The organism is Ralstonia mojiangensis (assembly GCF_023955645.1).
In the GTDB taxonomy this organism is placed as follows: domain Bacteria; phylum Pseudomonadota; class Gammaproteobacteria; order Burkholderiales; family Burkholderiaceae; genus Ralstonia; species Ralstonia mojiangensis.
Window position 1 is genome coordinate 1 of sequence record NZ_JAMXHU010000007.1, and the last position, 55,813, is coordinate 55,813.

General features: G+C 64.6%; 56 protein-coding genes and 1 tRNA gene. 33 read left to right on the forward strand and 24 right to left on the reverse strand.

Annotated elements, in window-relative coordinates:
- Positions 1-298: 298 nt before the first annotated feature.
- A complete protein-coding gene (locus NG898_RS24870; RefSeq protein ID WP_252694951.1) occupies positions 299-1,075 on the reverse strand; it encodes an enoyl-CoA hydratase in 777 nt (258 codons plus the stop codon).
- A gap of 83 nt (positions 1,076-1,158) precedes the next feature.
- Between NG898_RS24870 and paaG the strand changes: the two genes are divergently transcribed.
- The 3 genes from paaG to paaK all read left to right on the forward strand — a co-directional run bounded on the left by paaG (position 1,159) and on the right by paaK (position 3,928).
- Entirely contained in the window at positions 1,159-1,947 is a 789-nt protein-coding gene (paaG, locus tag NG898_RS24875) for a 2-(1,2-epoxy-1,2-dihydrophenyl)acetyl-CoA isomerase PaaG (protein ID WP_252694952.1), read from the forward strand.
- A gap of 4 nt (positions 1,948-1,951) precedes the next feature.
- A complete protein-coding gene (paaI, locus tag NG898_RS24880; RefSeq protein ID WP_252695046.1) occupies positions 1,952-2,419 on the forward strand; it encodes a hydroxyphenylacetyl-CoA thioesterase PaaI in 468 nt (155 codons plus the stop codon).
- A gap of 204 nt (positions 2,420-2,623) precedes the next feature.
- The gene (gene paaK / locus NG898_RS24885; protein ID WP_252694953.1) at positions 2,624-3,928 is read left to right on the forward strand and encodes a phenylacetate--CoA ligase PaaK; all 1,305 of its coding nucleotides are present in this window, start codon (positions 2,624-2,626) and stop codon (positions 3,926-3,928) included.
- Positions 3,929-3,937: 9 nt separating this feature from the next.
- Here paaK and mltA read toward each other — a convergent pair whose 3' ends face one another.
- Complete coding sequence (mltA, locus tag NG898_RS24890; RefSeq protein WP_252694954.1) at positions 3,938-5,092, reverse strand: murein transglycosylase A; 1,155 nt, start codon at positions 5,090-5,092, stop codon at positions 3,938-3,940.
- A 74-nt stretch (positions 5,093-5,166) separates the two neighbouring features.
- Here mltA and NG898_RS24895 point away from each other — a divergent pair, with 74 nt between their 5' ends.
- Positions 5,167-5,400, forward strand: a complete 234-nt coding sequence (locus NG898_RS24895; RefSeq protein ID WP_252694955.1) for a hypothetical protein — start codon at positions 5,167-5,169, stop codon at positions 5,398-5,400.
- A gap of 7 nt (positions 5,401-5,407) precedes the next feature.
- On the opposite strand, the gene apaG is transcribed toward NG898_RS24895, so the two are convergent.
- On the reverse strand, positions 5,408-5,782 hold the full coding sequence (gene apaG / locus NG898_RS24900) for a Co2+/Mg2+ efflux protein ApaG (RefSeq protein ID WP_092977146.1): 375 nt from the start codon (positions 5,780-5,782) through the stop codon (positions 5,408-5,410).
- Positions 5,783-5,913: 131 nt separating this feature from the next.
- On the opposite strand from apaG, the gene rpe reads away from it, so the two are divergent.
- The 9 genes from rpe (at position 5,914) to NG898_RS24945 (ending at position 13,632) form a co-directional block, all read left to right on the forward strand.
- Positions 5,914-6,639: a ribulose-phosphate 3-epimerase gene (gene rpe / locus NG898_RS24905; protein WP_004636669.1), complete on the forward strand. Its 726-nt coding sequence runs from the start codon at positions 5,914-5,916 to the stop codon at positions 6,637-6,639.
- Entirely contained in the window at positions 6,636-7,367 is a 732-nt protein-coding gene (locus NG898_RS24910; RefSeq protein WP_252694956.1) for a phosphoglycolate phosphatase, read from the forward strand. Before rpe ends, NG898_RS24910 begins: the two co-directional genes overlap by 4 nt.
- Before the next feature lie 401 nt (positions 7,368-7,768).
- A complete protein-coding gene (gene trpE, locus NG898_RS24915) occupies positions 7,769-9,301 on the forward strand; it encodes an anthranilate synthase component I (protein WP_252694957.1) in 1,533 nt (510 codons plus the stop codon).
- Between the two features lie 16 nt (positions 9,302-9,317).
- A complete protein-coding gene (locus NG898_RS24920) occupies positions 9,318-9,887 on the forward strand; it encodes an aminodeoxychorismate/anthranilate synthase component II (protein WP_045203097.1) in 570 nt (189 codons plus the stop codon).
- The gene (locus tag NG898_RS24925; protein WP_252694958.1) at positions 9,887-10,318 is read left to right on the forward strand and encodes a lysozyme inhibitor LprI family protein; all 432 of its coding nucleotides are present in this window, start codon (positions 9,887-9,889) and stop codon (positions 10,316-10,318) included. The genes NG898_RS24920 and NG898_RS24925 overlap by 1 nt, the downstream gene beginning before the upstream one ends.
- 13 nt (positions 10,319-10,331) lie before the next feature.
- The gene (gene trpD, locus NG898_RS24930) at positions 10,332-11,369 is read left to right on the forward strand and encodes an anthranilate phosphoribosyltransferase (RefSeq protein ID WP_252694959.1); all 1,038 of its coding nucleotides are present in this window, start codon (positions 10,332-10,334) and stop codon (positions 11,367-11,369) included.
- Between the two features lies 1 nt (position 11,370).
- Entirely contained in the window at positions 11,371-12,174 is an 804-nt protein-coding gene (gene trpC / locus NG898_RS24935) for an indole-3-glycerol phosphate synthase TrpC (protein WP_252694960.1), read from the forward strand.
- A gap of 10 nt (positions 12,175-12,184) precedes the next feature.
- Positions 12,185-12,844 (forward strand): CYTH domain-containing protein, encoded by a 660-nt coding sequence (locus NG898_RS24940; protein WP_252694961.1) that lies wholly within the window; start codon positions 12,185-12,187, stop codon positions 12,842-12,844.
- Entirely contained in the window at positions 12,841-13,632 is a 792-nt protein-coding gene (locus NG898_RS24945) for a uracil-DNA glycosylase (RefSeq protein WP_252694962.1), read from the forward strand. Before NG898_RS24940 ends, NG898_RS24945 begins: the two co-directional genes overlap by 4 nt.
- A 78-nt stretch (positions 13,633-13,710) precedes the next feature.
- Here NG898_RS24945 and NG898_RS24950 read toward each other — a convergent pair whose 3' ends face one another.
- The 6 genes from NG898_RS24950 to NG898_RS24975 all read right to left on the reverse strand — a co-directional run bounded on the left by NG898_RS24950 (position 13,711) and on the right by NG898_RS24975 (position 21,484).
- The gene (locus NG898_RS24950; protein WP_252694963.1) at positions 13,711-14,010 is read right to left on the reverse strand and encodes a hypothetical protein; all 300 of its coding nucleotides are present in this window, start codon (positions 14,008-14,010) and stop codon (positions 13,711-13,713) included.
- Positions 14,011-14,141: 131 nt separating this feature from the next.
- Positions 14,142-16,358 carry an FUSC family protein gene (locus NG898_RS24955; protein WP_252694964.1) on the reverse strand — a complete coding sequence of 739 codons (2,217 nt, stop codon included), beginning with the start codon at positions 16,356-16,358 and terminating at the stop codon, positions 14,142-14,144.
- Between the two features lie 18 nt (positions 16,359-16,376).
- The gene (locus tag NG898_RS24960; RefSeq protein ID WP_252695047.1) at positions 16,377-18,233 is read right to left on the reverse strand and encodes a M61 family metallopeptidase; all 1,857 of its coding nucleotides are present in this window, start codon (positions 18,231-18,233) and stop codon (positions 16,377-16,379) included.
- A 67-nt stretch (positions 18,234-18,300) separates the two neighbouring features.
- The gene (acuI, locus tag NG898_RS24965; RefSeq protein ID WP_252694965.1) at positions 18,301-19,317 is read right to left on the reverse strand and encodes an acrylyl-CoA reductase (NADPH); all 1,017 of its coding nucleotides are present in this window, start codon (positions 19,315-19,317) and stop codon (positions 18,301-18,303) included.
- Between the two features lie 78 nt (positions 19,318-19,395).
- Positions 19,396-20,142: a DsbC family protein gene (locus tag NG898_RS24970; protein WP_092975612.1), complete on the reverse strand. Its 747-nt coding sequence runs from the start codon at positions 20,140-20,142 to the stop codon at positions 19,396-19,398.
- A 46-nt stretch (positions 20,143-20,188) separates the two neighbouring features.
- Positions 20,189-21,484 (reverse strand): UbiH/UbiF family hydroxylase, encoded by a 1,296-nt coding sequence (locus NG898_RS24975; RefSeq protein ID WP_252694966.1) that lies wholly within the window; start codon positions 21,482-21,484, stop codon positions 20,189-20,191.
- Positions 21,485-21,850: 366 nt separating this feature from the next.
- Between NG898_RS24975 and NG898_RS24980 the strand changes: the two genes are divergently transcribed.
- Genes NG898_RS24980 through NG898_RS24990 form a run of 3 tightly spaced genes read left to right on the forward strand, consistent with a single transcriptional unit; the run spans position 21,851 to position 23,084 of the window.
- A complete protein-coding gene (locus tag NG898_RS24980; RefSeq protein WP_252694967.1) occupies positions 21,851-22,240 on the forward strand; it encodes a hypothetical protein in 390 nt (129 codons plus the stop codon).
- A 10-nt stretch (positions 22,241-22,250) separates the two neighbouring features.
- On the forward strand, positions 22,251-22,589 hold the full coding sequence (locus NG898_RS24985) for a hypothetical protein (RefSeq protein WP_252694968.1): 339 nt from the start codon (positions 22,251-22,253) through the stop codon (positions 22,587-22,589).
- Positions 22,590-22,610: 21 nt separating this feature from the next.
- Positions 22,611-23,084 carry a lytic transglycosylase domain-containing protein gene (locus NG898_RS24990; RefSeq protein WP_252694969.1) on the forward strand — a complete coding sequence of 158 codons (474 nt, stop codon included), beginning with the start codon at positions 22,611-22,613 and terminating at the stop codon, positions 23,082-23,084.
- Positions 23,085-23,115: 31 nt separating this feature from the next.
- Here NG898_RS24990 and NG898_RS24995 read toward each other — a convergent pair whose 3' ends face one another.
- Positions 23,116-23,493, reverse strand: coding sequence for a flagellar protein FliT (locus NG898_RS24995; protein ID WP_252694970.1), 378 nt, complete (start codon positions 23,491-23,493; stop codon positions 23,116-23,118).
- 380 nt (positions 23,494-23,873) lie between these two features.
- Here NG898_RS24995 and NG898_RS25000 point away from each other — a divergent pair, with 380 nt between their 5' ends.
- The 5 genes from NG898_RS25000 to NG898_RS25020 all read left to right on the forward strand — a co-directional run bounded on the left by NG898_RS25000 (position 23,874) and on the right by NG898_RS25020 (position 31,089).
- On the forward strand, positions 23,874-24,767 hold the full coding sequence (locus NG898_RS25000; RefSeq protein ID WP_252694971.1) for a DMT family transporter: 894 nt from the start codon (positions 23,874-23,876) through the stop codon (positions 24,765-24,767).
- A 118-nt stretch (positions 24,768-24,885) separates the two neighbouring features.
- Positions 24,886-25,980, forward strand: coding sequence for a redox-regulated ATPase YchF (ychF, locus tag NG898_RS25005; protein WP_252694972.1), 1,095 nt, complete (start codon positions 24,886-24,888; stop codon positions 25,978-25,980).
- A 365-nt stretch (positions 25,981-26,345) separates the two neighbouring features.
- Positions 26,346-28,610 carry an ATP-binding protein gene (locus NG898_RS25010; RefSeq protein ID WP_252694973.1) on the forward strand — a complete coding sequence of 755 codons (2,265 nt, stop codon included), beginning with the start codon at positions 26,346-26,348 and terminating at the stop codon, positions 28,608-28,610.
- A gap of 26 nt (positions 28,611-28,636) precedes the next feature.
- Entirely contained in the window at positions 28,637-29,104 is a 468-nt protein-coding gene (locus tag NG898_RS25015; RefSeq protein ID WP_024972795.1) for a response regulator, read from the forward strand.
- A 26-nt stretch (positions 29,105-29,130) separates the two neighbouring features.
- A complete protein-coding gene (locus tag NG898_RS25020) occupies positions 29,131-31,089 on the forward strand; it encodes a hybrid sensor histidine kinase/response regulator (protein WP_252694974.1) in 1,959 nt (652 codons plus the stop codon).
- 30 nt (positions 31,090-31,119) lie between these two features.
- Here the strand turns inward: NG898_RS25020 and NG898_RS25025 are convergent, their stop codons facing one another.
- Complete coding sequence (locus NG898_RS25025; protein WP_252694975.1) at positions 31,120-31,362, reverse strand: GlsB/YeaQ/YmgE family stress response membrane protein; 243 nt, start codon at positions 31,360-31,362, stop codon at positions 31,120-31,122.
- A 222-nt stretch (positions 31,363-31,584) separates the two neighbouring features.
- On the opposite strand from NG898_RS25025, the gene hemA reads away from it, so the two are divergent.
- The 6 genes from hemA to NG898_RS25055 all read left to right on the forward strand — a co-directional run bounded on the left by hemA (position 31,585) and on the right by NG898_RS25055 (position 36,657).
- A complete protein-coding gene (hemA, locus tag NG898_RS25030; RefSeq protein WP_252694976.1) occupies positions 31,585-32,892 on the forward strand; it encodes a glutamyl-tRNA reductase in 1,308 nt (435 codons plus the stop codon).
- 108 nt (positions 32,893-33,000) lie between these two features.
- Entirely contained in the window at positions 33,001-34,083 is a 1,083-nt protein-coding gene (gene prfA / locus NG898_RS25035; RefSeq protein WP_252694977.1) for a peptide chain release factor 1, read from the forward strand.
- Between the two features lie 182 nt (positions 34,084-34,265).
- The gene (locus NG898_RS25040) at positions 34,266-34,634 is read left to right on the forward strand and encodes a hypothetical protein (RefSeq protein WP_252694978.1); all 369 of its coding nucleotides are present in this window, start codon (positions 34,266-34,268) and stop codon (positions 34,632-34,634) included.
- 97 nt (positions 34,635-34,731) lie between these two features.
- Complete coding sequence (gene prmC / locus NG898_RS25045) at positions 34,732-35,634, forward strand: peptide chain release factor N(5)-glutamine methyltransferase (RefSeq protein ID WP_252694979.1); 903 nt, start codon at positions 34,732-34,734, stop codon at positions 35,632-35,634.
- A 68-nt stretch (positions 35,635-35,702) separates the two neighbouring features.
- Complete coding sequence (grxD, locus tag NG898_RS25050) at positions 35,703-36,014, forward strand: Grx4 family monothiol glutaredoxin (RefSeq protein ID WP_009241977.1); 312 nt, start codon at positions 35,703-35,705, stop codon at positions 36,012-36,014.
- Between the two features lie 19 nt (positions 36,015-36,033).
- On the forward strand, positions 36,034-36,657 hold the full coding sequence (locus tag NG898_RS25055; RefSeq protein ID WP_313903648.1) for a UbiX family flavin prenyltransferase: 624 nt from the start codon (positions 36,034-36,036) through the stop codon (positions 36,655-36,657).
- A 22-nt stretch (positions 36,658-36,679) separates the two neighbouring features.
- Here NG898_RS25055 and NG898_RS25060 read toward each other — a convergent pair whose 3' ends face one another.
- Positions 36,680-36,850 carry a hypothetical protein gene (locus NG898_RS25060; protein WP_004634685.1) on the reverse strand — a complete coding sequence of 57 codons (171 nt, stop codon included), beginning with the start codon at positions 36,848-36,850 and terminating at the stop codon, positions 36,680-36,682.
- A gap of 121 nt (positions 36,851-36,971) precedes the next feature.
- Positions 36,972-37,712 carry a hypothetical protein gene (locus tag NG898_RS25065; protein WP_252694980.1) on the reverse strand — a complete coding sequence of 247 codons (741 nt, stop codon included), beginning with the start codon at positions 37,710-37,712 and terminating at the stop codon, positions 36,972-36,974.
- A 310-nt stretch (positions 37,713-38,022) separates the two neighbouring features.
- Here NG898_RS25065 and NG898_RS25070 point away from each other — a divergent pair, with 310 nt between their 5' ends.
- From NG898_RS25070 to NG898_RS25090, 5 genes are all read left to right on the forward strand, one after another.
- Entirely contained in the window at positions 38,023-39,609 is a 1,587-nt protein-coding gene (locus NG898_RS25070) for a glucan biosynthesis protein G (protein ID WP_313903650.1), read from the forward strand.
- On the forward strand, positions 39,582-42,170 hold the full coding sequence (gene mdoH / locus NG898_RS25075) for a glucans biosynthesis glucosyltransferase MdoH (protein WP_252694981.1): 2,589 nt from the start codon (positions 39,582-39,584) through the stop codon (positions 42,168-42,170). The genes NG898_RS25070 and mdoH overlap by 28 nt, the downstream gene beginning before the upstream one ends.
- 190 nt (positions 42,171-42,360) lie before the next feature.
- Positions 42,361-42,669 carry a hypothetical protein gene (locus NG898_RS25080; RefSeq protein ID WP_045203072.1) on the forward strand — a complete coding sequence of 103 codons (309 nt, stop codon included), beginning with the start codon at positions 42,361-42,363 and terminating at the stop codon, positions 42,667-42,669.
- Positions 42,670-42,838: 169 nt separating this feature from the next.
- Positions 42,839-43,327: an aminoacyl-tRNA deacylase gene (locus NG898_RS25085; protein ID WP_092975666.1), complete on the forward strand. Its 489-nt coding sequence runs from the start codon at positions 42,839-42,841 to the stop codon at positions 43,325-43,327.
- A 10-nt stretch (positions 43,328-43,337) separates the two neighbouring features.
- Complete coding sequence (locus NG898_RS25090; RefSeq protein ID WP_092975669.1) at positions 43,338-43,571, forward strand: CDGSH iron-sulfur domain-containing protein; 234 nt, start codon at positions 43,338-43,340, stop codon at positions 43,569-43,571.
- Positions 43,572-43,607: 36 nt separating this feature from the next.
- On the opposite strand, the gene ettA is transcribed toward NG898_RS25090, so the two are convergent.
- The 8 genes from ettA to NG898_RS25130 all read right to left on the reverse strand — a co-directional run bounded on the left by ettA (position 43,608) and on the right by NG898_RS25130 (position 53,457).
- The gene (ettA, locus tag NG898_RS25095; RefSeq protein ID WP_024977805.1) at positions 43,608-45,275 is read right to left on the reverse strand and encodes an energy-dependent translational throttle protein EttA; all 1,668 of its coding nucleotides are present in this window, start codon (positions 45,273-45,275) and stop codon (positions 43,608-43,610) included.
- A 150-nt stretch (positions 45,276-45,425) separates the two neighbouring features.
- Positions 45,426-45,794 (reverse strand): cytochrome o ubiquinol oxidase subunit IV, encoded by a 369-nt coding sequence (locus NG898_RS25100; RefSeq protein ID WP_112183489.1) that lies wholly within the window; start codon positions 45,792-45,794, stop codon positions 45,426-45,428.
- Positions 45,795-46,436 carry a cytochrome o ubiquinol oxidase subunit III gene (cyoC, locus tag NG898_RS25105; protein ID WP_027680203.1) on the reverse strand — a complete coding sequence of 214 codons (642 nt, stop codon included), beginning with the start codon at positions 46,434-46,436 and terminating at the stop codon, positions 45,795-45,797. It abuts the gene before it with no gap.
- 3 nt (positions 46,437-46,439) lie between these two features.
- Positions 46,440-48,419, reverse strand: a complete 1,980-nt coding sequence (gene cyoB, locus NG898_RS25110) for a cytochrome o ubiquinol oxidase subunit I (protein ID WP_252694982.1) — start codon at positions 48,417-48,419, stop codon at positions 46,440-46,442.
- Between the two features lie 9 nt (positions 48,420-48,428).
- Positions 48,429-49,415: a ubiquinol oxidase subunit II gene (gene cyoA, locus NG898_RS25115; protein ID WP_252694983.1), complete on the reverse strand. Its 987-nt coding sequence runs from the start codon at positions 49,413-49,415 to the stop codon at positions 48,429-48,431.
- 616 nt (positions 49,416-50,031) lie between these two features.
- On the reverse strand, positions 50,032-51,675 hold the full coding sequence (locus tag NG898_RS25120; protein WP_252694984.1) for an Nramp family divalent metal transporter: 1,644 nt from the start codon (positions 51,673-51,675) through the stop codon (positions 50,032-50,034).
- Between the two features lie 31 nt (positions 51,676-51,706).
- Positions 51,707-51,913, reverse strand: coding sequence for a hypothetical protein (locus NG898_RS25125; protein WP_252694985.1), 207 nt, complete (start codon positions 51,911-51,913; stop codon positions 51,707-51,709).
- Positions 51,914-52,137: 224 nt separating this feature from the next.
- Positions 52,138-53,457 carry a carbohydrate porin gene (locus tag NG898_RS25130; protein WP_420803721.1) on the reverse strand — a complete coding sequence of 440 codons (1,320 nt, stop codon included), beginning with the start codon at positions 53,455-53,457 and terminating at the stop codon, positions 52,138-52,140.
- 561 nt (positions 53,458-54,018) lie between these two features.
- Between NG898_RS25130 and NG898_RS25135 the strand changes: the two genes are divergently transcribed.
- Positions 54,019-54,348: a hypothetical protein gene (locus NG898_RS25135; protein ID WP_252694987.1), complete on the forward strand. Its 330-nt coding sequence runs from the start codon at positions 54,019-54,021 to the stop codon at positions 54,346-54,348.
- Between the two features lie 71 nt (positions 54,349-54,419).
- On the opposite strand, the gene NG898_RS25140 is transcribed toward NG898_RS25135, so the two are convergent.
- The 3 genes from NG898_RS25140 to NG898_RS25150 form a co-directional block, all read right to left on the reverse strand.
- Positions 54,420-54,495, reverse strand: a tRNA-Thr gene (locus NG898_RS25140).
- A gap of 29 nt (positions 54,496-54,524) precedes the next feature.
- Positions 54,525-55,022 (reverse strand): ClpXP protease specificity-enhancing factor, encoded by a 498-nt coding sequence (locus tag NG898_RS25145; RefSeq protein ID WP_024977814.1) that lies wholly within the window; start codon positions 55,020-55,022, stop codon positions 54,525-54,527.
- Positions 55,023-55,092: 70 nt separating this feature from the next.
- Positions 55,093-55,704, reverse strand: a complete 612-nt coding sequence (locus tag NG898_RS25150) for a glutathione S-transferase N-terminal domain-containing protein (RefSeq protein ID WP_004634649.1) — start codon at positions 55,702-55,704, stop codon at positions 55,093-55,095.
- Between the last annotated feature and the right edge of the window lie 109 nt (positions 55,705-55,813).

A 55,813-nucleotide genomic window follows, 5' to 3' on the forward strand; every position in this document is an offset into this window, starting at 1 on the left:
CCAATCGCCAACCACTCAATCGACCGCAAACCCGCTCCACACCTACTTCTCCACCGCCTTAACCACACCGCCGTCCCTTTCGTTTCGGCACTGTCGTTTGCAGCGAGGGGCGAACTATAGGCGGGTTCTCGGGGGTTGGCAACACCTTTGTCGTGACGGGTTGATGACGAGTTCGTGAAGAATCGCCGCCAGCCCCGTCTGCGCCTAGGATTGCGGCCGCAAATCATGCGCAAAAAGGGGCTCAGGATACCCGAGGTTATCACTCGGGTATTCCCGAGATCACTCCGCTACCTCGTGCTTATTGGTGCTTGAACGCCGGTGCGCGCTTCTCGACGAAGGCGCGCATGCCCTCTTTCTGGTCTTCCGTGGCGAATGTCGAGTGGAACAGGCGGCGCTCGAGATGTACGCCCTCGCTAAGCGAGGTCTCGTAGGCCGCATTGATCGACTCTTTGATCATCATGACCGTGGGCAGCGAGAAGGCGGCAATGGTTTCTGCGGCGTGGATGGCTTCGTCGAGCAGCTTGTCGGCGGGGATGACGCGCGAGACCAAGCCGGCGCGCTCGGCTTCTTCAGCGCCCATCATGCGGGCGGTCAAGCAGAGATCCATGGCCTTGGCCTTGGAGACGGCGCGCGGCAGGCGCTGCGTGCCGCCAGCGCCGGGCATGGTGCCAAGTTTGACTTCCGGCTGGCCGAACTTGGCGGTGTCGGCGGCGAGGATGATGTCGCACATCATGGCCAGTTCGCAGCCGCCGCCCAGCGCGTAGCCGGCCACCGCGGCGATCACCGGCTTGCGGATGCGGCGGATGGTTTCCCAGTTGCGCGTGATGTATTCGTTCTTATAGACGGTGGCGAAGTCGTAGTCGGCCATGGCGCCGATATCTGCGCCCGCGGCGAACGCCTTTTCACTGCCGGTGATGACGATGGCGCCGATGTTGGAATCGGCATCGAAGGTGAGTAGCGCGGCGCCAAGTTCATCCATGAGCGCATCGTTGAGGGCATTGAGCGCCTTCGGACGATTGAGCGTAATAAGACCGACGCGACCGCGCGTTTCGACCAGAATGTTTTCGTAGGACATGGAAGCTCCAGTTGGAATGGATGTAATATTAGCCGACCAACCGGTCGGTTAATCAATGAACCGATGACCGAGGAGGAGACAAGATGACTAGCCCGACCATTCTGCTTGACTGGCATGAACGCGTGGCAACCATCACGCTGAACCGGCCCGATCAGCTCAACAGCTTCACGGCCGGCATGCACCGGGAACTGCGCGAAGCGCTGGACAAGGTGGAGCGCCAGCGGGCCCGCGCGCTGATCCTGACCGGTGCGGGGCGTGGCTTCTGCGCGGGGCAGGATCTCTCCGAACTCAATTTCACGCCCGGGCAGATGACCGACCTGGGCCAGCTCATCGACGAACAATTCAACCCGCTGGTGCGCCGTCTGCGTGCCATGCCCCTGCCGGTGATTGCCGCAGTGAACGGCGTAGCCGCCGGCGCGGGCGCGAACCTAGCGCTGGCGTGCGACATCGTGATGGCCGCCGAGAATGCGTGCTTCCTCCAGGCGTTTGTAAAGATCGGGCTGCTGCCGGATTCGGGCGGAACGTGGTTCCTGCCCCAGCGCATCGGTGTGGCGCGGGCGATGGGGCTGGCGATGCTTGGCGAGAAGCTCGACGCCAAGACAGCGCTCGCCTGGGGCCTGATCTGGGGCGTTTATCACGATGCCAAGATCCTGTTGACCGAAGTGAATTGCATGGCCGACCACCTGGCCAAGCAGCCGACGCGAGCGCTAGCTGCCATCAAGCGTGCGATGCATGCAGCGCCTACTCAGTCGCTCGACGCGCAGCTGGATCTGGAGCGCGACCTACAGCGCGAACTCGGCAACTCCCGCGACTACGCAGAGGGCGTCGATGCGTTCCTCAACAAGCGCGTGGCGCATTTCACCGGCGAATAAGGACATCAGCGTGACGGAAACAACCCTCCACGATGCACAGGCGCTGGCTGAAGCGGCCTGCAAAAACATGTACGACGCCGACGCCTGCAGCCGCTGGCTCGGCATGCGCGTGGAGGCGGTCGCGCCCGGCTATGCCCGGCTGTCCATGGCGGTGCGACCTGAATTCCTCAACGGGCATCGCACCTGTCATGGCGGATTGATCTTCACGCTGGCCGATTCGGCTTTCGCGTTTGCCTGCAACAGCCATAACCACAACACGGTGGCGGCTGGATGCGGCGTCGAGTTCCTGCGCCCGGCGCACGGCGGCGACACCCTCACAGCCGAGGCAAGCGAGCAGGTGTTATCCGGCCGCCACGGCATCTACGACGTACGCGTGACAAATCAAGCCGGCGAGGTGGTCGCCATGTTTCGCGGCAAGTCCGCACAGATTCGCGGCCACGTCATTCCGGTCCCTGGCAGCCCAGAACCCTAGTTCGACCTCTATATAAAGCCCTCCACAAAACCGCATCACCATTAGAGGACGCCTCAGAACCTGTTCACGATCCGTAGCGAGCGGCCCGAGGTTGGCCCGAGAAGCGCAACCGTACATGGGTACGGTGAGCATCGCAGGGCCAAGATCGGGACGCGCAGTAGGATCGTGAGCAGGTTCGCACGACGGCGTCCCGAGGAGACCCGCATGCGCCCCCGCTCGACCGACCTGCCGCTCGATCCGATCGAGACTGCCAGCCGCGACGCCATCCAGGCGCTGCAGCTTGAACGCTTGAAACACAGCCTGGCGCACGCGTACGAGAACGTGCCCGCCTACCGCGCCAAGTTTGACGCGGCGGGCGTGCATCCGTCGGACTTGCAGTCGCTTGCCGATCTGGCGAGGTTTCCATTCACGACCAAGGCGGATCTGCGCGACAACTATCCGTTCGGCATGTTTGCGGTGCCACAGGATCGGATTGCGCGCATCCACGCGTCGTCGGGCACGACGGGCAAACCCACGGTTGTCGGCTACACGCTGGCGGATATCGATACGTGGGCCGGGTTGGTGGCGCGCTCGATTCGCGCGGCGGGCGCACGGCGCGGCGACAAGGTCCACGTGAGCTACGGCTACGGCCTTTTCACCGGCGGCCTGGGTGCGCATTACGGCGTGGAGCGCGCGGGGCTGACGGCCATCCCGTTTGGCGGGGGGCAGACCGAGCGACAAGTGCAGCTGATCGCCGATTTTCAGCCGCAGATCATCATGGTCACGCCCAGCTACATGCTGGCGATTGCCGACGAGTTCGAGCGGCAAGGCATGGACCCGGCGGCGTCGAGCCTGCAGATCGGCATCTTCGGCGCCGAACCGTGGACGCCCGAGATGCGCAGCGCCATTGAGGCACGCATAGGGCTTTCAGCGGTCGATATCTACGGCCTGTCCGAAGTGATGGGGCCAGGTGTGGCCAGCGAATGCGCCGAAACCAAGGACGGCCCGACCATCTGGGAAGACCACTTTTATCCGGAGATCATCGATCCGGACACGGGCGAGGTGCTGCCCGACGGCGAATTCGGCGAACTGGTCTTCACGTCGCTGACCAAGGAAGCGATGCCCGTGGTGCGCTATCGCACGCGCGATCTGACGCGTCTATTGCCAGGCACGGCGCGTCCGGGCTTCCGGCGCATGGAAAAAATCACCGGCCGCTGCGACGACATGATGATCGTGCGCGGCGTGAACGTATTCCCATCGCAGATCGAAGAATTGATCCTGAAGCACGCGGCACTCTCACCGCACTATCAATGCGTGCTCGGCAAGGAAGGGCCGCTGGATACGCTGACGGTGCGGATCGAGGCGGCGCTGGGCGCGTCGGTTGACGCAGCCCGATCTGCCAGCAGCCAACTGGCGCACGACATCAAGTCGTTGATTGGTGTAACGGCCGCAATCGAGACGCTGGCTAGCGGCGGGATCGAGCGCTCAGTCGGCAAGGCGCGCCGCGTGGTGGACTTGCGGCGCGGTTAGTCCCTCGTCTTAGCGGGCGGCAACGCCCACGCTGCCACCCTTTGGCACGAGCACCCAAAGGCGGCCCGCCTGCTTCATGCGCCCAGCCAGATCGCCCGCGGCATCGCCATGGCCGAAGTAATAATCGGCACGCACGGCGCCGCGAATGGCTGAACCCACGTCCTGCGCAAACACGAGTTTCTGGATGGGATCGGTCGACAGCGGCTTGGTTGTCGACAGAAACACCGGGGAGCCCAGCGGGATGTAAGTCGGATCCACGGCAATCGAACGCTCGTCCGTGAGTGGCACGCCAAGCTTGCCGATCGGGCCACCCGTGTTGCCAGGCGTCTCTGCAAAGAAAACGTAGCGCGGGTTGATGTTGAGCATCTCCTCGACGCGGCCCGGATTGGCGCGCGCCCACGCCTTGATGCCCTGCATGGTGGCCTGCACCGGCGTGATCTCACCCATGTCGAGCAACCAGCGGGCGAACGAGCGGAACGGCTGATTATTGGTTCCGCCCACGCCCAGGCGCATGATGCCGCCCTCTTCCAACTGAACCTGGCCCGAACCCTGGATCTGCAGGAACGCCGCTTCGACCGGGTCGTCCACCCAGACAATCTCTTGTCCCTGGAGCGACGGACTGCGGATCAATTGCGCGCGGGCCGGCAGCGTCTTGCCGCGCCACGCTGCGGGCATGCGGTACAGCGGCGTCTGATAGGCCCCGTGGCGGGTGCGCGAGCCGCGCAGCAGCGGTTCGTAGTAACCGGTGATGAGGCCACTGTCGGTGCCGTCGTCCTTCACAACCCGATACGGCGTGAAGTTGTCTTCAAAGAAGACGCGCATGGCGATCGGATCGCCGGCATCAACCATCAAGCCGGCGGTGCACACGCGCGACCAATCGGCGCGACGCTTCATCGCCTGGCAGTTCGATTGCAGGGCGGGCCAGGCGGAGGCAAGGTCATCGACAGTCCAGCCGGACACATCCGCCCACGTGGCAGGCGCCAGATGCCCGCCGAGCGTGCCGGTGGGCGCCTGCGGCGTTTCGACGCGCGGAGGGGGCCCGCTCGTGCAGGCTGCCAGCATCGCGGCGACCAAGGCTGCGGCCAGAGAACCGAACCGCGCAGCCCATCGGCGGTGCAGAGCGTTGCGAGCCCGAGTCAGTGCGTTCAAGGTTGCTGCTGTCATGCGTGTTCCATCCTGTCCGATGCGGCCGCGGGCTTGGCTACAATGCCTCGCACCCGAGCTTCCCGCCGTCGACCATGAGCGAATTCTTTGAAAACCATCCGATGATGCTGTTCGGCCTGGAGGCCGGCGTGGCGCTGTTCCTGCTGATCTTCATCGTGATCTGGACGATGTCGGGCGCCAAGAAGCACCCGCGCCCGCTGCGTGCGCCGCCCGAACACCCGTCGCGCCACAGCGACGCTGTCAAGCCTTCGGAATCGACCGCCGGCGCCCCGAAAGATTCGCAAGCAGCCAAATCCGACGCACCCTGATTCCCGATCAGTGCAGCATGCGCGGCATCACCAGTGCAAATTCGGGGATGGGCGCCTCGAAGCGGTGACCGTCTTCGGCCACGCAGAAGTATTCGCCGCGCATCGTGCCGACGGGTGTCTTGATGGTCGCCCAGCTCGTGTATTCGAAGGATTCGCCCGGTGGCAGCAGCGGCTGGTGGCCAACCACGCCCAGGCCGTTCACTTCCTGCACCTGCTCGTCGGCGTCGGTGATCAGCCAGTGGCGGGAAATAAGCTGGCTCGGCACGTCACCAGTGTTGCGGATGGTGATGGTGTAGGCGAAGGCGTAGCTGCCCTGCTCCGGCTCGGATTGCTCCGGCAGATAGCGCGTCCGGACCTGGACGGTGAGTTCGTAGCTCGGCATGTCGATCCACAATCAGAATTGGCGCCCATTGTGCGGCATGGCTGTGGCAGCGGCAAGGCGCGGACAGACGGCCGATCCGGCTAAAATAGCGGCCTCCTTTGCGCATCTGCGCGCCTTATCCGTCTCCCATCATGTCCGCAGCCATCGATCCGTCCGGTTTCCGCATCGCCCCGTCCATCCTGTCCGCCGACTTCGCCCGCCTTGGCGAAGAAGTGCGCCGCGTGCTCGAATCGGGCGCCGACTGGATCCATTTCGATGTGATGGACAACCACTATGTGCCGAACCTGACCGTCGGGCCGCTGGTCTGCGAGGCGATCCGCCCGCACGCGCAAAAGGACGGCAAGCCGGTGCCGATCGACGTGCACCTGATGGTGAGCCCCGTCGACCGCATCATCCCGGACTTCGCCAAGGCCGGCGCTGACCTGATCACGTTTCACCCGGAAGCTTCGGAGCACATCGACCGCTCGCTGGCGCTGATCCGCGACAACGGCTGCAAGGCTGGTCTCGTCTTCAACCCGGCCACGCCGCTGCACTATCTGGATCATGTGATGGATCGCCTGGACATGGTGCTCATCATGTCGGTCAACCCGGGCTTTGGCGGCCAATCGTTCATTCCGGAGGCGCTGAACAAGCTGCGCGCCGTTCGCCAGAAGCTCGACGCATACCAGGACAAGACCGGCCGCAAGATCCTGCTTGAGATCGACGGCGGCGTGAAGGCGGACAACATCGCCGAGATTGCCAAAGCCGGCGCCGACACCTTCGTCGCGGGTTCGGCCGTGTTCGGCAAGCCGGATGCGGACGGCGGCTACCGCGGCACCGTGGGCGCGTTGCGCCAAGCGCTGGCACCCCTGGCATGACCACGGGCGCGCTACCCGCCGGCCCCGTCCGCGCTGTCATCATCGACCTGGACGGGACGATGGTCGACACGGCGGGCGACTTCCACGCCGCCATCAATGCGATGCTGGAAGCGCTTGGCGCTGCGCCGGACATGCCCGCCGAAGAAGTTGTCGGCTACGTCGGTAAAGGCTCAGAAAACCTCGTGCGGCGCGTGCTGGACGCGCGCTTGCCGCCGGCCCAGGCCAACAGCCGCTTTGCGGAGGGACTGGAGGCGTACCAGCGCGCCTACATCGCCATCAACGGTCAACACGTGAACGTCTATGAGGGCGTGCGCGAGGGGCTGGCTGCATTGCGCGACATGGGCGTCCCCCTCGCCTGCGTGACGAACAAGCCACACGACTTCACGCAGCCGCTTCTGGCGCAGCTCGGTCTGAACACGTATTTCGACCTGGTCTACCCCGGGGACGCCTTCCAATATCGCAAGCCCGATCCGTACCCCATGCTGCGCGTGGCGGAGGCGTTTGGCGTGGCCCCGGCTGAAATCGTGGCCATTGGCGACTCGGAAAACGACGCCCGCGCGGCCCGTGCTGCCGGCATGCGCGTGCTGGCGGTGCCGTATGGCTACAACCACGGCCAGCCTATACAGGGCGCGGGAGCCGATGCTATAGTCGACACACTTTTTGCGGCAGCTGAGCTGATCCGGCCCTATGCAGAGCCACACAGCATCGTCTCTGCCGCTTCCAACTGACGATCCATGTTCCTGAATCGCAAACGCGTCGACGCTGGTGGTGACCGGGGGGCCTGGCCCTGGCGGCCCTGGCACGCCCTCGTCCGGGCGTAAGCGTTTGCACGGCTGCTGATCGTTCTTCCTCGGTTTTGGCACTCTGGCGCGTCACAAACGCGCCGCTCAAACCACCCTCGCATCTCCTGCCCCAAACGCTGACCGCCCGCCGGTCTTCCGCTGGCCCGCTATCGGCTGCGGACGACCCTTGCGGGATCGCACGGTCGCTTTTACGACGTTCGCGCGTTCCCATCCCTGATGTTCTGCTAACGTTCCGACGGCATCATTGACGCTCTTGCGTTTGCCGTGGAGCGAACGCATGCCGATGGGCGCGCAACCGCCCGCCTGGCGAATCGACCTGACCGCTCATGACCGAACTCGAATTCAAATCGCTGGCCGACCAGGGCTACAACCGTATTCCGCTGATTGCCGAGGCATTGGCCGACCTGGAGACGCCGCTGTCGCTGTATCTGAAGCTGGCGCAATCGCACGACCGCGGTACGCATACGTTCCTGCTGGAATCGGTGGTGGGCGGGGAGCGCTTTGGGCGTTACTCCTTCATTGGCCTGCACGCGCACACGCTGCTGCGCGTCAAGGGCAACCACACCGAGGTGGTGACCGACGGCAAAGTGGTGGAAACGCACGACGGCAATCCGCTGGACTTCATTGCCGCGTTCGAGCGCCGTCAGAAAGTGGCGCTGCGCCCGGGCTTGCCACGTTTCTGTGGCGGGCTGGCTGGCTACTTCGGCTACGACGCCGTGCGCTTCATCGAGCCCCGCCTGGCTGAAACCGCGCCGCCCGACGATCTGCAACTGCCCGACATCCAGCTCATGCTGTGCGAAGAGCTGGCCGTGATCGACAACCTGTCGGGCAAGCTCTACCTCATCGTCTACGCCGATCCGTCCAAGCCCGAGGCCTATTCACGCGCCAAACAGCGCCTGCGCGCGCTGCGCACCAAACTGCACCAGCCGGTGGATGTGCCGGTGACGTCGCCGTCGGTGCGCACCGACACCATCCGCGAGTTCGACAAGGCGGACTACCTCACCGCCGTGCTCAAGGCCAAGGAATACATCGCCGCCGGCGACATGATGCAGGTGCAGATCGGCCAGCGCCTGGTCAAGCCGTTCCGCGACGCACCGCTGTCGCTGTACCGCGCGCTGCGTTCGCTGAACCCTTCGCCGTATATGTATTTCTACAACTTCGGCGACATGCAGATCGTCGGGGCATCGCCGGAAATCCTGGTGCGCCAGGAAGAGCGTCGTGTGCCGGCTGCTGAAAACAACGGCAACGGCACCGACGAATCCGCCCACATCGTCACGATTCGCCCGCTGGCCGGCACGCGCCCGCGCGGCAGCACGCCAGAGCGCGATGCCGAATTGGCCACCGAACTGCTCAACGATCCGAAGGAAATCGCCGAACACGTCATGCTGATCGACCTGGCGCGCAACGACATCGGCCGCATAGCCGAAATCGGCTCGGTCAAGGTGACGGATCAGATGGTCATCGAGAAGTATTCGCACGTGCAGCACATCGTGAGCTCAGTCGAGGGCCGCCTGAAGCCCGGCATGACGAACATGGACGTGCTGCGCGCGACTTTCCCGGCAGGCACGCTGTCGGGTGCGCCCAAGGTGCGCGCGATGGAGATCATCGACGAGCTGGAGCCGGTCAAGCGTGGCATCTACGGCGGCGCCGTCGGTTACCTGTCGTTCTCGGGCGAGATGGACCTGGCCATCGCCATTCGCACCGGCATCATCAAAGACGGCAACCTTTACGTGCAGGCAGCCGCCGGCGTGGTAGCCGATTCGGACCCGGATGCCGAATGGAGGGAAACCGAACACAAGGCGCGCGCCGTGCTGCGTGCGGCCGAGCAAGTGCAAGACGGCCTCGACGCCGATTTCTGAGGTCAAGGAGACCACCATGCTTTTGATGCTCGATAACTACGACTCCTTTACCTACAACATCGTCCAGTACTTTGGTGAACTCGGCCAGGACGTGCACACCGTCCGCAACGACGAGATCACGATCGAAGAGATCGAGAAGCTGAACCCGGAGCGCATCTGCCTCTCGCCCGGCCCGTGCACGCCGACGGAAGCCGGCATCCTGGTTCCGGCGCTCAAGCACTTTGCGGGGCGCGTGCCCATCCTGGGCGTATGCCTAGGGCATCAGGCGATTGCCGATGCGTTTGGCGGGCGCGTAATCCGCGCGCAGAAGGTGATGCACGGCAAGGTCAGCACCATCGAAAACACCGGCGTGGGCGTGTTCGCCAACCTGCCGCGGCATTTCAAGGTGACGCGCTATCACTCGCTGGCGATCGAGCGCGAAACGCTGCCGGACTGCCTGGAAATCACCGCCTGGACGGAAGACGGTGAAATCATGGGCGTGCGCCACAAGACGCTGCCCGTCGAAGGTGTGCAATTCCACCCGGAATCGATCCTGTCGGAACACGGCCACGCGCTGCTTGCCAACTTCCTGAAGGAACGCGTCTGATGCGCGGCGCGTGCGCGGTGGCGCTGGCGATGATGGCAAGCCTGCCGGCGATGGCCGGTACGCTGGAAGCCTGCCGCGCCGCTCAGCCTGAGGCCGGCAACGTCGCACAATGCGTGCAGACCGCACGCAAGGCGGCGCAAACGGAACTGGCGACTGCCGAATCGACACGCCGCACCGCGCTACGCGCCCGCATCGCTGCCAACAAAGGCACGGACCGCGGCGTCGCCATGGCATTCGACCGCACCGTGCGCGCACACCAACTCTACCGGCAGGCCGAATGCGACCTGCAACGCCGCCTGGCCCGCAATGCGCCCGATGCCGAACTGGCTGAAGCCGCATGCGAGGCCGATCTGTCGCGCGAGCGCATCGGCGCCTTGCGCGACGCCGCACAGCCGGCCAACCCGGCTGCGGCTCCGGCAGCGCCCAACTGAATACGGAACGACCATGTCCATCACTCCGCAAGAAGCGCTCGTCCGCTGTATCGAACATCGGGAAATTTTCCACGACGAAATGCTGCACCTGATGCGGCTCATCATGCGCGGCGAGATGTCGCCCGTCATGGCAGCCGCCCTCACCATGGGGCTGCGCGTCAAAAAAGAGACCATCGGCGAAATCGCGGCCGCTGCCACCGTCATGCGCGAATTCGCCACCAAGGTCGATGTGCCCGCTGAGGTGTCCGATCACTTTGTCGACATCGTCGGCACGGGCGGCGACGGCGCCAACACGTTCAACATCTCGACCGCTTCGATGTTCGTGGCGGCGGCGGCCGGCGCGCGCATCGCCAAGCATGGCGGGCGCGGCGTCAGCTCCAAGTCGGGCAGCGCCGATGTCCTGGAAGCGCTGGGCGTGAACATCATGCTCACGCCCGAGCAAGTGGCCGAATCCATCGAGACGGCAGGCATCGGTTTCATGTTTGCGCCCAATCACCACCCCGCCATGAAGAACGTCGCCCCCGTCCGCAAGGAACTGGGCGTGCGAACGATCTTCAACATCCTCGGGCCTCTGACCAACCCGGCCGGCGCGCCGAACATCCTGATGGGCGTGTTCCACCCGGACTTGGTCGGCATTCAGGTGCGTGTGATGCAGCGCCTGGGCGCAAAGCACGCCGTGGTCGTCTACGGCAAGGACGGCATGGACGAGGTCTCGCTGGGTGCCGCCACGCTTGTCGGGGAACTCAAGGACGGCGTGGTGACCGAATACGAAATCCACCCGGAAGACTTCGGCATGCAGATGGTCTCCAACCGCAGCCTGAAAGTGGCCGACGCGGAGGAGTCCAAAGCCATGCTGATCGACGCACTGGAAAACAAGCCCGGCACCCCGCGCGAAATCGTGTCGCTCAACGCGGGTGCAGCGCTGTACGCAGCCAACATCGCCGGCTCGATCGGCGACGGCATGAAGCTGGCCCGCGAGGCGATCGCCTCGGGCGCAGCGCGTGCCAAGCTCGACGAGCTCGTGCGCGTCACTAATAAGTTCAAAGCCTGATATGTCCGACATCCTGCAGAAAATCCTGGCCGTGAAGGCCGAAGAAGTGGCCGCCGCGCGCAAGCACCGCGACCTCGCCAGCGTGCGCGCCGAAGCTGAAGCCAACCGCAACGACAGCGCGCTCGGCCCCCGCGGCTTTGCCAAGGCGATGCGCGACAAGATCGCCGCCGGCAACGCCGCCGTCATCGCCGAGGTGAAAAAGGCGTCGCCGTCCAAGGGCGTGCTGCGTCCGAACTTCAAGCCCGCCGACATCGCCCGCAGCTATGCGGAGCACGGCGCCGCGTGCCTGTCGGTGCTGACCGACGAACAGTTCTTCCAGGGCCACGCCGATTACCTGCGCGAAGCCCGCGGCGCCTGCCCGCTGCCGGTGCTGCGCAAGGACTTCATGGTCGACCTTTACCAGGTGTACGAAGCGCGCTCGTGGGGTGCGGACTGCATCCTGCTGATCGTTGCTGCGCTGGATCAGGGCCTGATGGTCGAACTCGAAGCGTGCGCGCTCGAACTCGGCCTGGACGTGCTGGTGGAAGTGCACGACGGCCACGAGCTTGACCGCGCGCTGCGCCTGCAAACGCCGCTGGTGGGCGTGAACAACCGCAACCTGCGCACGTTTGAGACCTCGCTCGACACCACGCTCGACCTGCTCAAGCACATGCCGGACGATCGCATCGTCGTGACGGAATCCGGCATTCTCACGCCGGACGACGTGCGCAAGATGCGCGCCGCTGCGGTCAACGCATTCCTCGTCGGCGAAGCTTTCATGCGCGCGGAAGACCCGGGCGCCGAACTCGCCCGCCTGTTTGCCTGAGCGCCAGACAATGGCCCGCGAGATTGAGCTGAAGCTGGCCGTATCGGCCGGCGCGCACGACACCCTGGTCGGTTGGCTGGACGCCCATGCGCAGGCGGCCGGCTCGGTGGAATTGGCGAACGTTTATTACGACACGCCCGACCAGGCGCTGGCACGCAACCGCGCAGCGCTGCGCGTGCGCTGTCAGGGCAGTCAGTGGCTGCAAACGCTGAAGACCGCAGCAGTGAGTACGTCCGGTTTGAGCGCCCGCCACGAATGGGAGGTGCCGCTGCAGAACGACGCACTGTCCGTCGATGCCTTTGTCGCCAACAACGCGGCCGAGGCCGCCGACTATGTCCGGCCACACGCGGCCGCGCTCGCCCCGCTGTTCCGCACCGACTTCACGCGCCGTCTGTGGCATGTCGCAGCGGATGGCGGTGAGATCGAGATCGCGCTGGACGCCGGCGCCATCCTGATCCCCGGCACGCAGGCGCGCGAGCCGATCGATGAACTGGAGCTGGAGTGGAAGCCGGCCGCCGGCAGCACGCTCGCCGAAGACGCGATTGCCGAGCGCCTGCACGCCTGGACGCAGAAGTTGCGCGCCGCCGTGACCGGCCTCACACCGCTCGACATCAGCAAGGCGCAACGCGGCTACCAGTTGCGCGCGAAAGCCATCGGGGGCCAGACATGACGCGACGCGCCAATCCAGCGCAGGCCGCGCTCTTCGATGAACCCGCGGTGGACACCCCCGCTGGGAATTTCATCCCACTGGCCCAGCAGTTCGACGCGCTGCCCGCAGACTGGAAGACGCTCCTCACGCCGTGTATCGCTCAGACCAATTGGCCGGAGCTGTGCGCCTTCGTCGATGGCGAGCGCGCGGCGGGCAAGCCAATCTTTCCGACGGATGTCTTCCGCGCGCTGCACCTGACATCGGTAGACGATGTGCGCATCGTCATCCTCGGCCAGGATCCGTATCACGGCACTGGCACCGTCGATGGCCGCGAGATTCCGCAGGCGCATGGGCTGGCATTTTCAGTGCCGGCCGGCGTGCGCGTGCCGCCAAGCCTGCGCAATATCTACAAGGAAATCGAAGCGGAATTCGGCTGCAAGCTGCCAGGCACCTCCGGCAACTTGGAGGGCTGGGCACAGCAAGGCGTGCTGCTGCTGAACACGGTGCTCACCGTCGAGCAAGGTCAGGCTGCGAGCCACGCCAAGCGCGGCTGGGAGCGCATCACCGATTGCCTACTGGAGCAACTCGCGCGCGTCGGTCACAAGCGGGTGTTCATGCTGTGGGGCAGCCACGCGCAAGCTAAGCGCGCGCTGCTGTCAGATGGGCATCTCGTGCTGGAGGCGCCGCACCCCTCGCCGCTGTCGGCGCATCGGGGGTTCTTGGGATGCGGGCATTTCAAGACGGCCAACGATTGGCTGGCGGCACAGGGCCAGCCGGTGATTGATTGGTTGAAGCCGCAGAGAGGATAGATGCTTGGTGCGCCTATCCCGCGGCCCGCATTGCAACCAATCAGATAAAAATATGGGCGCCATTACAGCGCCCATGTCTTACGCCACGATACCCAGCTTTAGCTTTGCCATTGTGTTAACCGGTTCCGTATCCGCGAGCACGTAATTTTTTTCGGTCAACATTCTCGTCATATATTGTTTGTTATACAAAAAGGCGACGATGAGCTGCCAAAAACCAAACGTGAAGATCGTGAATAACAAGTGGAGCGCGGCGACACCTAGCTCACCACGAAAAAGTGGCACCCACCATCCGAAAAACAGGTAGGTCCAACTAAATCCAAAATACCCCTTCTTAATCATCCCAGAAGCCGGGTGCTTCATCATCACTGCAGTGGCCATACCACTCCTCCCAAATTTAGGCCGATTGGCCTTTTTTTTGATCAGGCATTTTAACGCCCGTTGGAACCAACGAAAACAAATCTCTGTACAAAACGCACAATTGCTGACGGATTTTCTGAAAATTGGGGATGTTAGTCCCGCGACGCCCGCAGCGCCCGCCCCAACGCCCCGCAGCGTAGCGCAATCTTGGCCGTGTCGGCCCGAAGCGCCTGCAGGCGCCGCTCCAGCAAGTGCATCGCCGATAGCGAATCCAATTCTGCTGCCGCATCGACCATGCGGGAACGGGCAGATTTATCGGCGAAATCCGCAGCGCCCAACTCTTGCGTATCGCGCGGACGCACGCCCCAACCGCCTTCATGCACGGCTTGGTCGAAACGCTCCTTGGCGCGAGCGAGGCTTTCGAGCGCGGCTTCGGCGGTCTGCTCGACCAACGCGCGGGTGTCAGCTTCGTCCAGCTCCTGCGCGCGCTGACGCATCAGGATGCGCACCGCCGCCACATGCGCGGCCACCAAGTAGTTCTGGACGATGAAGCGGTTGAGGTTGTCGACGGCGCGGTGGCGGCTCTTGGGCTCGTCCAGCATGCGCGCGAAGGCCGAGATCAGCCCCGTGAGCGATTCCATGAATTGCTTGCGCTGCACGCGATAAGCGAAATCATCCTTGAGCGTGCCGAGCAGCAGCTCGCGCGCGGCCTCAATAAAGCGCCGGTTGGTGCGCAGCACGTCATCCACCAGCTTGGGCAGGTTGCGATATTCCCAGGCGGGCAACACGTAGCTGAACGCGGTCGCGATGGCCGCGCCGATCAGCGTATCGACCAGCCGTTCGCCAATGGCGCCCTTGCTGCCCGGCAGCAGCAGGTTGATCTGGATAAGCACCTGCACGCAGGCGGCAATGGCCGTGTAGCGGTAACGCACGGTGACGAACGCTGCGCTGGCCGCTGTCGACAGGTACAACACACCCATCAGAATCCACGTCGAATGGGTAAAGCGCAGAATCACCGCCGCGATCACGCAGCCGATGAGCGTGCCGAGCACACGATCGAAATTGCGCTGGCGCGTCATGCTGAACGTCGGCTTGAGGATCACGACAATGGTAAGCAAGACCCAGTAGCCGTGCGACGCATATGGCAGGTGGTCGGCGATCCACAACCCGGCAGCCACCGCCATCGAGATGCGCAACGCAAAACGCAGCACCGGAGACCGCCAGGTCAGTTCTTCCAGCACCAGACGCAGTTCGTATTTCTGGCGTGTGAGGAACGGCGTCATGTCCGGGCGCAGCAGCACCTGCGACGGCTCGACCTGCGTGTCGGTGGCGGCATGCAATTGCGCCATCAGGCGGATCGCCCCGCGCACCGTGGCCACCGATTCTTCCAGCGCTGCAATGGCTTCGATCGGCACGCCATGGTGGTCGCGTTGGAGTTCGAGCAGCGCTGCCTCAATGGCGGCCATCTCCTTGTCGTACGACATCGGCGTAGGCGATGGCCGATCACGGCCGACGGCATAGGCAACGCCTTCGATGTCCAGGCGCATGCGCTCGATCAGCTCGCGCAGCAGACGCAACACCTCAGCATCGGCCAGCCATTGGCGCAGCACGGTGTAATCGGTGTTGGACGACAGCAGGTACTCGTAGATGTCGAGCATCCGCATGTGGATCTGCACGAGGCGCCCGTCGCTGGCGGTGCGGTTATCGCGGAACACGAAATCGCGTGCCACCTGCTGCTTGTCGGCCACCGAAATCTGCTGACGCACGAGCGCATTGAACTGCTCGTCGAAATCCTTGGATGCGTCGTAAAAGCCGGCTTTGCATTCCACATACACGGCCAGTTCGTACAGGCATTCGGCCAGCACCTGTTCTTTGATGCGTCGCCGCTGGCCCCACGCCACCGCCATCGCAAAGGCCATGTAGCCGATGGCGCCGAGGAAGAACTGCAACGTGTGCTCCACGGCTTCGCGGAAAGCGAATTCCTCGGTGAAGGTGAGCGTCATGACGAACAGCGCCGCAAACTGCAGCGGCATCGTCTTGTTGCCGTACGCCACCATGAGCCCCGCCAGGAAGCTCACCACCACGATGACCGCTGGCAGGATCGCGTACGGCGTCACCACGGCCACGAGAAACGTGACGGCCGTCGTCAGCAGCACGCACGCCATCATCTCGTTGAACTTGTGTCGCAGCGGGCTGGGCAAATCCATGAGGCTGGTGCAAAGCGCACCGATCGACACCACCATCGCGCCCTGCAGGTCCATCACCAGCAGCGCGAGCAGCGTCAAGCCGATCACGCCCGTGGCAGTACGGATGCCGCGCGAGACGTAATGGCTGTAGAGGAAGGTGCGTGGATCGTGGACGTAATCCATCGGATCAGGCGGCGCGCGTCAGGCCGACTTGCCGCGCGCCACCTTGCGCGCAGCCGCCCGCTTGCCCAGCCACGCCGAGCGCAGCGGCGAGGGCTCCGTGGCCAGCGCCAGCGTGAACTGCGGCGTGGCATCGGCGGCGAGCGTCACGTTCAGCGTCATCAGTTCGTCGCGGCGGAACACGTGCACCGGCACGGTATCGCCGGCGCGATGGCGCGTGAGCGTCTTGTCGAGCTGGCCGGCCGGCACACGCAGGCCATCCACCGCGACGATCAGATCGCCGGCAGACAACCCGCCGCGCTGCGCCGGGCTATCGTCGAAGACCTGCTGCAGCTTCACGAAGCCGTTCTCGGCGGCGGTCTTAACCCCCAGCGCGAGCGCCGTATCGGCGGCCTTGCGCGTGGCGCTCACGCCCATCGCCTTGAAGAGCGCCGGCAGCGGCGGGTCGTCGCGGCCTTCGCTCAACTGGCGGACCAGCGTGCGCAGGCGCACACCAGTGGTTTCTTCCATCAGGGTGATCAGCCCGGCTTCGGTCACGCCGCGCTGCGTGTGGCCGGCGGCGTAGAAATCGCGGCCGTACGTCACCCAAAGGGCACGCATCACGTCGTCGAGCGAACGTTCGCCGTGGGTCTGCGTGCGGATCGTCAAGTCCAGCGCCAGTGCCACCAGGGAGCCCTTGGTGTAGTAACTGACGATGGCATTGGGCGCGTTTTCGTCTTGGCGGTAATACTTCGTCCATGCATCGAACGAGCTTTCGGCCACGCTCTGCTTCAGTCGGCCGCTGCCGCGCAGCACGCCGTTCCACGTCTTGCCGAGCATCTCCAGATATTGCGCTTCGGAGATCAAGCCCGAGCGCACCAGCATCAGGTCGTCGTAATAGCTGGTGAACCCTTCAAACAGCCACAGCAGCGGCGTGTGCACCTCGCGGTCGAGCGCGTACGGCACGAAGGTGGCCGGCTTGATGCGCTTGACGTTCCAGGTGTGGAAATACTCGTGGCTGACAAGGCCAAGGAAGGTGCGATAGCCCTCGGTGGTTTCGTCGCGGCCGGTCACGGGCAGGTCATTGCGCGCGCACATCAACGCGGTGCTGGCACGGTGCTCCAGGCCGCCGTAGCCGTCGGTGGTGACCATCGTCATGAAGACGTAGCGGCGGTTGCTGTCGAGGAACGGCGCCGTAGCGGTGTGCGGCTCGAACAGGCGGATCTGCGCTTCGCAGATCCGCTTGAAGTCGCGGGCGATGCGTTCCAGATCGAGATTCGGCACGCGCCCCGTAAAGACGGCGTCGTGCTGCGCGCCGCAGGCCTCGAACGACACCAGTTCGAACGTGCCCATCTCGACCGGGTGGTCGATCAGCTCGTCGTAATCGGCCGCTTCGTACCAGCCGAAGCCGTAGTGCTTGGCACCGGCCTTGCCCTGGATGCGGCCAGTGGCTTCGCGCAGCGCGGTGGCCACGCGCCAGCCGCGGTAGGCATCTCCGGCGGGCGGCTGGATGTCGACGAGGCAACGCTGGTCATCCGCGCCTTCCACACGCAGGAATACCGACGTGCCGTTGAAGAAGCCGTGCGTGGCGTCCAGATGCGCGGCGCGCACCGACAAGTCCCACGCATAGACGTCGTATGAAACCGTCAGCGGCCCGGTGCACGGAGCCGCCCACCACGTGTGCTTGTCGACCTTGGTCAGGCGCACCGGCCTGTGGGCAGACGATGCCTCGATCCGCACGATGTTGCGTGCGAACTCGCGGATCATGTAGCTGCCCGGAATCCACGCCGGCAGCGAAAAGCGCTGGCCTTGGCTGTCAGGCGCGTCGACCGTGACGGTGACGGTGAAAACGTGCGCTTCAGGCGCGGCGGGGGCGATGGTGTAGCGGATCGGCTTCATGGCGGACATTGTAGCGTTGCCGTCCCATGCTGCCGAAGGCAAATCGTCCGCAAACCGGCTTGCCAGCCTATCGGTTGACGTCGACCACGACGCGCCCGCGCATCTTGCCGGCCATGATGTCGTGCGCGGCGTCGATGGCCCCTGAGAGCGTCACTTCGCGCGTGATGGCGGCGAGGCGATCGGGCAGCAGATCGGCGGCCAGGCGCTGCCACGCGGTCTGGCGCAACGCACGCGGCGCCATCACGCTGTCGATCCCGTGCAGCGTCACGCCGCGCAGGATGAACGGCGCGACGGTGGCGGGGAAATCCATCCCCTGCGCCAGCCCGCACGCCGTGACGACGCCGCCGTAGCGCACCTGTGCGCAGGCGTTGACCAGCGTGTGCGAGCCCACCGAATCGACCACCGCGGCCCAGCGCTCCTTCTGCAGCGGCTTGCCAGGGGCGGACAGCTCGGCGCGGTCGATCACCTCCGCCGCGCCCAGCGCCTGCAGGAAATCGGCCTCGCTCGTCTTGCCGGTGGACGCCACCACGCGGTAGCCCAGCTTGCCGAGCAGCGCGATGGCGATCGAGCCCACGCCGCCCGACGCGCCGGTCACCAGCACCTCGCCGTCGCCCGGTTTCACGCCGGCGCGCTCCAGCGCCAACACCGAGAGCATCGCCGTGTAGCCTGCCGTGCCGATCGCCATGGCTTGCCGCGCGTCGAGCCCCGCCGGCAATGCCACCAGCCAATCGCCAGAAAGGCGCGCGCGCTGGGCAAGGCAACCCCAGTGCGCCTCGCCGACGCCCCAGCCGTTGAGCACGACTGCATCGCCCGTCCGCCAATCCGGGTGCGTAGATTCGAGCACCACGCCCGCACCGTCGATACCGGCCACCATCGGCCACTTGCGCACGACAGGGCCTTTGCCGGTGATGGCCAGGCCGTCCTTGTAATTGATGGTCGACCAGTCCACGCGGATCAGCACGTCGCCAGCGGTCACGTCGTTGGCAAGCGCTTCGGGCGTGGACAACGCCGCGTCATCGAGGTCGACGATGTGGGCCAGCGGCCCGCCATCCTGCTTTTCCAGCATCAGCGCGCGAAACGACATGCCAAGTCTCCGAAGGTGTGGTGAATGCGAGCGCCCAAAGAAAAAGCGCCGGATCTACCGGCGCTTCCTTCGTGCGAATTACGACTTCTTGAGCGCGGCGAACTTGCGCTCCAGCGTGGCCGCGTCGATCAGGCCCGGGGCCCGCGTGCCGTCCGGGAAGATGATGGCCGGCGTGCCGGTCACGTTCAGTTGCTGGCCAAGCTTCAGGTTGGCTTCCAGCGGTGTGTCGCAGGTGCCGGCGCCGCCCGGGGCGGTCTTGGCGGTCATCCAGTCGCGCCAGGCCTTGGCACGGTCAGCCGAGCACCAGATCTGCTTGGCTTTGGTATTCGAGTCTTCCGACAGGATCGGGAACAGGAAGGTGTAGACGGTGACGTTGTCGACCTGCGTGAGCATCTGCTCCAGCTTGTGGCAGTACGGGCAGTTCGGATCGGAGAACACGGCGATCTTGCGTGCGCCGTTGCCCTTGACCCATTTCACGGCACGGTCCAGCGGCAGGTCGGACCACTTCACGCGGTTCAGCTCAGCCAGGCGCTCTTGCGTGAGGTTGGTGGCGGTCTGCGTATCAAGCAGGTCGCCGTTGAGCACGTAGCGGCCGGTGGCATCGCTGTAGACGACCTGGCTGCCCAGGTTGATTTCGTACAGGCCGGCCAGCGGCGACTTGGTGACGCTCTTGATCTCCACGTTCGGGCCCAGGGCCTTCTGTACGGTGGCCTTGACCTTGTCCAAGGCGGGCTCTGCAGCACCGGCGCTCAACACATAGCCCGCGCCAATGGCTGCCACGGCCACCGCAGAGGCGATGGCCGCCACCCGAATACGAAACGACATAACGACTCCTGGAACCCCGAAAAACCACAAACCCGCTGAGACTGCCTCAGCCGAGTGCGTGCTTGATCAACAAGCGTTTGATAAATGGCGTCATGCCCACCATGCGCATCCCCGCGTTACGTACTGTGCGGGGCAGCGCGCCCGGCAGGGCGAACAGTTTGTGCAGACCATCAGTGGCGGCCGTGAGCGAAAGCAGGTCTTCGCGGCGGGCGCGCTCGTAACGGCGCAGCAACCTCAGATCGCCATGATCGCGCATGGTTTCACGTTCCGCCATCACCCGGCCAATTTCGGACACATCCCGAAGCCCGAGGTTCATGCCCTGCCCGGCCAGCGGATGGATCACATGCGCTGCATCGCCCACCAGCGCCACGCGCGGCGCGACCGCCCGGCTGGCGTGTTGCAGCACGAGCGGGAAACCCTGCGCCGGCGTGATGTTCGAGAGGCGCCCAAAGCGTGCGGCGATGGCGCCACCGGCCGCGGCTTCCACGGCGCGGCACAGCGCTTCCGGCGACAGCGCGAGCAACTCGCGAGCGTGGTCTTCGCTGGCGGACCACACCATCGACACGCGCCGATCGGGCAGCGGCAGCATCGCGAGGATCTCGCCGCGTACCGGGGTGGCGTCATCCGGAGCGGCGGCCTGCTCGGCGGGTGCTCCGAGGAACCATTGCCACGCGGTGTCCTGATGCCAGCGCTCGGCCTGGAAGTTGGCGACCACGCCAAGCTGGCGATACGGCTTCGCTTCAGCCTCGATGCCCGCCTGCTGGCGCACCCACGAATTCTTGCCGTCGGCGCCGATCACGCATTCCGCGCGGATCGTCTGTCCGTCGGCCAGCGTCAGCTTTACGGCATCGGCTTCCATTTCGAAGCCGGTGGCGGCATGCGGGAACGTCTGTACCGTGTGGGCGAAGCGCAGTGCAGTTTCCAGTGCGCGCTCGACCAGCGACGATTCAGCAATCCACGCCAGTTGCGGCGTGCCGGCTGCGTAGGCGGAAAAATGCAGGTCGGGGTGGGCGTGTTCGCCGCGTGCGGCAGCGTCGTCGCCGAAGATTCGCATATCGTGCACAGGCTGCACGCGCGTCATGTCGAGCGCCGGCCAGATGCGCAACTGCTCCAGCAGCGCCTGGGAGCTGGAAGAAAACGCGTAGACACGCGCATCCCAGGCATCCGGCCCTGCCGGTGCGGAGGCTGGGGCGGGCGGCGCAATGTGTGCGATGCGCAAGCCGATCTGCGCCAGCCGCAGCGCGCAGGCACGCCCGACGATGCCGCCGCCCACCACGGCGAGGTGGTAAGGCGCTGCCTCTTTGGGCACGGCCTTGGAAGAGGAAAACGCGGGTGTATTCATGGTGCGCCGATTATAGCGGCGGGGGGTCTTGCAGCCTTGTGGCCGAGCAAATGTGTCACGGCCGACACTTGGCGCCGTGGTATCCCGGCTCGGTGTTTACGCGCAGCGCCGGCCCGGCGAGACGTTCGCATCACCCGGGCCCATTGCAGCGTACAGCGCATATTTGTCGCTTTGAGATGGCGTTTGCGCCGCATATGTGCCAAGCACGTCGCCTGCCCACAAACCCGCGATGTGACGCCATTTTCACCTTGGATCGGGCCCTCAAGCCATCCGTCGGGATGGACGATAAAAGCTGGGTAATTCGACGTTTTGACACGCACGACCCGCCGATACAGTGCGGGTCCGATCCACACATTCCTCATCGCCATGTGGACTTTCTCTGAACGCTCCGCCGTATCGCTGACGCTGGCCGCGCTGCTGGCACTGGCCGGCTGCGCGCAAATGCCTGCCCAGACGCCAGCCCCGGTGGCCCGCACCGCGCCCACGGGCGAAGTCTTGACCTTCGCCATCCCGCCTGATGCACTGGGCGCGCATGACCCGCAACTGACCGCCGTGCTGACCAAGGCTGGGGCACTGGCCGCTGCGCAGAAACGCCCCGCGACGATCCAGGTGGCCGCGCTGGCGCAGGATTTCCGTTATCTGAACCAGGCGCTGTGGAACGGCGTGCCCGCGCAGCGCGCCGGCTACGTCCGCCTGGAAAACCTGACCGTCAGCGCGAGCCAGCCTTATAGCGTGACGATCCGCACGCAGGATTAAGAGGAACGTCATGCGTATGCCCCATTTGCTTTTCGCGCTCACGGTCGGCCTGCTGACCGTACCGGCCACATCGGCCTTTGCCGCGCCGCCCGACGCACTGATGCCGGCGACGGCTGCGGCGCCCGACCGCGTCTATCCGCCCCTGCCCACGCTGGCGATGCTGCCGCCCGGCGGCGGAGCCGAAATCGAACCGGCGCCCGTGGCGCGCACGCGCGGCGGCAAGCGCAAGGTCGTGACCCCGCAGTGGCGCAAGGCGACCGAGCCGGTGCCGCGCATGGTGGTGTCCGAGGCATCGCACACGTATCTGGCCGGTATCGAGCGTCAGCTTGAAGTGGCCCTGCAGAAGTAATCAGAAGCCGCCGGAGCCGTCATGCCCCTCGCCCGCCCTCTTCGCTTGACTGGCAGCCGCCTTGGCGCGGCGCTTGTGCTGGCCGCCTCCAGCTTTGCCGTGCACGCGGCCTCGGGCGATTGCTTCGAGCAGGCCGGCACCTATCAGGGCGTGAACCCGACGGTGCTGCGCGCGATCGTGTGGTTCGAATCGAAGGGCGATGCCGGCGCCATCCACCGCAACGCCGACGGCTCGGTCGACATCGGCCAGGCGCAGATCAACTCGATCCACTTCAGTACGCTGGCCCGCTACGGCGTGCCGCGCGGTGCGCTGACCGACGCCTGCGTCAATGTGTTCGTGGCGGCCTGGCTGCTCAAGCAAAAGATGGTGCGCCACGGAAACACCTGGCGGGCCATCGGCGCGTACCACTCGGAAACGCCTGTCCACCGCGACGCCTATGCGCGCAGCATCCAGCGGGTGCTGATGTCGTGGGGAGAATTGCGGGCGGACCGCTGAATCGGGTCCGGCCGCGGAACGGCTCTGCCGCTCAGTAGTACGAGACGGCGGCGTACGCCTGGCGTGCGCCAATGGCGCGGCGCTCGCCGCTGACCAGGCGCATCAGTTCATCCTGGCGCGGGCAGACCAGCGCACGCACGCGGGCGTCGCTGGCCAGAATACGCATCATCAGGTCACGCTTGCGTTGCACTTCTTCGTGCGACAAGGCCGGGCGCAGACCGTGGCCCAGGCGCTCCATGTGGGCCGCGCATTCGCGCTCGAGCAGGCTCACTTCGTCCCAATCGCCGCGTTCGGCCGCATCCACCATGTCTTCGGACAGGCTCGCGATGGCCTCGTAGCAGGCGAACAAGCCGGCGCTGTCGGAAACCGTATGGATCGGGCGGGCGGCGGTGGCGACGGTCCAGGACATGCTGTGCTCCAGAATCAAACGTGTTGTTTGCAGGAAGCCAGTGCAATAGGCATGCCCGGGCGGCCCGCCGCCGTCTCCAGCGCGCTCGGAAACGACGTTCAAGCCTTTGCCGGCTTGGCCCCGCAGGATACGGAGGACATCTGATGGCGGGCGTCGCAGGCCCGAAAAACGGCCGCTTCAGGCGAAGTTGTTACGTTTCTGGAACGTAACGCGTAACGGGGCCCGTAACGCCTTCGCCCCCCCCTCGCCCATGCAGCCGGGAAGAGCCTTGTTTGACCGAAGGGCCTTCTAGAATGAGGACATCGCACCGCGCCCATGCGGTCTGTTGCTCGAGCCGGGCATCTCCGGGGGCGCCGATCGCCCATCGCATGAGAACTCACATGGACCAGACGAACGAGGGGCACCCCGCCTTGCGCACGGTGCTGCTCACCAGCATCACCATGGTGGCGTTCGCGTCGAACTCGCTGCTGTGCCGGCTGGCGCTGCAGCACGCGGCCATCGATGCGGCGAGCTTTTCCAGCATCCGGCTGGTGTCGGGCGCCGTCGTGCTGGCCGTCCTTGCGCGGGCAAGCGCGGGGCGGGCGCCGCCAGCGCGTGCCGATTGGGCTGCCGCGACGATGTTGTTCCTCTACGTCGCGTTCTTCTCGTTTGCGTATCTGACGTTGAGCGCAGGCACCGGCGCGCTGATTCTGTTTGGCGCGGTGCAGCTCACCATGCTGGCGGCCGGCCTGCGTGCCGGCGAACGGTTCGAGACGCTTGGCTGGGCGGGTTTTGCATTGGCCGCGGGTGGGCTCGTCTATCTCGTATCGCCGGGCGTGACAGCGCCGACGCCGCTGGGTGCCGCGTTAATGACGGTGGCGGGCGTTGCCTGGGGCGTGTATTCGCTGCGCGGGCGCGGGCTCGACAATCCGCTGGCTGCCACTGCCGGCAACTTCCTGCGCGCCGCGCCCATGGCGCTCGCGCTGAGCCTGTTGCTGTATGGCCGCGCACACGCCGGCCCGGTCGGCATCCTGCTCGCGCTCGCCTCCGGCGCGCTCACTTCGGGCATCGGCTATGTGATCTGGTACGCCGCGCTCAAAGGGCTGTCGGCGATCCGCGCGGCGGCGGTGCAACTGTCGGTACCGCCCATTGCGGCGTTCGGCGCGGTGCTGTTCCTCGCGGAGCCGCTGACCCCGCGCTTGGCGGCCGCCTCCGCCGCCATCCTCGGCGGCATCGCCCTGGTGCTGGCCAGCCGCACGCAGCGCAAGCGCGCCGAAGCGGCATCGCAGGGCTAGACGCCATCCGGAGCGGTTACAATCACGCCTTTCCGTGAACGACGCGCACAGCCCGGATTCCACTGTGCTGCCGCCTCCCCCGCGTCACGCAACCCCTTGATTTAGAGCCTTTTTCACCATGAGCCTCCAATGCGGCATCGTCGGTCTGCCGAACGTCGGCAAGTCGACCCTGTTCAATGCCCTGACCAAAGCCGGCATCGCTGCCGAGAACTACCCGTTCTGCACGATCGAGCCCAACGTAGGCGTGGTGGAAGTGCCGGACGCCCGCCTGCAGGCGCTGGCCGACATCGTCAAGCCCGAGCGGGTGCTGCCGGCGGTGGTCGAGTTCGTCGACATTGCGGGCCTGGTGGCGGGCGCGTCCAAGGGTGAAGGCCTGGGCAACCAGTTCCTGGCCAACATCCGCGAGACGGATGCCATCACGCACGTGGTGCGCTGTTTCGAAGATGAAAACGTGATCCACGTCGCCGGCAAGGTCGACCCGATCGCCGACATCGAAGTCATCAATACCGAACTGGCCCTCGCTGACCTGGGTACGGTCGAAAAGGCGCTGCAGCGCTACACCAAGGCCGCCAAGTCGGGCAACGACAAGGAAGCCGCCAAGCTGGTCGCCGTGCTGGAAAAAGCGCAGAAGGTGCTGGATGAAGCCAAGCCCGTGCGCGGCCTGAACCTGACCGACGACGAGTGGGCAACCATCAAGCCGCTGTGCCTGATTACTGCCAAGCCGACCATGTACGTTGCCAACGTGCGCGAAGACGGCTTCGAGAACAACCCGCACCTGGACGCTGTGCGCAACTACGCTGCGCAGACGAATTCGCCGGTGGTTGCCGTGTGCGCCGCCATCGAAGCCGAAATCGCGGATCTGGACGACGCCGACAAGGCTGAATTCCTCGCCGACATCGGCATGGAAGAGCCGGGCCTGAACCGCGTGATCCGCGCAGCCTTCAAGCTGCTCGGCCTGCAAACTTACTTCACGGCCGGCGTGAAGGAAGTGCGCGCCTGGACGATCCACATCGGTGACACGGCCCCGCGCGCCGCAGCGGCCATCCACACCGACTTTGAACGCGGCTTCATCCGCGCCCAGACGATTTCGTACGACGATTTCATCCAGTTCAAGGGCGAACAAGGTGCCAAGGAAGCCGGCAAGATGCGCGCCGAAGGCAAGGAATACATCGTCAAGGACGGCGATGTGCTGCACTTCCTGTTCAACGTCTGAGCAGCACAAGCACAACGAAAAAGCCCCGCAGCGATTGCGGGGCTTTTTTCATGGGCGAAGCGAGCTTGCACGCCTGGGCAACGGGGCAGTCCGGCTACCCTTCCAGCCTTGTAACGTTGAAGCGACCCAGCATCACTTTTTTACCTGCGGGAAGGGCCGAGAACGCTGCTTCAGTGCTCCATTGGGCGCACCGCTATGCCGTTTTGGCGTGTCGGGCACGTCGCTTGCGTAGCGCACAGCGGATACGCTGAACCCCGGCAGGCCGCTTCCGCCCGGGGCAGCCCGCCGCCCCCGCCCCGGCATTCAGCCAAGGCTTCGGGGTGGCGCACTCGCCCAACGCCATGAGTTCGCAATCGCCTCCGCCCTTGTCCGTAGTTGATGACGTCGATGCCTCGCCCGGTATTGGCAGCCACGCTGCCATCCAGTCGCGCGGGGTGTTGCTATGCCTGTCCGAACCCGATTTACGCATCCACCAGGTGAGTGAAAACCTGGAGGCTGCGCTGGGTACGCCAGTGGCCACCGCGCTGCAGGCACCCGTGGACCGTGTGATCGGCACCGCCGGCCGCGAGGTGCTGGAGCGCGCCCTGGGCACCCACAGCATCGACGGCCATCCGTTGTATATCGGCACGCTGCAGACGCCACACGGCCACGCGCTCGACGCGGTGATGCATCGGCACAAGCGTACGCTGATCCTGGAACTGGAACCCGCGGTGCATGCGGCCGACGGTGCGTTTGCATCGATGTATCCGCTGGTGCGCACGTTCGTTGCCAGCCTGCAAGCCGTCAGCACGGTCGATGCGCTGACGGACCTGGCAGCGCGCGAAGTCCGCCGCCTTACGCACTTCGGCCGCGTCACGATCTATCGCATTGACCGCGATGGCTCCTTGCAGGCACTCGCCGAAGCGCGCGATGAGGCCTATGACACGCTGGTCGGCACGCACCTGTCAGGCGCCGGCATGACGCCCGAACTGCGCAACCTGTATAGCCACAACCCCTTGCGTCTCGTGGCAGACGTCGACGATACGCCGGTAGGTCTGGTGCCGCCGCTGCATCCGTCCACCGGGCGCGCGACTGATCTGACGTATGCGGCGCTGCGCGCTGCGTCGGAGGCGCAGCGCGAAACCATGCGCCGCATGGGCGCGAAGGCCTCGCTCACGCTGGCGCTTACAGTGCGAGGCAACCTCTGGGGCCTGATCGCCTGCCACCATGCGACGCCCTGTTCTTTGTCGTTTGAAGTGCGCACGGCGTGCGAACACCTCGCGCAGATTCTGTCGCTGCAGATCGAAGCCAAGGAAGACCGCGCCGAGATCGCCCACCGGCTGGAACTGCGACGCATCCTGGTGCGCCTGCTTGCCGCAATGGCCGACCGTGACCATTTTCAGGAAGGTCTGATCGAACATCCCGCCGATCTGCTGAGCTTTGCCTCGGCCAGCGGCGCCGCCATCGTGCGCCAGGGCGAGTGTGTGCGCATCGGTGCCGCGCCTGACGAAGACAGCATCCTGCGCCTGACCGAATGGCTGGCCGATGAGCACCCCGGCGACGTCTTCCACACCGACCATCTGGCCGCCGCCTATCCGGACGGCGCCGAACTGCTGCCCCAGGCCAGCGGCGTGCTGGCTGTGCAGGTTTCGCAGCTGCATCGCCACTACGTGCTGTGGTTCCGTCCCGAAACCCCGCACACCGTACGCTGGGCGGGCGACATGCCGGACCCGGCCACCGCTCACGATACCGGGCAGATGCTCGCTCGCACGCGTTATTGGCACGAGCACATCGCACGCACATCGCGCCCGTGGCGTACGAGCGAGGTGGAAACCGCTGCGGAGTTCCGCTACGCCGTGCTCAACATCGTGCTGCGCCGCGCCGAAGAAGCCGCGGAGTTGACCAGCGAGTTGCGCCGCGCCAATCACGAGCTGGAAGCGTTCTCGTATTCCGTTTCGCATGACTTGCGCGCGCCGCTGCGCCACATTGCCGGCTATGCCGAATTGCTCGACGAGATGGAGGGTGAGCACGTCTCGGCGCGCGGGCGGCATTTTCTGCAGACGATCTCGGAGTCGTCGCGCTTTGCGGGCAAGCTGGTCGACGACCTGCTGACCTTCTCGCAGATGGGGCGCGGCGCGCTCCACCAGACCGATGTCGACCTCGCGCAACTCGTACGCGGCATCGTCCGCGACCTGACGATCGACCAGGGGCGTCGCCATATCGAATGGAACATCGCCGCGCTGCCGGTGGTGCGCGCCGACCCGACATTCCTGCAACTGGCGATGCGCAACCTGCTCTCCAACGCCGTCAAATACACGCGTGACCGTGATCCGGCGCGCATCCATATCGACGCCGAACAGACCGACGCCGAAACCATCGTGCGCATTGCCGACAACGGCGTGGGATTCTCGATGGAATACGTGGCCAAGCTGTTCGGCGTGTTCCAGCGGCTGCATCGCATGGACGAATTCGAGGGGACCGGCATCGGCCTGGCCAATGTGCGGCGCATCATCGATCGCCATGGCGGCCGCACCTGGGCCGAGGGCGAGCTCAACCGCGGCGCGACGTTCTACTTTGCGCTGCCGCGCACGCCCGACCCGCAGGCGGCATCCGGGGCGGGCCTGCACACACCCGCGACTCGCGATACCTGATCGTTCTTTCCACGTTCATTGTCACCATGCTCAAACCCATCCTGCTCGTCGAAGACAACCCAAACGACCTCGAGCTGACCCTGCTGGCGCTGGAGCGCAGCCAGCTTGCCAACGATGTGGTCGTCACCCGAGACGGCGCTGAAGCGCTGGATTACCTGCACGCACGCAACCTTTACGCGCAACGCGTGCCGGGCAACCCGGCCGTGGTGCTGCTCGACTTGAAGCTGCCGAAGGTCGACGGCCTGGAAGTGCTGGCCGAGATTCGCGCCACGCCCGCGCTCAAGAGCCTGCCGGTGGTCATGCTGACCTCGTCGCGCGAAGAAACCGACCTGCTGCGCAGCTACGAACTGGGCGTCAACGCCTATGTGGTCAAACCGGTGGAATTCCGCGCGTTTGTCGATGCGATTGCCGATCTGGGCGTATTCTGGGCAGTGCTCAACGAACCGCCGCCGGGTTCCACCCGGGCACGCCGTACGTTGCTGCCGGCGAGCTAGCCGCCCCCTCCGGAGCAATCGCCCCCATGCCCAATCTGCAACTGCTGCTGGTCGAAGACAATCCTCTCGACGCAGAACTGACGCGCGCCCGACTGGAAACCGCCAACCTGCAGGCCGACACCACGCTGGTCGACAACGAGACCGACTTCATCGCCCAGCTCAGCGCACGGACCTTCGACGCCATCCTGGCCGACTACATGCTGCCGCAATTCACGGGGGCGGAGGCGCTGGACATTGCGCGCCGCATGGCGCCGCAAACGCCGTTCATCTTCGTATCGGGTGCGCTGGGCGAGGAGCACGCGGTGGACATGCTCAAGCGCGGCGCCACCGATTACGTCATCAAGCAGCGCCTGCAGCGCCTGCCCGTGGTGCTGTTGCGGGCGCTCGCCGAAGCGGCCGAACGCCGTCAGCGCATCGCCGCCGAAGCCGCTCTGCGGGAAGCGGAAACGCACTTTCGCCTGCTGATCAACGCACTCAAGGAGCACGCCGTGCTCTCGCTCGACCCGCAGGGCATCGTGCGCACCTGGAACGCGGCGTCGCGCGGCATTCTCGGGTATGCACGCGAAGACATCCTCGGCAAGTCGGCAGAGATTCTGTATCCGCAGGCCGCGCGCGAGGCGGGCGAATTCCAGCGCAAGCTCGAACGCGTGCGCCGCGAAGGCAGCCTCACCGACGACCGCTGGATGCTGCGCAAGGACGGCACGCCGTTCTACGCATCAAGCGTGGTCACCGCCATCCACAACGAAACCGGGCAACTGGTCGGCTTTTCCAAGATCATCCGCGACTCCACGGAAGAGCGCATCGCGGCCGACGCCCTGCGCCGTGCCAAGGAAGAAGCCGAGACCGCCAACCACGCCAAGGACCACTTCCTGGCCGTGCTCTCGCATGAACTGCGCACGCCGCTCACGCCCATCCTGACCGCCGTGCATCTGCTGGAACTGCGCCAGGATCTGCCGGCGTATGTGGTCGCGCAGTTGGAAGTCGTGCGCCGCAATGCCGAGCTGGAAGCGCGTCTGATCGACGACCTGCTCGACATCACGGGCATTGCGCGCGGCAAGCTGGCGGTGAGCTTTGCGCTGGTTGACCTGTATCCGCTGCTGGAAAGCACGCTGGAGATGTCGCGCAACGACATGCAGGCCAAGCGGCTGTCGCTCAAGACGCGCTTCGAGGCGGGCCGCAGCCGGCTGTATGCCGATGGTGCGCGCATCCAGCAAGTGATCTGGAACCTCGTGCGCAACGCGGTCAAGTTCACGCCCGACGGCGGCGCCATCGAGGTGCGGGTCTGGAACCCGTCGGCCTCCACCGTGGCCGTGGCGGTGAAGGACAACGGCATCGGCATCGAACTTGACGCGCTGCCGCGTATCTTCTCGGCGTTCGAACAGGCCGATGCATCGATCACGCAGCGCTTTGGCGGGCTGGGGCTCGGCCTGGCGATTGCCTACGCGCTGGTGCAGAAGCACGAGGGCTCCCTGATTGCCGAGAGCGCCGGCCGCCACGAGGGCGCCACATTCACACTCACGCTGCCGCTGGCCTCCGAGAGGGTGCAGCCCGAGACACCGCCCTCGCCGCCCTTGCCACGCGCCCAACCGACGCGCGGCCTGCACGTGCTGCTGGTGGAAGACAACGCCGATACGGCCGAAGCCATGTCGCAGATGCTGGAAATTCTTGGCCACAGCGTCACCGTCGCCAATGGTGCCCGCACGGCCATGCAAGCCGCTGAATCTGGCACGTTCGATCTGCTGATCAGCGATATTGGCCTGCCGGACGGCAGCGGCCTGGACGTGGTGCGCGTTTTTGCCGAGCGGCAAGCCGCACCATCAATCGCGATTACGGGCTACGGCATGGAAGAAGACATCGCCCGCTGCCGAGAGGCGGGCTTTACCGATCACCTGACCAAACCGGTGGACTTCAAACGGCTGGAAACGCTGATGGCCGGATATCTGGCCGCACGCGATGCGCGCGCCGCCGACGTGGGCGCGGGCTGAAACGCGCCAGAATGCCGCAGGACACTCGATCTAGCGGCGCAGCAGGCCCCAGGCGGCAGACAGCAGCATGGCGCCCACCACGGCGCTCGTCCACGCCATGATTTGCCCATCGGCATACAGGTGGGCGAACTGGCCGCTGTAGTAACCGAACAACGCGCCGAGCCCGCCCGTCACGAGCGCAGCCAACCAGCCCAAGCGCTTGCCTGCAGGATGCAGCCAGCGCGCCGCCACGCCCACCGCCAGCCCGATCCACAGCGGCCCGATCCACCCCATGCCTGTTCTCCGTATTGCCCTTGAGCGATTCAACTGGACGCGTACCTTAGCGCAGGACGCTGCAGAAGGCCACGGCAGCACAGCGCGCGGCACGTGACGAATAATCGACATTCCGTCACACATGCCACCAGATTTGACCTGCGTCCTGCTCATCTGGGGGGCGGGCGTTATAATCCAGAGTACTCAAAATTCGTGCCGTCCCCTTTTAACCGGCCGCCCCACATGCAGTTGCTGACCCTCGGAATCAACCACCACACTGCGCCGCTTTCCCTGCGCGAGAAGGTGGCGTTTCCGCTCGAGCAGCTCAAGCCCGCGCTGGGCACGCTGCGCCAGCACCTGCCGCACCTCAGAAGCACGGCCGAAGCGGCAATCCTTTCCACCTGCAATCGCACTGAAATCTACTGCGCAACCGACGGCAACCTGCCCGAGCAGACCGCGCACGAGCATGCGATTCGCTGGCTGGCGCAGCACCACAATATCGACCCCGGCGAACTCGCGCCCCATGTGTATTCGCTCGGGCAATCGCTGGCGGTACGTCACGCATTTCGCGTGGCCAGCGGGCTCGATTCGATGGTGCTGGGTGAAACGCAGATCCTCGGCCAGATGAAGGACGCCGTGCGCACCGCCACCGAGGCGGGCGCCCTCGGCACATACCTGAATCAGCTATTCCAGCGCACCTTTGCAGTGGCCAAGGAAGTGCGCGGCACGACGGAGATCGGCGCGCATTCCGTGTCGATGGCCGCCGCCGCCGTGCGCCTGGCGCAGCGCATCTTCGAATCGATCTCAGATCAGCGCGTATTGTTCATTGGCGCCGGCGAGATGATCGAGCTGTGCGCCACGCACTTCGCCGCGCAGACGCCGCGTGAGGTGGTAATCGCCAACCGCACGCTGGAACGCGGCGAGAAGCTCGCCGAATCGCTGTCGAACCAGGGCCTGAACGCTCGCGCCGTGCGCCTGGCCGAACTGCCGACCAAGCTCGCCGAGTTCGACATCGTTGTTTCGTGCACCGCCAGCACGCTGCCCATCATCGGCCTGGGTGCCGTGGAGCGCGCCATCAAGCAGCGCCGCCACCGCCCGATGTTCATGGTCGACCTGGCCGTGCCGCGCGACATCGAACCCGAAGTGGCGCGCCTGTCCGACGTATTCCTCTACACCGTGGATGACCTGGGCGCCATCGTGCGCGAGGGCAACGCGCTGCGGCAGGCTGCCGTGGCACAGGCCGAGGCCATTATCGAAACGCGCGTGCTGAACTTCATGCACTGGCTCGACGCGCGCAGCGTGGTGCCCGTCATTCGGGATCTGCACGCGCAGGCCGAAACGCTGCGCCAGGGTGAGCTGGAACGCGCGCAGCGCATGCTCGCGCGTGGCGATGACCCGGCGCAGGTGCTTGAAGCGCTGTCGCAGGCGCTCACCAAGAAATTCCTCCACGGCCCGACGCATGCGCTCAACCACGCGCAGGGCGAAGGCCGCGAACAGCTCATCGACCTGCTGCCGGCGTTGTTCCGCCAGTCCAGCCACTCCGAGCGCTAGCGGCCAGCGCATCGCACGCGCGCCGCCTGTTTTCACTCCGGCACGCAACTTCTGGCGCGGTATCATGCGCCGCCCTCGCTTCCAGCGTTTCCCTCCGCGACTGCCCGAATGAAGCCCAGCATGCTGTCCAAGCTCGACCAACTGGCCGAGCGCATCGTCGAAATCAATGCGCTGCTTGCGCGTGAAGACGCTACCGCCAACCTCGACCAATACCGCAAGCTCACGCGCGAACATGCCGAACTGGAGCCCGTGGTCGCGCAATTTTCCGCATGGAAGCAGGCCGAGGAAGACATCGCCACCGCACAGGAATTGGCGGCCGATCCGGACATGAAGGCGTTTGCCGAAGACGAACTTCGCGCCGCGCGTGAGCGGATGGAGTCTCTCGAAGGCGAGCTGCAGCGCCTGCTGCTGCCCAAAGACCCGAACGACCATCGCAACATCTTCGTGGAAATCCGTGCCGGCACAGGCGGCGATGAATCGGCGCTCTTTGCCGGCGACCTCCTGCGCATGTACACGCGTTACGCCGAACGGCAGCGCTGGCAGGTGGAGATCGTGAGCGAATCGCCGTCGGACCTTGGCGGCTACAAGGAGGTGATCGCGCGGCTGGTGGGCGAAGGTGCGTACTCGCGCCTGAAGTTCGAGTCTGGTGGCCACCGAGTGCAGCGCGTGCCGGCCACCGAGGCCCAGGGGCGCATCCACACGTCGGCCTGCACCGTGGCGGTCATGCCCGAGGCCGACGCGCTGGCCGACATCCAGATCAACCCGGCGGATTTGCGCATCGATACGTTCCGCGCGTCGGGTGCGGGCGGCCAGCACATCAACAAGACGGATTCCGCCGTGCGCATTACCCACCTGCCGACCGGCCTGGTGGTGGAGTGCCAGGATGACCGGAGCCAGCACCGCAACAAGGACCGCGCCATGCAAGTCCTGGCCGCGCGCCTGAAGGATCGCCAGGAGCGTGAGGCGCAAGCCAAGGAAGCCAGCGCCCGCAAGAGCCTGATCGGCTCGGGCGACCGCTCCGACCGCATCCGCACGTACAACTTCCCGCAGGGCCGCGTGACCGATCACCGCATCAACCTGACGCTGTACAAGATCGACGCGATCATGGACGGCGACATCGACGAACTCGTGGGTGCATTGGCGGCCGAGCATCAGGCGGAACAGCTTGCGGCGTTGGGCGAAGACGCCTGATCGCCCAATCGTTAAAAAAGCGCACCGCCCGTAACATCCGCTTGCGTTTGATACAGCTTTGCGCGATGGCGCGCCGGCCCCGCGTTCCTATAATCGATCTCGATCACGCCGAGTGCATCGCCGGTCGCATCCGGCGCGCACTCACCAACAAGCGCGGCAACATCACGATTAGGAGAATCGCAATGCGTACCCAACTGCTGGCTATTACCGTCGCCACCACCCTCGCACTCGGTCTGGCCGCCTGCGGCAAGAAAGACGACGCCACCGACCAGGCCGCCAAGAGCGCGATGGAACAATCGAAGGACGCCGCCAAACAGGCGCTCGACAACGCCGGCACCGCCGTGACCAAGGCCGCCGACGCCGCCAAGGTGGAACTCTCGCAAGCGGCCTCGGATGCGCAGGTCTCCGCTTCGGGCGCGCTGGCCCAGGCCAAGGATGCTGCCAAAACCGCGGCCGACAAGACGGCCGACGCGGCCAAGGTTGCAGCGGACAAGACCGCTGACGCCACCAAGGAAGCGGCCAACAAGGTCAAGGACGCGACCAAGCAATAAGCGCCGTTTAACCGCACCGACCCGCTCGCGGGCCCGCGCCACATCGGCCGGGCCCGTGTTATTTTGTGCGCCCGATCTTCGCTGCTGGTCTGTTGCCGTGTCGTCTTCCCCCGTCATTTCGCCCGAAACCCTTGCTCGCGTGGCCGATGCGCTGACAGCGCTGGCGCGTGCCGGCTTGCCTGCCCTGGAAGCACGCATGCTGGTCTCGCACGTGATGGGCCTGTCGCGCGTGCAACTCATCACGCAAGACACCTGCGCCATCGACGTGGCCGCGCGCGCGCAAATCAGCGAACTTGCCGCACGACGCCTGGCCGGTGAGCCGATGGCCTATCTGCTCGGCGAACGTGAATTCTTCGGCCGCACGTTCAAGGTGACGCCAGCCGTGCTGATTCCGCGGCCCGATACCGAATTGCTGGTCGAACAGGCGCTGGACCGCCTGGAAGAACGCGATGCGCCCGCCGTGCTCGACATGGGCACGGGCAGCGGCATCATCGCCATCACGATTGCGCTGGCGCGGCGCGACGCGCGCGTATGGGCCACCGATGCCTCCGCCGATGCGCTGGCCGTGGCAATCGACAACGCCAAGGCGCTCGGCGCCACCAATGTCCAGACTGCGCTGGGCGACTGGTATGGCGCGCTGGCCGATGCCGATGCGCCGCCCGCATTCGATCTCATCGCCAGTAATCCGCCGTACATCGCTGCCACTGACGCGCATCTCGATCAGGGCGATCTGCGTTTCGAACCCGCCAGCGCCCTCACCGACCACGATGACGGCCTGCGCCACCTGCGCAGCATCGTCGCAGGGGCGCCTGCACGGCTTACCTCCGGCGGCTGGCTGCTGCTCGAACACGGCTACGACCAGGGCGAACCCGTGCGTGCGCTGCTGAGCGGCGCCGGCTTCGCCAACGTCTTCACCGCGCAAGACTTGGCTGGCCACGACCGCTGCAGCGGCGGGCAATGGCTGGATCAAAACGCCGGTGCGCGTTCCTCGCTAAAATAGACAGGTTTTCCAATGTGGATGGCAACCCGGAAACCCAGCTGCCGCCCCTCACCAAATCGAGTCTCCCCATGAGCACCACGCACGAAAAGATCGACCAGATCGTCAAAGGCCACCCCGTCGTCCTCTTCATGAAGGGCACGGCGCAATTCCCGATGTGCGGCTTTTCGGGCCGCGCCATCCAGATCCTGAAGGCCTGCGGCGTGGACCGTCCGCACACCGTCAACGTGCTGGAAGACGACGAAATCCGCCAGGGCATCAAGGACTACGCCAACTGGCCGACCATTCCGCAGCTCTACATCAAGGGCGAATTCATTGGCGGCTCGGACATCATGATGGAGATGTACCAGAGCGGCGAGCTGCAGCCGCTGCTGGCTGCTTGAGCTGCGTTCTCGTTTCAGCGTGACCCAGACCCCGAACGCCGCCGCTCAAACGCCACCTGTGCGCCGCATCATCGTGGCGATCACGGGGGCGTCGGGGGCAATCTACGGTGTGCGGCTGCTGCAGGTTCTGCAGGACCTGCGTGAATCAGCGGGGGTGGAATCGCACCTGCTGATGTCGCCCGCAGGGCTGATGAACGTGCAGCACGAGCTGCACATGGCACGCGAAGAAGTGGAAGCGCTGGCGCACGTCGTGCATAACGTGCGCGATATCGGCGCGACCATCGCGAGCGGTTCCTTTGCTGCCGAAGCGATGGTGGTGGCGCCCTGCTCGATGAAGACGCTGGCGGCCGTTGCGCACGGCCTCTCGGACAATCTCATTGCCCGCGCGGCCGACGTCACGCTCAAGGAGCGCCGCCGTCTGATTCTGATGGTGCGCGAAACGCCGTTGAATCTGGCGCATCTGCGCAACATGACGGCCGTCACCGAGATGGGCGGAATCGTGTTCCCGCCCGTACCGGGCTTTTACCAGCGCCCCAAGACGATCGACGACTTGGTCGACCACACAGTCGGGCGCGTGCTGGACCTGCTTGGCTTGCCGCAGACGTTGGCGCCGGGCTGGCCGGGCCTGCGCTCAGCGGACTAGACGCTGATCAGCCAACTGCCGATCAGCGGTGGTGGTAATTGAAGTACACCGAAGGTCCACCCCAATAGCCGCCGTAGTAGGCGGGATAAGCCGGTGCGGCATAGACCGGCGCAGGGGCCACGGCCACCGGTGCCGGATACACTGCACAACCCCCAAGCGTCGCGGCCAACAAGGCCAGAGCCACGATTTTCATGATTAGCGTCCTTCGGCCCCGCTAGTGGAGCCATGTGGACGTTATAAGCCGACGCGAGCGGCGTCGGCGTCATGCGGGTGTAAGCGGTGTAACCGAAAACTACGAACATGTGTCCGTAAGTTCACTGCTTAGGCGTCGGCTTGCCTGAAGAGGGCTTGGCCGTCGCGGCGGGCGCTGAAGCCGCCACGCCAGACGCAGCAGCAGGCTTGGGTGCATTCGGATCGACTTCTGCACGCATCTGGTCCATGACGGCCCCGGCGCGCGGTGCCCAAAGGAATTCCACCGTACCGTTCTGCGGCTCTTCGGGAATCGCGTACATCGTGATGACGGTCTGATGGCCTGCCCAGCGTGCGCGCAGCGAATCGACCGTCTTGCCAGACTTCAGCTTGAGCGGCGCCTTGCCTTCCTGCGCAGGCTTGCCGTAACGATCGGACAGGGCCTGGAAGACGCGCTGTTCGGTATCCACGCCGCGCGTCGGCACGAACATGCCGGCGATGTTGCCATCCTGGTCAATCAGGAGCACGGCCTGCGGCCCATCCATCAACTCGGGGCGCAATGCCTGCGGCACGCCCAGCGAGCGCGTTCGGCCATGCGATTCAAGCGCATCGGAGCAGTATTCGGCGACATCCTTGCCACCATTCGCGCGTACGTCTTCGCACGAAGGCAGCTTGCGCAGCGGCTTGCCCAGCGGGAAGGCATCGAGCAGCACCGCCACGTCGCCGGGATCGCGCACAGCCTTGGCTGGCGCTGCAGACTTGGGAGCCGCCTTGGCTGCGGGTGCTGCAAACGCCACGGGCGCGAGCAACGAGGTCGAAAGGGCAAGCGCGGCAGTTGCCGTGGCGCGTCGCGTCCAGCAGGTCATGCGAACTCCATGGAGGAAAGAGCCGAGAGTGTGCCACGCGGGAATCCCGGCACACGGCAAAGCGATTCTGACTGCCGGGCGGCGGTGTGCGTTCCCCTCAACCGAACGGTTGACCCGCCACAGACCGCATGATTACACGCCATTTGACGCGGATCTCGGCCCGATGCGGTCAGAAACATTATCAAAATGTTGCCGGTTTTGATCTCGCAAAGGTACGGCGGGTAAAATCTCGGCGGCACAGACGAATGACCGGCAGGACCGAAGCGTCACGTTCCTCGGCCCGCCGCATAGACGCGATCTCATTTTGAACATTCCCTCCGCTGTTTCCTCCCGCACGCCGGGGGCCGCTCGCGCGGCACGCACCCGTTCGGTAGCCGGCTATGCACGGCTGGCCGTTGGCTTGCTGGCGCTGGCTTCGGCGCATGCTGCGCTGGCCTTCGGTTTCAACGATGTGGCCACACGCGCCAAGCAACTGGCCTCCAAGCCGTACCAGGCGCCCGCCGACACCCTGCCCCGCGAACTGCGTGAACTCCGCTACGACCAGTACCGCGAAATCCGCTTCAAGTCGGACCAGGCTTACTGGCGCCGCGACAAGCTGCCGTTCGAACTCGGTTTCTTCCACGAGGGTTCGTACTACGACCAGCCCGTGAAGATCAACGAGGTGTCGCCCGCCGGCGTGCGCGAAATCCGCTTCGATCCACGCCTGTTCGACTACGGCCCGGTAAAGCTCGACCCGAAGCAGTTGCAGAAGCTCGGCTTTGCCGGCTTCCGCGTGCACTACCCAATGAACACGCCCAAGTACAAGGACGAGGTCATCGTGTTCCTGGGCGCGTCGTACTTCCGCGGTATCGGCAAGGGGCAGGTCTACGGCCTGTCCGCGCGCGGGCTCGCCATCGACACTGCGCTCAATTCGGGCGAGGAATTTCCCCGCTTCACCGATTTCTGGATCGAACGCCCGGCCGCCAATGCGAAAGAGCTGACGATCTACGCGTTGCTTAACTCGCGCCGCGCCACGGGTGCCTACCGCTTTGTCATCAAACCGGGCAGCGACACGGCGGTCGAGGTGAAGGCGCAGCTGTACATGCGCGAGAACGTGAGCAAGCTGGCCATTGCCCCGCTCACCAGCATGTTCTTCTTTGGCGAGAACCAACCGGCGCCTGCGCTGGATTTCCGCCCCGAGGTGCACGACTCCGACGGCCTGTCAGTGCTTTCCGGCACGGGCGAATGGATCTGGCGCCCACTGACGAACCCCAAGCGCCTGCTGGTCAGCTCGTTCGGGACGACCAACCCGGGCGGCTTCGGCCTCATGCAACGTGACCGCGCGTTCTCCAGCTACCAGGAAATCGGCGACCGCTACGAACTGCGCCCGAGCGCGTGGGTCGAGCCCGTCGGCAAATGGGGCGCGGGCCGTGTGGAACTGGTGCAGATTCCGACGCCAGACGAGACGAACGACAACGTGGTCGCCTACTGGGTGCCTGAAAATCCGCCCAAGCCGCATCAGCCGTTCAATCTTGAATACCGCCTGCTATGGCAGAAAGACGCCGACAAGAAGCCGGCGCTGGCATGGGTTACGCAGACGCGTCGCTCGCACGGCTGGACGACCAAGCGCCCGGACGAGCGCAAGCCCGACGATACGATCGCCTTTGTGGTCGACTTCGAAGGCCCCGCGCTGGCAAAGCTTCCGCCCAATGCACCGGTTGAGCCGGTGTTCTCGGCAGATGCCAACGGCAAGATCGAATCGATCTTCGGCCAACCCAACACCGCGACCGGCGGATGGCGCGTGACCGTGCGCCTCAAGCGGGTCGACGACGATAAACCCGTCGAAATGCGCGGCTACCTGCGCAGCGGCGGCACCGGACTCTCTGAGACGTGGAGCTACCTGTTACCTCCGGGCTGAACGTGACGACAGCCCAGACCGGCGGTGCCGCTGGCACTGCCCCCTCCACCAGCCCTGCCACAGCGCAGTCTGTGGCCGACCATTACCTAGAGGCGCTGCCGCTGGCGGCCGAGGCGCGCGCTGCGCTGCTGCGCACCGCGGGCATCACAGCGGGCGACGACGATGCAGCAGCGCTCGCCAAGCTGCATCGCGCACTGGCCAGGCTCGACCCGGCGCAGACGACCTCCCTTGATGCGGATGCACCGGCCTACGCGTCCGTAGGCTCGCGTCTGGATGCCGCCTATGGCGCCACGCGCGCCGATGCTGCATCGACGGAGCCTTCTGCCGAGCCCGCACCGCCGCTTGAGCACGACAGCGAAGGCCGCATCCATCTGGACACCGGGCCCACGCCTGCGCGTCGCTCGATGGTGCCGTGGCCGTGGGTGCTCGGGCCAATCTGGCGCACCCGCAAGGCCATCGACCGCTGGATGCACGGCGGCAAGAAGCCCGTGCCGTACGAAGCGCCTGACTCGCCGGACCCGAAAGGCATCTGGCGCTTCGTCGGTGCGCGCCGCCGCCTGACGCTGCTGGCGCTGATGATCGCGCAGACCGTCGCTGCCACCTGGGCGATGAGCACGGTGCTGCCGTACCACGGCGCCGACTGGCTCGAAGCCATCATCATCGTGCTGTTTGCGGTGCTGTTCTGCTGGGTGTCGGCGGGCTTCTGGACGGCCATTACGGGCTTCCTGCTGCTGGCCTTCCACGGCGACCGCTTCGTCATCTCGCGCCGCGCCACGCCCGACGCCACGATTCCCGACGATGCGCGCACAGCCATCGTCATGCCGATCTGCAACGAAGATGTGCAGCGCGTCTTCGCCGGGCTGCGCGCGACGTACGAATCGTTGCAGCGCACGGGGCACCTGGAGCACTTCGACTTCTTCGTGCTTTCAGACTCCGGCGACCCGGATATCCGCACGGCAGAAGCCGATGCCTGGCTGCATATCTGCCGCGCGCTCGATGGTTTCGGCCGTATCTTCTACCGTTGGCGCCGCCACCGCGTGAAGCGCAAGAGCGGCAACATCGACGATTTCTGTCGGCGCTGGGGTGGCAAGTACCGCTACATGATCGTGCTCGACGCAGACAGCGTGATGAGCGGCGATTGCCTGACGCGCCTCGTGCAGTTGATGGAAGGCGCGCCAAGCGCGGGCATCATCCAGACCGCCCCGCGCGCCGCCGGCCGCGACACGCTGTACGCGCGTATCCAGCAGTTCGCCACGCGTGTGTACGGGCCGCTGTTCACCGCCGGCCTGCACTACTGGCAACTCGGCGAATCGCACTACTGGGGCCACAACGCCATCATCCGGCTGGACCCGTTCATCAAACACTGCGCGCTGGCGCCGATTCCGGGCAAGGGTTCGCTTTCCGGCGAGATCATGTCGCACGACTTTGTCGAAGCCGCGCTGATGCGCCGCGCCGGCTGGGCCGTGTGGATCGCCTATGACCTGGACGGCAGCTACGAAGAGATGCCGCCCAACCTGCTCGACGAGCTGGGCCGCGACCGCCGCTGGTGCCACGGCAACCTGATGAATTTCCGTCTGTTTGGTGCGCCGGGCTTCCACCGTGTGCACCGCGCCGTGTTCATCACCGGGGTGATGGCCTATCTGTCGGCGCCGCTGTGGTTCCTGTTCCTAATCCTGTCGACGGCCCTGCTTGCCAAGCACACGCTGATCGCGCCGGAGTACTTCACGCAGCCGCGCCAGCTCTTCCCGATCTGGCCAGAGTGGCATCCCGAAAAAGCCGCAGCGCTATTCTCTGCCACCGCCACCGTGCTGTTCCTGCCCAAGATCCTCAGCGTGCTTGTGCTGTGGGCACAGGGGCCGAAGCGCTTTGGCGGGGCGATCCACCTGGCGTTGTCGATGGCGATCGAGGCGGCGTTCTCGGTGCTGGCTGCGCCCGTGCGCATGCTGTTTCACACGCGCTTCGTGACGGCCGCGTTCCTGGGCTGGAAGGTGCACTGGAAATCGCCGCCGCGCGAAGACGCGCAAACACATTGGGGCGACGCCGTCCGCCGCCACGGCCTCCACACCGTGATCGGCATCGTCTGGGCTGCAATCGTGTATTGGCTGAACCCGAGCTTCCTCTGGTGGCTTTCGCCAGTCGTGGGCGCGCTGATCGTGTCGATTCCGCTGTCCGTGTTCTCCAGCCGCGTGAGCCTGGGCCGCCACATGCGGCGCCTGCGCCTGTTCATGATCCCGGAAGAAGTGCGCCCACCGCGCGAGCTCCGCGCCACACGCAAGCACCTGCGCAACGCGCCCCCAATGCCGGACTTTCGTCAGGCCGTGGTCGACCCTGTCACCAACGCGCTGATGTGCGCGATCGGCACCGCGCGCTTTCCGCACGACCGGCGCCTGATTGCTGTGCGGGAGGCACATGTGCGTCACGCACTGGAAGTCGGTCCCGACAAGCTCACGGGCAAGCAGAAACTGGTGTTGCTGTCGGATCCGTTCTCGCTGTCGGCGCTGCACCTGGCGGTGTGGTCGTCACCTGAACAGCGTGCGGCCTGGGAGCCTGCACAAGGCTGAACGACCTTGCCCTGCGCCATCCCGCGCCCCACCAGCATCTTGCCGGGTGGGGCGTTTTACTTTCCGTTACATCCGTAGGATTTGCGTATCACCTGAAGCGCCCGGCGGTTCATAGAATGGCTTCACGAACTTGATACACGAAGTCGACGGCACCTCGGCCCCCGGCCTCGCAACCGTAAGGAGAAGCATCATGAAACGCACACTGCTCGCATTCGTTCTGGGTGGGGCCGCGCTGTGCGCCTCGACGGCGGCGCTGGCGCATGTGGACGTCGGCGTGTCGATCGGCGTGCCCGCGCCGGTATATGTGGCCCCGGCACCTGTCTATGCACCGCCTCCGGTGGTGTATCGCCCTGCCCCGGTCTATGCCCCGGCTCCGGTGGTCTATGGTGGCTACTATCGCGACCGCGACGACTGGCGTGAGCGCGAATGGCGCCGTCACGAGTGGCGCGAACGCGAATGGCGCCACGACCACGGCTGGCACCGCGGCTGGGACCGCTAATGCCTGACGTTTAAGGCAAACCACAAGCCGCATCGGCACACGGGCCGCTCAATCGAGCGGCCCGTTGCTTTTGTACGCTCCAATGCCTGCGCAATCTCCAAACCGACCTATGCTGACGTAGCGGCCACAGCAATCCCGCCGCCGGCCGCACAGCACACGGGAGGACGCCATGTCGATCTCCAGCACCCTCGACGGCTGCCTGCGCAGCAAGGGCTGCATGTACGAGGTGATTCGCCATCCGCATACCCACACAAGCACGGAAACCGCGCAATCTGCGCATGTCCCGGGTGACCGCTTGGCCAAGACGTTGCTGCTTGAAGACAAGCTTGGCTATGTCGCAGCCGTGTTGCCGTCGACGTATCACCTGCATCTGTCCGAGCTGCAAAAGGAATCGGGCCGCTTCGACCTTACGCTGGCCGATGAATCGGAGTTGCGCGAAGTCTTCCGGGACTGCGATGCAGGGGCCGTTCCGCCCGTAGGCATGGCCTACGGCATGCCGACCTACATCGACAGCAGCCTGATGACCCACGGCGACGTCTACTTCGAAGCTGGCGACCACGAAAACGTCGTGCACATGGACATGGACCAGTTCATGGCCTTGATGCGGGACGCCAAGCCCGCCCACTTCGCTTATCGCATGCAGGGCATCCTCTTCTGAGGAGGTCGACATGGCCGACGATGTCGTCATCACGGTCCGCAACAACGGGCCGTGTCACATCAAGGGAAGCTTCCGGATCGTCACCCAGGGCGGACGCGAATTGCCGGTGGAGGAAGGGCAGGCGTGGCTGTGTCGCTGCGGGCACTCGCTGAACAAGCCGTTCTGTGACGGCTCGCACAAACGCGTCGAGTTTGACAGCAACCTCGACGCGCCTGCACCGGTTGAGGCAGACCGGTCACCGTAAGCGGGAACGCGAGCCGAAAGACCCGCGCGTCCTCGCTTAGCGCGTGACAGGCTTGTAGCGGATACGCTTGGGCTTCGCGCCTTCTTCGCCCAGACGCTTCTTCTTGTCGGCTTCGTATTCCTGGTAGTTGCCCGGGAAGAATTCGACGTGCGAATCGCCTTCAAACGCGATGATGTGCGTGGCGATGCGGTCGAGGAACCAGCGATCGTGCGAAATCACCATCACGCAGCCCGCGAATTCGAGCAACGCGTCTTCCAGCGCACGCAGCGTTTCCACATCAAGGTCGTTCGACGGTTCATCCAGCAGCAGCACGTTGCCGCCCGAGATAAGCGTCTTGGCCAGATGCAGGCGCCCACGCTCGCCGCCCGACAGCGTGCCGACGTGCTTCTGCTGATCGCCGCCCTTGAAGTTGAAGCGACCGATGTAGGCGCGTGAGGGCGTCTCATACCGGCCCACCGTGAGGATGTCGGAGCCGTTCGAAATCTCTTCGAAGACGGTCTTGTCTGCGGACAGCGCATCGCGGCTCTGGTCAACGTAAGCCAGCTTGACCGTCGGACCGATCTTGATGGTGCCCGAGTCCGGCTGCTCCTTGCCCGTGATCATCCGGAACAGCGTCGACTTGCCAGCGCCGTTCGGCCCAATGATGCCGACGATCGCGCCCGGCGGAATCGTGAAGCTCAGGTTGTCGATCAGCAAGCGATCGCCATAGCTCTTGCTGACGTTGGTGAATTCGATCACTTCATTGCCCAGACGCTCGCCCGCCGGAATGAAGATTTCCTGCGTTTCGTTGCGCTTCTGGTATTCCTGGCTGTTCAGCTCGTCAAAGCGAGCCAGACGCGCCTTCGACTTGGCCTGACGGCCCTTCGGGTTCTGGCGCACCCATTCCAGTTCTTTCTTCAGCGCCTTCTGGCGGGCCGATTCGCTCGACTCTTCCTGCTTCAGGCGCGTCTCTTTCTGATCGAGCCACGAGCTGTAATTGCCCTTCCAGGGGATACCGTGGCCGCGGTCGAGTTCGAGAATCCACTCAGCGGCGTTATCGAGGAAGTAGCGGTCGTGGGTGACGGCCACAACGGTGCCCGGGAAGCGCGTGAGGAACTGTTCAAGCCAGTCCACCGATTCAGCATCCAAGTGGTTGGTCGGCTCGTCGAGCAGCAGCATGTCGGGGCGCGAGAGCAGCAGCTTGCACAGTGCCACACGACGCTTTTCGCCACCCGAGAGGTGCTCGATCTTGGCGTCCCACGGCGGCAGGCGCAGTGCATCGGCGGCAATTTCCAGCTGCAGCTCGACGTTGTCGCCGGCACCAGCGGCGATGATGGCTTCCAGGCGCGCTTGCTCTTCGGCCAGCTTGTCGAAGTCGGCGCCTTCCTCGGCATACGCTGCGTAGATCGCTTCGAGCTGCTTTTGCGCATCCATCACTTCGCCCAGGCCGCTCTCGACCTCTTCACGCACGGTCTTGGCGGGATCGAGCTGTGGCTCCTGCGGCAGGTAACCGATGTTCAGGTTGGGCATCGGCGTGGCTTCGCCTTCGATGTCCTTGTCGAGGCCGGCCATGATCTTGAGCACGGTCGACTTGCCGGAGCCGTTCAGGCCCAGCACGCCGATCTTGGCGCCCGGGAAGAACGACAGTGAGATGTCCTTGAGGATCTGGCGCTTGGGCGGAACGATCTTGCCCACGCGGTTCATGGTGAAAACGTACTGTGACATGGCGGAATTGCGGGGGGAAACGCAGAAATGGGGAACCCGGCGAGTTTAACAAAGCCGGGGCATGGCAAACCCAAGGCTCAAGGCCGCACGAGCAAAAGAAAAAGGCGCCCACCAGGGGCGCCCTTCCGATGCAGCAGAGGCCAGGCCTCGTTACATCGTCATCATGTTGGCGTTCATGTTATGCATGACCCACAGCGAGCCGACAACGACGATCGCCAGGATCAGCAGCGTGAAGAGGAAAGCCATCACGTTCCAGCGCTGGGCGGACGAGCCGTCCAAGTGCAGGAAATAGATCAGATGCACGACGATCTGCACGACCGCCAGAGCCATCACCGTTACCAGCACCGTCTGATGCGAGTAGCCGCCGTCCATCACCATCTTGAACGGAATGGCCGTCAGGATCACCGCCAGCACGAAGCCGATCAGGTAGCCCTTGACGGTGGCATGACCGGCGCCGCCTGCTGCATGACCGTGGGCATCATCGTGGGCAATGCCCGTCGAAACGTTGGTCTGTTCCATTTACATCGCTCCCAGCAGATACACGACGGTAAACACGCCGATCCACACCACGTCCAAGAAGTGCCAGAACAGGCTCAGGCACGACAGGCGGGTCGATTGGGTCGGGGTCAGCCCTTTGCGGCTGATCTGCCACATCAGGACGATGATCCACAGCATGCCGCTCGCCACGTGCAGGCCGTGCGTACCGACCAGCAGGAAGAACGACGACAGGAACGCGCTGCGGCTCGGGCCCGCGCCTTCTGCAATCAGGTGGTGGAACTCGTTAATTTCCATGCCGACGAACGCGGCGCCCAGCAGCAGCGTGATGCCCAGCCACAGCATCACTTGGTCCTTGCGGCCGTTCTGCAGGCTGATCATCACCATGCCGTAGGTGATGGACGACACCAGCAGGATGCCGGTTTCGATTGCCACATACGACAGATCGAAGAGTTCCTTGCCCGTCGGGCCGCCTGCCGTCGCACCGCGCAGGACGCAGAACGTGGCAAACAGCGACGCGAAGATGATCAAGTCGCTCATCAGGTACACCCAGAAGCCGAAGACCTTGGTGTCTGCAGCATCGTGGTGGTGCGCATGGTCATGCGCGTGGTCGTGGCCGTGCGCGTGACCGTGCGCGGCGTGACCGTCTAGAACATTGGAAGCCATGGTTTAAGCCTGCGAACCGATACGTTGGAAGTAGGCCGACTCGGTCTCGTGAACCTCGTGAGCGGGCACGTAGTAATCGATGTCGTCGTTGTTGCTGCGGAGGATGAAGCTGCCGATCATGCCGACCAGACCCAGCACGGCCATCCACCAGATGTGCCAGATCAGCGCGAAGCCCATCACGATCGAGAACATGCCGATGAAGAAGCCGGCGCCGGTGTTCTTCGGCATGTGGATCTTTTCGTAGCTCGGTGCGACCTGCGTCAGCACTTCACCGCGCGCCTTCATGTCTGCAAAGGCGTCGATGTCACGGATGACCGGCACGCGTGCGAAGTTGTAGTGCGCCGGCGGCGACGACGTCGCCCACTCCAGCGTACGGCCACCCCAGGGGTCGCCCGTCAGATCAGCCAGCGCATGACGGTTGCGGATGCTCACGAAGATCTGGATGAGCTGCGAAGCGATACCGCAGGCGATGATCGCGGCGCCGATCACGGCGACGATCAGCCACGGCTGCCATGCCGGATTGTCGGTATGGTTCAGACGGCGCGTCATGCCCATGAAGCCCAGCACGTACAGCGGCATGAACGCGGTGTAGAAACCCACGAACCAGCACCAGAAGGCGCGCTTGCCCCACTTCTCGTCCAGCTTGAAGCCGAAGGCCTTCGGGAACCAGTACGTGATACCAGCCAGGTAACCGAACACCACGCCACCGATGATGGTGTTGTGGAAGTGAGCGATCAGGAACAGGCTGTTGTGCAGCAGGAAGTCGGCGCCCGGCACAGCCAGCAGCACGCCGGTCATGCCGCCGATCACGAAGGTGATCATGAAGCCGATCGTCCACAGCATCATCGAGTTCAGCTCGACGCGGCCGCGGTACATCGTGAACAGCCAGTTGAAGATCTTCACGCCCGTCGGGATCGAGATGATCATCGTCGCGATACCGAAGAACGCGTTGACGTTCGCACCCGAGCCCATGGTGAAGAAGTGGTGCAGCCACACCAGGAACGACAGCACGGTGATGCCGGCGGTCGCCCACACCATCGACGTGTAGCCGAAGAGCTTCTTGCGCGAGAAAGTCGAGACGATTTCCGAGAACATACCGAAGGCCGGCAGGATCAGGATGTACACCTCGGGGTGGCCCCAGATCCAGATCAGGTTCACGTACAGCATGGCGTTACCGCCGCCATCGTTCGTGAAGAAGTGCATGTCCAGGTAGCGGTCGGCACCCAGCAGTGCCAGCGCCACGGTCAGCACCGGGAACGCCGCCACGATCAGGATGTTGGCGCACAGGGCGGTCCAGGTGAAGATCGGCATGCGCATCAGCGTCATGCCCGGCGCGCGCATCTTGAAGATGGTCGCGACGAAGTTCACGCCGGTCAGCAATGTCCCCAGACCCGATATCTGCAACGCCCAGATGTAGTAATCGACCCCCACGCCCGGGCTGTACGCCAGTTCCGACAGCGGCGGGTACGCCAGCCAGCCGGTGCGAGCAAATTCACCCACGCCCAGCGACACGTTGATCAGCACCACACCGGCAGCAGCCAGCCAGAACGACAGCGTGTTCAGGAACGGGAATGCCACGTCGCGCGCGCCAATCTGCAGCGGCACGATCAGGTTGATCAGACCCGTCATCAGCGGCATGGCCATGAAGAAAATCATGATCACGCCGTGCGCGGTGAAGATCTGGTCGTAGTGCTCAGGCGGCAGATAGCCGGCACCGCCGCCCGAGGCGACCGCCAGTTGCGAGCGCATCATGATGGCGTCGGCAAAGCCGCGCAGCAGCATCACGATGGCCAGAATGCAGTACATCACGCCGATCTTCTTGTGATCGACCGAGGTGATCCACTCATTCCAGAGGTAGGACCACTTCTTGAGATAGGTGATCAGGCCGAACACGCCTGCGCCACCCAACAGAATGGCCGACACCGTCACGACCACGATGGGCTCGTGCAGTGGAATGGCCTCCAGACTCAACTTGCCAAACATCGTCAACTCCTAGGAATTCTTGGCCGCGCTCTTGGGAGCAGGCAGGGCGGACTGCACCGGCAGCGGACGCGTTGCGGCCTCGGCTGTGGCCGTCGTGCAGTTGGCGCCTTCAAGCGCCTCGTCGAGCGTCAGGACCTTCTCCCCTTCGCCCATCTTGTCCATGTATTTGTGCAGGATGCTGTGATACAGCGTCGGGTCGACGGATGCGTACGCTGCCGGCGGCACCTTCTCGCTCGGCTTGGACAGCTCGGCGTAGCCTTCCTTGGTCAGGTTCTGCGACGACTCACGAACCTGCTTGACCCAGGCGTCGAACTCTTCGCTCGTCATGGCCGTGGCCTTGAACTTCATGCCCGTGAAGCCCGAGCCGCTGTAGTTCGACGACATGCCGTCAAACACACCGGTCTCGTTGGCGATCAGGTGCAGCTTGGTCTGCATGCCCGCCATGGCGTACACCTGGCTGCCGAGCTGCGGGATGAAGAACGCGTTCATCACCGTATCGGACGTGATCTTGAAGTTGATCGGGGTGTTGGCCGGGAACGCCAGCTGATTGACCGTCGCGATCTTCAGTTCCGGATAGATGAACAGCCACTTCCAGTCGAGCGAAACAGCCTCGACGGTGATGGGCTTCACGTCCGATTCGATCGGCTTGTACGGATCGAGCGCGTGCGTGGACTTGTAGGTGATCACGCCCAGCACGATGATGATCAGGCAGGGGATCAGCCACACCACAGCCTCGATGGCGTTGGAGTGCGACCAGTCCGGCTCGTAGCGGGCCTTGGTGTTGGTGGAGCGGTACTTCCACGCAAACACCAGCGTCAGCACGATCACGGGAATGACCACCAGCAACATCAGGCCGGTCGCCACCAGGATCAACGTCTTTTCTTCAGCCGCAATCATCCCCTTCGGGTCCAGAACCGTCAGGTTGCAGCCCGCCAGCAAGAGCGGGAGGCTTGCGGCGAGGAGCCGCTTCATATGTGGAACGAGTGTGTTCTTCATGTCTTGCACAATTGCGCCGGCGGTGCTTCCGGACATCACGGGAGCCCAGCAGCCCAGACAGCGGCCACAAGGGGAAAAACGCGGGAAATGAGAAAAGACCGAACTACCGGCACCCCGAATACGCCTGGGTGCAGCAGCGGATCTTCGATCACATCGGGCGCCGGTCAGGGAGAAGCTGAACCCAACGCCCTCAGTTGGCGAGGCGGGCTTCGCTCATGCCAGGCATGGGCGAGGCCGAGCGCCGCCGCGTCGCACAAAGCGGCGGACGACAGATCGGGGGCGTAAAAGGTCGGAGCAGGCACTACGTCATGCGCCCGTTGGGGGAGCGCGGTTGGGAGTGGAATGCGGGCGCGATCTTACCGCCAGACGGCGCTTCGGATCGCGCTATCTGCTCAGGCAAATAGAAAGCGGCGTCGATTGACAAGTGATGCCCTCGCCGTACGGCTAGGGTTTACGTGGCTTTGCGGGTAAGCAAATCGAAAGTGCATGTTGTTGCACTGCGACAATCAGCCACAGTGGTGCGCAGCCGACGTTGCCTCCAAATGTGCGCTCTAGGGTGGAATTGAGGCCAGCCACCGAGGTGCCCCCTCCCCCCGCTTCTGGTTTCCTTGCGGCGTCATTGGGTCAACAGCCCGGCAATCCGCACCAGCACCAGCCCCGCCGCCCCCACGAGATAAGCGCGCAGCACAAACATCCACGTGCGCTTGAGAGGCGTCCAGCGTGCAGGCGTGAGCTGCTCGAGCGGCGGCATCGCCCAGTGATCGCGGTCCAGTACGCTCACACGCTGCGGATGATGCGGCCGACGGGCGCGTCGCTCGATACGCCACAACACGAGCGACATCACCACCGCGATCAACGTGCCGCCGATCAGGATGGCGCCAATCTCGAATTCGCCAATGCCTGGGAACAGCACGGCGGCAGTGAGGACGACCGACAACATCACCAGCACCGCCACCACACCACCGGTGAAGATGTTCATCGCTCGGCCGTTCGTCCACGGGCCGAGCACCGCCTTGTCGTTGCACAACAGCAGCAGGAACACCGTTGCGCTCGGCAGCAGCACGCCGGCCAGCGATTGCACTGCGTTGGTCAACAGACCGAGCGGCACGCCTGGCGTCAACACGAGCCCGGCGGCCAGCAACGTCAGTCCAAAGTACACGGCATAGAAGCCCTTGGCCTCCGTTGGCTTGCGATGCAGCGAATGTCGCACGGCAAACACATCGCCAATCGCATACGCGGTCGACAGCGACACTGCGCACGCGCCGATGATGCTGGCGTCCAGCAATGCAATCGCAAACAGCACACCGGCCCAGCGGCCGGAGTGGCGCTCCAGGCCGTGCGCGGTGCCGAGCGCATCGGTGTAGTTGCCGAACTCCGGCGTGCCGTGAAAGGCTTGCGCGCTGAAGGCGATCATCGCTACCGCGCCAGCAATCACGAGGACGATGCCGAGCCACAAATCTGCGCGCTCATAGCGGATGAAACGCGCGGTGATGCGCTTGTCGATCACGTAGCTCTGCTGGAAGAACAACTGCCACGGCGCCACCGTCGTCCCCACGATAGCGATGATCAGCAACATCACCTCTGCCAGCGGTGCGCCCGCTGGCAGCGCTGGCACGAAGAAGTCGCGCGCCACCTGGTCCATCGGCGGATGCACCATCACGAACACCGGGATGAGCGTGAGGCTGCCCGCTACCAGCGCGAGTGCAAAACGTTCGAAGCGGCGGAAATCTCCGGTAGACGCGGCCAGCATCACCAGTGCCGCCGCCGCGCACACGCCCCAATGTCGCGGGATGCCGAGGTACTCGAGCGCCAGGCTGATGCCGATGAACTCCGTCACGAGCGTCAGCGCGTTCACCAGGAACAGATCGATGACGGAGAAGCTGCCCCAGAACTTGCCGAAACGCGCAAAGATCAAGCGCGCATGGCCAACGCGCGTGACGGCGCCCAGGCGCAAGACCATCTCTTGGTTCACATACAGCACCGGAATGAGCAGTAATAGCGTCCACAGCAACGTGGTGCCGTAGTTCTGCCCGGCTTGCGTGTAGGTGCCGAAGGCGCCGGCATCGTTGTCGCCGACCATCACAATCAGGCCCGGTCCGAGGATGGCGAGCAGCGTTCGCAAGCGCGCCCTCCAGCTATTGCGTGCGCCCGTATCGTGATGCGCGATGGTGCCAAGCGCACCGCGAATGTCTCCCACGTGGGCATCGTCGAGTGCGGCCTGACGTGGTGGTGCGTCGATGCCCGAAGCGAATTGGGTCATATCGACCTCCGTTTGGTTTGGTGTTGTTGGATTACCAGTACGTGCGCGACAGGCGCACAGCGGCTGCGGCGTAACCGTGGTTGGAATGCGGCTGACCGCCGTCACCGGCCCGGCGGTCCGACGTCACGGGCACGGCCTCGGCGCGCTCAGGTGCAGCAGCGCGCGGCTGCACGAACACGGAGGTGAACGGCAGAGCAATCGCCGAGAAACGACGGGCGGGAACATTGAATTTGCGCATGACACACTCCTCGCCGCGTGCACAAACGCCGGGCACGCAGCAATGGCCGCGCGCGTTGAGCACACACAGCGGCATAGTCGAAACGATCAAGGAGCGATGCAGACACCGCTGCCTTGCCGGGGCGGCAAGTCAGCAGCAGGGAACAACCGTGCGGCAGACTCGCCTAGTGGGAAAAAGACGTTCGGTAAGGTCGACTCGGACTGTCCATATGGGTCCTCCTACGGTTAGAACTCGGCGTGGACGCGCACGCCCACGAACTTGGCCGGACCGCGATCGCGGTTATAGCCGGGGTTCTGAATGAGTTGAAAATCCGGGCTGATCGCCAGCGCCTTGGTTACCTGCAGGCTGTAGAAAAGCTCCAGTACGCGCTCGTGGCCATAGTTCAAGCCGCCATCGCCAAGGAAGGCTCCGCTGCCGCCGGCGGCCAGATAGGCGCGGTGATCCGGCCCAAGCATGTTCACCGCGACGGCCACGCCCAGCACATCGTTCGGACGGCGCCAAGCGGCACCCTTGAGCAATCCACCAAACGACACGCTGCGGCCAACTTCGGTAAAGGCGTACGTTTCGGTCTTGTCATCCGACCAGTTCAGGCGTGCGAACAGGCCGAGGTTGTCGCCGGCTTTCTGTTCGAACGAGATGCCAACGCCCAGCTTTGCGTGTGCCTTGCGCACCAGCCCAACGTCGGGCGCCACACCCGTGGCGGCGCCAAGCGCCATCGCATCGTCAAATCGGCCCATGCGCGCCTGGTTGCGCCAACCGAGCAACCGCGCCGTGCCCTCCTGGCCGAACAGCGTGTAGCGCTTCTCCAGCTCGAGGATGTCGCCGTAGTGCTTGAGGAATCGCGTGTCGAGCGGCAAACCGTTCGATTGCTCCGGCTGCAGGAAACGGCCTGCACGCACAGCCCAACCGTTCTCGCTGTCGATGTATTCAAGCGCCACGCCCCAGTTGTAGCCGCGCGCATCGGCGGGATAGTCGAACGACGGGTGCGCCATGAACGACCAGTTCAAGAACTGCGTGCGCGGGTCTTGCGCATACGACACCGCATCGAAGACATCGGGCACGGCGAAGTTGCCGGCAGTCAGCACCACACGGCGCTGGTCGACAACGTTGGCGAACTGGTTGAAATCGGCATCGACCTTTTCCGTGTCGCCACCGAGGCCCCACGTCTGGCGCAGGAAAGCGCGGGCGCGGTACAGCGTCGGATTCGTCCCGGCCGTCTTGGCCAGCTCGCCGTTGGGCAAGCCGCCAAGGCCGTGCAGTTCTGAGAACGCGACGCCCTGCACGACCTCGGGGTTGAAGTGGAACTCGGCTCCTTTCCACAAGCGCATGCCAAGGTCGAGCGTGGCCGTGAAGGAATAACTCTTCGCGCGCGCGGCACCGAGGCTGTTGTCGCCGCTATACGCTGCATCGAATGCAGGTTTGCGTTGCCACACATAGGTGGTCTGGCCATGGAAGCCGAAGCGGTCATCCAGTTCGCCGCTGGCGATGCGCGGGACGTCATCCGCCGAAGCCGGTACACCCGCCGCATGCGCCATCGACATCATCGACACAATGGCCGCCGCGCCCATCAGCACACGAACCCAAACCAGCGGACGCACCGCCACCCAAACGTACTGCAGCATCGAAAGAAACAGCATGAGACCTCCCCCGCCCGTTTCTCTGACAGGCGTAGGCAAACGCCGGCCACGCCGCGTCATGGCGCGCGCAAACGCACGCAGCCATGCGGCCGTGCCGGATACAACAATCGAATTCAGGAAGGGACTTGTGTAGAGAACCTACGCAAGCGCCACCACCCGCCGTGCAATACGGCCAGGCAGTGGTGAGGCGCGAAGACGTTGCGCCGAGACTGTCTAGCCGTTCAATGTGCGATCGAGGATCGACTAGAACAACTGTCCATGGAGATGTACTCCGTAGCTATGACGGGGCGCAGAGTAACAAAGTCTCGTTGACGGCGGCAAGCATTTTCTTGGAGGCGTCGCGAAGCCCTTTGCGCGGCGGCACCAACCCGGTGTGAGGCACCTCGCAAGCCGGTATCGGTACACTGCCGTCACGATCGAGCGCATCGGTTGAGGCGCTCGCCACAGCGATATTGGACGGAGGTTTGTATGACGCGCTTAGTAGCACTGCTCACCACGATTGCGGCAATAGCAGGCATGGCCGGCTGCTCGACGGCAGGCTCAGAACGCGCCAAGGATGGGAGTGAATCCAAGATGATCGAGCACACATCACCCGCCGCCACGTGCCAGGCAGCCGCCAATTCCGACGATGCCCTGATCGGCAAATCCGAACAGGACGCCACCGCCCTGCTCAAGGGCTGCCTCTGGCGCATCAGCGAACGCGACGGCAAAGCCCTGCCCGGCACCATGGACTACCGCGAAGAACGCCGCAACCTGGGCGTTCAGGGCGGCAAGGTGATCTGGGTGCGGCGCGGCTGAGGCCCGTGAAGTTGAACGGGCCGTCGGACAAAAGAAAACGGCCTCCGCAAGGGAGACCGTTTTCGTGATGCTGGTGCCGGCTGCAGGACTCGAACCCGCCACCTGATGATTACAAATCAACTGCTCTACCAGATGAGCTAAGCCGGCAAAGAAACGCGATTCTAACCTAACACGCGTTACTTGACGACCTTTAGTGCGGGCTTGCCACCGATGCGCGGCACATTCGGTGGTGTCGGTTCGTCTTCCGGGCCGGTTTCCGCTTCGACAGGGACCGGCGCAGGCACCGACTCAGAGTCCACCGCGGCCAGCTTGGGCGGCGGATTGTTCTCGCGTTCGGTTGCAGCTTGCGTCGTCGGTGTACTGCGCTCCACCGGGAATGCCATACCCTGCCCGTTCTCGCGCGCATACACCGCAAGCACGTTTTCGATTGGCACCTCGATCTTGCGCGAGACGCCCGAGAAGCGTGCGTGGAACGTGATCCACTCATTGCCCATGTCGAGCTGGCTGGTCGCGTCAAAGCTCACGTTCAGCACGATCTCGTCGTTTTTGACGAACTCACGCGGCACGTTGGTGCTGTTGTCGACGAAGACAGCGATGTACGGCGTGAAGCCGTTATCCGTACACCATTCATAGATGGCACGGATCAGATAAGGCTTGGTGGATGTTTCCGACATGATGAAATCAGTGACCGTTGGGCGCGGCCCCGCGCAGGTTCACCCCAAGCGCGGCCCGACCCAGCGGCAATCAGCGGCGCATGACCTTTTCCGACGGCGTCAGCGCTTCAATATACGCCGGACGGCTGAAGATACGCTCAGCGTATTTCATCAGCGGGGCCGCATTCTTCGAGACCTCAATGCCGTAGTGGTCGAGACGCCACAGCAGCGGCGCAATCGCCACGTCCAGCATCGAGAACTCTTCGCCCAGCATGTATTTGTTCTTCAGGAAGATCGGTGCCAGCTGCGTAAGGCGGTCACGGATGGCCGCGCGTGCCTTCTCGTGATTCTTCTCGGCAGCCTTGCCCTTTTCGTTCTCGAGCACGGAGACGTGCGTGAACAGCTCCTTCTCGAAGTTGAACAGGAACAGGCGGGCGCGGGCGCGCTGCACCGGATCGGCCGGCATCAGCTGCGGGTGCGGGAAGCGCTCGTCGATGTACTCGTTGATGATGTTCGACTCGTACAGAATCAGGTCGCGCTCAACCAGGATAGGCACCTGGCCGTACGGGTTCATCACCGCGATGTCTTCCGGCTTGTTGAAGAGATCGACGTCGCGAATTTCGAAATCCATGCCCTTTTCGAACAGGACGAGGCGGCAACGCTGCGAAAACGGGCAAGTGGTGCCCGAGTACAAGACCATCATGGTTGTAGTTCCTTGGCGCATGGGCCGGGGGCGGCCCTATGACGGTACAACCGTGACGACAAAATGACATCGCCACGGCACAAAAAGCGAAAAGGCAAAGGGCTAGAGC

Excerpts from the sequence above, each read along its gene's own strand:
- NG898_RS25025 (WP_252694975.1), bottom strand. The coding sequence starts at position 31,362 with ATGGGGTGGATCGGGCCGCTGTGGATCGGGCTGGCGGTGGGCGTGGCG.
- NG898_RS24870 (WP_252694951.1), bottom strand. The coding sequence starts at position 1,075 with ATGTCCTACGAAAACATTCTGGTCGAAACGCGCGGTCGCGTCGGTCTT.
- NG898_RS24985 (WP_252694968.1), top strand. The coding sequence starts at position 22,251 with ATGCGTATGCCCCATTTGCTTTTCGCGCTCACGGTCGGCCTGCTGACC.
- NG898_RS24975 (WP_252694966.1), bottom strand. The coding sequence starts at position 21,484 with ATGAATACACCCGCGTTTTCCTCTTCCAAGGCCGTGCCCAAAGAGGCA.
- NG898_RS24990 (WP_252694969.1), top strand. The coding sequence starts at position 22,611 with ATGCCCCTCGCCCGCCCTCTTCGCTTGACTGGCAGCCGCCTTGGCGCG.
- NG898_RS24940 (WP_252694961.1), top strand. The coding sequence starts at position 12,185 with ATGGCCCGCGAGATTGAGCTGAAGCTGGCCGTATCGGCCGGCGCGCAC.
- NG898_RS24910 (WP_252694956.1), top strand. The coding sequence starts at position 6,636 with ATGACCACGGGCGCGCTACCCGCCGGCCCCGTCCGCGCTGTCATCATC.
- NG898_RS24895 (WP_252694955.1), top strand. The coding sequence starts at position 5,167 with ATGAGCGAATTCTTTGAAAACCATCCGATGATGCTGTTCGGCCTGGAG.
- NG898_RS25145 (WP_024977814.1), bottom strand. The coding sequence starts at position 55,022 with ATGTCGGAAACATCCACCAAGCCTTATCTGATCCGTGCCATCTATGAA.
- NG898_RS25100 (WP_112183489.1), bottom strand. The coding sequence starts at position 45,794 with ATGGAACAGACCAACGTTTCGACGGGCATTGCCCACGATGATGCCCAC.
- NG898_RS25065 (WP_252694980.1), bottom strand. The coding sequence starts at position 37,712 with ATGACCTGCTGGACGCGACGCGCCACGGCAACTGCCGCGCTTGCCCTT.
- grxD (WP_009241977.1), top strand. The coding sequence starts at position 35,703 with ATGAGCACCACGCACGAAAAGATCGACCAGATCGTCAAAGGCCACCCC.
- NG898_RS25060 (WP_004634685.1), bottom strand. The coding sequence starts at position 36,850 with ATGAAAATCGTGGCTCTGGCCTTGTTGGCCGCGACGCTTGGGGGTTGT.
- apaG (WP_092977146.1), bottom strand. The coding sequence starts at position 5,782 with ATGCCGAGCTACGAACTCACCGTCCAGGTCCGGACGCGCTATCTGCCG.
- cyoC (WP_027680203.1), bottom strand. The coding sequence starts at position 46,436 with ATGGCTTCCAATGTTCTAGACGGTCACGCCGCGCACGGTCACGCGCAC.
- NG898_RS25150 (WP_004634649.1), bottom strand. The coding sequence starts at position 55,704 with ATGATGGTCTTGTACTCGGGCACCACTTGCCCGTTTTCGCAGCGTTGC.
- NG898_RS25135 (WP_252694987.1), top strand. The coding sequence starts at position 54,019 with ATGACGCGCTTAGTAGCACTGCTCACCACGATTGCGGCAATAGCAGGC.
- NG898_RS25120 (WP_252694984.1), bottom strand. The coding sequence starts at position 51,675 with ATGACCCAATTCGCTTCGGGCATCGACGCACCACCACGTCAGGCCGCA.
- NG898_RS24955 (WP_252694964.1), bottom strand. The coding sequence starts at position 16,358 with ATGGATTACGTCCACGATCCACGCACCTTCCTCTACAGCCATTACGTC.
- NG898_RS24925 (WP_252694958.1), top strand. The coding sequence starts at position 9,887 with ATGCGCGGCGCGTGCGCGGTGGCGCTGGCGATGATGGCAAGCCTGCCG.
- NG898_RS24980 (WP_252694967.1), top strand. The coding sequence starts at position 21,851 with ATGTGGACTTTCTCTGAACGCTCCGCCGTATCGCTGACGCTGGCCGCG.
- NG898_RS25000 (WP_252694971.1), top strand. The coding sequence starts at position 23,874 with ATGGACCAGACGAACGAGGGGCACCCCGCCTTGCGCACGGTGCTGCTC.
- trpC (WP_252694960.1), top strand. The coding sequence starts at position 11,371 with ATGTCCGACATCCTGCAGAAAATCCTGGCCGTGAAGGCCGAAGAAGTG.
- NG898_RS24970 (WP_092975612.1), bottom strand. The coding sequence starts at position 20,142 with ATGTCGTTTCGTATTCGGGTGGCGGCCATCGCCTCTGCGGTGGCCGTG.
- NG898_RS25085 (WP_092975666.1), top strand. The coding sequence starts at position 42,839 with ATGTCGATCTCCAGCACCCTCGACGGCTGCCTGCGCAGCAAGGGCTGC.
- NG898_RS25040 (WP_252694978.1), top strand. The coding sequence starts at position 34,266 with ATGCGTACCCAACTGCTGGCTATTACCGTCGCCACCACCCTCGCACTC.
- NG898_RS25125 (WP_252694985.1), bottom strand. The coding sequence starts at position 51,913 with ATGCGCAAATTCAATGTTCCCGCCCGTCGTTTCTCGGCGATTGCTCTG.
- cyoA (WP_252694983.1), bottom strand. The coding sequence starts at position 49,415 with ATGAAGAACACACTCGTTCCACATATGAAGCGGCTCCTCGCCGCAAGC.
- prfA (WP_252694977.1), top strand. The coding sequence starts at position 33,001 with ATGAAGCCCAGCATGCTGTCCAAGCTCGACCAACTGGCCGAGCGCATC.
- acuI (WP_252694965.1), bottom strand. The coding sequence starts at position 19,317 with ATGTCGTTTCGCGCGCTGATGCTGGAAAAGCAGGATGGCGGGCCGCTG.
- NG898_RS24920 (WP_045203097.1), top strand. The coding sequence starts at position 9,318 with ATGCTTTTGATGCTCGATAACTACGACTCCTTTACCTACAACATCGTC.
- NG898_RS25090 (WP_092975669.1), top strand. The coding sequence starts at position 43,338 with ATGGCCGACGATGTCGTCATCACGGTCCGCAACAACGGGCCGTGTCAC.
- mltA (WP_252694954.1), bottom strand. The coding sequence starts at position 5,092 with ATGACAGCAGCAACCTTGAACGCACTGACTCGGGCTCGCAACGCTCTG.
- NG898_RS24960 (WP_252695047.1), bottom strand. The coding sequence starts at position 18,233 with ATGAAGCCGATCCGCTACACCATCGCCCCCGCCGCGCCTGAAGCGCAC.
- NG898_RS25080 (WP_045203072.1), top strand. The coding sequence starts at position 42,361 with ATGAAACGCACACTGCTCGCATTCGTTCTGGGTGGGGCCGCGCTGTGC.
- ettA (WP_024977805.1), bottom strand. The coding sequence starts at position 45,275 with ATGTCACAGTACGTTTTCACCATGAACCGCGTGGGCAAGATCGTTCCG.
- NG898_RS25015 (WP_024972795.1), top strand. The coding sequence starts at position 28,637 with ATGCTCAAACCCATCCTGCTCGTCGAAGACAACCCAAACGACCTCGAG.
- paaG (WP_252694952.1), top strand. The coding sequence starts at position 1,159 with ATGACTAGCCCGACCATTCTGCTTGACTGGCATGAACGCGTGGCAACC.
- trpE (WP_252694957.1), top strand. The coding sequence starts at position 7,769 with ATGACCGAACTCGAATTCAAATCGCTGGCCGACCAGGGCTACAACCGT.
- NG898_RS25020 (WP_252694974.1), top strand. The coding sequence starts at position 29,131 with ATGCCCAATCTGCAACTGCTGCTGGTCGAAGACAATCCTCTCGACGCA.
- cyoB (WP_252694982.1), bottom strand. The coding sequence starts at position 48,419 with ATGTTTGGCAAGTTGAGTCTGGAGGCCATTCCACTGCACGAGCCCATC.
- trpD (WP_252694959.1), top strand. The coding sequence starts at position 10,332 with ATGTCCATCACTCCGCAAGAAGCGCTCGTCCGCTGTATCGAACATCGG.
- hemA (WP_252694976.1), top strand. The coding sequence starts at position 31,585 with ATGCAGTTGCTGACCCTCGGAATCAACCACCACACTGCGCCGCTTTCC.
- NG898_RS24995 (WP_252694970.1), bottom strand. The coding sequence starts at position 23,493 with ATGTCCTGGACCGTCGCCACCGCCGCCCGCCCGATCCATACGGTTTCC.
- NG898_RS24950 (WP_252694963.1), bottom strand. The coding sequence starts at position 14,010 with ATGGCCACTGCAGTGATGATGAAGCACCCGGCTTCTGGGATGATTAAG.
- rpe (WP_004636669.1), top strand. The coding sequence starts at position 5,914 with ATGTCCGCAGCCATCGATCCGTCCGGTTTCCGCATCGCCCCGTCCATC.
- NG898_RS24945 (WP_252694962.1), top strand. The coding sequence starts at position 12,841 with ATGACGCGACGCGCCAATCCAGCGCAGGCCGCGCTCTTCGATGAACCC.
- ychF (WP_252694972.1), top strand. The coding sequence starts at position 24,886 with ATGAGCCTCCAATGCGGCATCGTCGGTCTGCCGAACGTCGGCAAGTCG.
- NG898_RS25130 (WP_420803721.1), bottom strand. The coding sequence starts at position 53,457 with ATGATGTCGATGGCGCATGCGGCGGGTGTACCGGCTTCGGCGGATGAC.
- paaK (WP_252694953.1), top strand. The coding sequence starts at position 2,624 with ATGCGCCCCCGCTCGACCGACCTGCCGCTCGATCCGATCGAGACTGCC.